The sequence below is a fragment of the Neorhizobium petrolearium genome, assembly GCF_029854435.1.
GTDB lineage: Bacteria > Pseudomonadota > Alphaproteobacteria > Rhizobiales > Rhizobiaceae > Neorhizobium > Neorhizobium petrolearium.
In genome coordinates this window covers 3895200-3950829 of the sequence record NZ_CP123000.1, presented here as the reverse complement: position 1 = coordinate 3950829, position 55630 = coordinate 3895200, and the positions used below count along the sequence as shown (strand labels likewise).

Genomic DNA, 55630 nt, shown 5'->3' with positions numbered 1-55630 from the left:
CGATCCGATCGACGCCTGGATTACCGTCGTCATCATGGATGTGTGGCATTGGACGAGCCTGGTCGTGCTTCTGTGCTATGCCGGTCTGGTCTCCATCCCGGACGCCTATTATCAGGCAGCCAAGATCGACGGCGCTTCGCGCTGGTCCGTTTTCCGCTACATCCAATTGCCGAAGATGAAGCGTGTGCTGCTGATCGCCGTGCTCCTGCGCTTCATGGACAGCTTCATGATCTATACCGAGCCTTTCGTGGTGACCGGCGGAGGCCCCGGCAATTCGACCACCTTCCTGTCGATCGATCTCGTGAAGATGGCGGTCGGACAGTTCGATCTCGGGCCGGCGGCTGCCATGTCCATCATCTATTTCCTGATCATCCTGCTGCTCTCATGGATATTCTACACCGTGATGACTAGCAGCGACGCGAACCGTTGAGAAAGGAGAGAGCCATGGCTTCGCCTACGAAATACAAGCCTGCCGGTAATTTCTCCTGGCTCGTTTCGACGATCTATATCATCTTCCTGCTGTTGCCGATCTATTGGCTCATCAACATGAGCTTCAAGGAAAATGCCGAGATTACCGGCACCTTTTCACTCTGGCCGCAGAACCCGACGCTCAGGAACTACACGGTGATCTTCACCGATCCGTCCTGGTATTCGGGTTATATCAACTCGATCATCTACGTGGTGATGAATACCGTGATTTCGGTGCTTGCGGCGCTGCCGGCTGCCTATGCCTTCTCGCGCTATCGGTTCCTCGGCGACAAGCACCTGTTCTTCTGGCTGCTGACGAACCGGATGGCGCCGCCTGCGGTCTTCGCCCTGCCTTTCTTCCAGCTTTATTCCGCCTTCGGTCTCATCGACACACATATTGCGGTTGCGCTGGCGCATTGCCTGTTCAACGTGCCACTTGCCGTCTGGATCCTGGAGGGCTTCATGTCCGGCGTGCCGAAGGAAATCGACGAGACGGCCTATATCGACGGCTATTCCTTCCCGCGCTTCTTCGTCAGGATTTTCACGCCGCTGATCGCCTCCGGCATCGGGGTGGCCGCCTTCTTCTGCTTCATGTTTTCGTGGGTGGAACTGCTTCTTGCCCGCACGCTGACGACGACGGCGGCAAAACCCATCTCCGCAATCATGACGCGTACGGTCTCTGCTGCCGGGATGGACTGGGGCGTGCTCGCCGCCGCGGGTGTGCTCACCATCGTGCCGGGCGCGCTGGTCATCTATTTCGTCCGAAACTACATCGCCAAGGGCTTTGCGCTCGGCCGCGTCTGACAAGGAGGAAGCACGCATGAACTTTTCATGGATGGCCTGGACGCTTCCCACGGCGTTGTTCTTCCTGACGATCCTCATGCTGCTGATCGGCATGAGCGTCTGGGAATATTTTGCACCGGGAGGCTCGCCGCGCGTCGGCATCCTGCGGTTTGAAACGACGCGGGGAGACCGGCTCTTCATCTCGCTGCTCGGGGCTGCATTCATTCATCTTGCATGGCTGGGGCTGGTCGGTCCCAACCTGTGGTGGGCTCTTGCCATAGCGGTGGTCTACGCCATCGGCGTTTTCCGCTTCGTCTAAAGGCAAGCTGATACGGGCGACCAGAATACCGGCTGCCTCGAACTGAACGTGCAATCGCAAACTCTGGGAGGATATCATGCGACGGCATCTTATGACGACAACGGCAGCCATGCTGCTGGCACTGACCGGCTCGGCCTTCGCCGGGATGGAGGAGGCAAAACAGTTCCTGAGCAAGGAAATCGGCGACATGTCGACGCTTTCCAGCGCCGAGCAGGAAAAGGAGATGCAGTGGTTCATCGACGCGGCGAAGCCTTTCGCCGGCATGGACATCAAGGTCGTCTCCGAAACCATCACCACTCATGAATACGAATCCAAAGTGCTGGCGCCTGCCTTCACGGCAATCACCGGTATCAAGATTACTCACGACCTGATCGGCGAAGGCGACGTGGTCGAGAAGCTGCAGACGCAGATGCAGTCGGGCGAGAACATCTACGACGCCTACATCAACGACTCCGACCTCATCGGCACGCATTGGCGCTATCAGCAGGCGCGCAGCCTGACTGACTTCATGGCGAATGAAGGCAAGGATGTCACCAACCCGAACCTCGACATCGACGACTTCATCGGCAAGTCCTTCACCACCGCGCCGGACGGCAAGCTCTATCAGTTGCCCGACCAGCAGTTCGCGAACCTCTACTGGTTCCGCTACGACTGGTTCAACGACGAGAAGAACAAGGCGGATTTCAAGGCGAAGTACGGCTACGATCTCGGCGTTCCGGTCAACTGGTCTGCCTATGAAGATATCGCGGAGTTCTTCACCGGCCGTGAGATCGACGGCAAGAAGGTCTATGGCCATATGGATTACGGCAAGAAGGATCCGTCACTCGGCTGGCGCTTCACGGATGCCTGGCTCTCGATGGCCGGTAACGGCGACAAGGGTATTCCGAACGGTAAGCCGGTCGACGAGTGGGGCATCAAGGTCGACGAGAAGTCTCGTCCGGTGGGCTCATGCGTTGCGCGCGGTGGCGACACCAATGGTCCTGCGGCCGTCTATTCGATCCAGAAGTATCTCGACTGGATGAAGGCCTACGCGCCGGCGGCTGCACAGGGCATGACCTTCTCGGAATCGGGTCCGGTACCGTCGCAGGGCGAAGTCGCCCAACAGATGTTCACGTATACCGCTTTTACCGCTGACTTCGTGAAGGAAGGCCTGCCGGTGGTCAATTCGGACGGCACGCCGAAGTGGCGCTTCGCTCCGAGCCCACATGGTGTCTACTGGAAGGATGGCATGAAGCTCGGCTATCAGGACGCCGGCTCCTGGACGCTCATGAAATCCACCCCGGACGATCGCGCAAAGGCAGCCTGGCTCTATGCGCAGTTCGTGACATCAAAGACCGTGGACGTGAAGAAGAGCCATGTCGGTCTTACCTTCATTCGTCAGTCCACGCTTGACCACAAGTCCTTCACCGACCGTGCGCCCAAGCTCGGCGGCCTGATCGAGTTCTATCGCTCGCCGGCTCGTCTGCAGTGGTCGCCGACCGGCACCAACGTCCCGGACTATCCGAAGCTTGCCCAGCTGTGGTGGCAGGCGATCGGTGATGCGTCTTCGGGTGCAAAAACCGCACAAGAAGCGATGGATTCGCTTTGCGCCGAACAGGAGAAGGTGCTGCAGCGCCTCGAACGTGCCGGCGTCCAGGGCGATATCGGTCCCAAGCTTGCCGAGGAGCATGACCTCGAATACTGGAACAAGGACGCCGTCTCGAAAGGCAATCTCGCGCCGCAGTTGAAGGTCGAGAACGAGAAAGAAAAGCCGATCACCATCAACTACGACGAACTCGTGAAGAGCTGGCAGAACTGAGGCTTTGCCACCACGATCAATGGCCGAGGCGTGTCAAACGTCTCGGCCATATTGCGTGAGAGATGGACGTGAGCCATTCGATGGCTGGCTACACACCGGTCATCGTGTTTGATCTGATCTCTCGCCGACCGGAATGTCAGTTCTTTTGCATCGTCTCATCGATAATCTTCGAAATGCTGTAGAGCCGCTGCTCGATCAGCGTCGGAACTTCGCAGACATAGGTTAGCGACTGGACGCGTTCTTCGAAGATGCGCGTCTCCCATGTCAGCTGTTGGTCATGCCTGGCAAGCTCCGCCTGGTCGGTATCGGCTGCGGCTCGCATCCTGTCGATTTCCGCGGCCTTCTTTCTGACATCTGCCGCAAGCTGCCGTTGCTTTTCGGCATAGCGTGCAATGCCAGAGATGATCTGGCCGCGCTCTATATTGATCTTGTCGAACACCCCCATGAAAAGTTGCTCCAGCTTTTCATGCACCTGCTCTTTCGGCAGGGTCGCGGCATAATCCGAAACCTGCTTGCGAGCATTTTCGATCGGATTGCTGCGCTTGACGAGTTCGGCGGCAAGATCGGACACCCGAGGATCCCTGTCCCACTGCTTGGCCGTTTCGGGCAGTTCGTCCCCGTTCCAAACCTGGCCGATCGAGATCTCGGGCACTTTGCGTTGAATGCAAGGCCAGTCGGGATCGGCATTAGCCGCGGCGAAGGCCGTCGGTATGGCCGATAGCGCGGCGAGCATTGCGATCAGAGGAACATATCGGCTCATTGGCTTCCTCCCATATCCTGTTTGCGGACGGTGAGACCGCGTGCGGGATTATAGGCCAGAATAGCTCCGCCGAGCAGGGCGAGCGTGACGGCCACGACGACGATCAGCGATATCCATTCGATACGGCCGTAAAAGGCGAAGCGGATGAGCTCAACCGCATAGGTGAACGGGTTCAGGAGGCATATCTGATAGAGCAGGGGGCTCGCCTCCTGCACTCGCCAGAGCGGATAGAGTGCCGAGGAGGCGAAATACATGGGAAAGATCACGAAGTTCATGATGCCTGCAAAATTCTCCAACTGCTTGACGAGGGACGACAGCAGCATGCCGAGCGCTCCGAGCATCAATCCGGAGAAGAAGAGCGCAGGCAGGATCAGCATATAACCCCCGACCGGTGCTTTGACATCCCAGAACCAGGCAATCGCCAGAAAAGCATAGACCTGGAGGAGGGAAACGGCGACGCCCGCCAGAAGCTTGGAGGCCAGCAGGTACCAGCGGGGAAAGGGACTGACGAGCAGGATGCGCATGTTGCCCATCTCGCGGTCATAGACCATCGACAGTGAGGATTGCATGCCGCTGAAGAGGAGGATCATCCCGCACAATCCCGGCGTGATGTAGACCTCGTATAGAACATAGGTCTCGTAGGGTGGGATGATCGAAACACCGAGCACCTGCCGGAAACCGGCCGCGAATATGAAGAGCCAGAGCAGGGGACGAACAAGGGAGGAGACGAAACGTTCCTTCTGCGAAAGGTATCGAAGCCATTCTCGTTGGAGAATACCCTTGAGACAGACGAGATACTGGATCGGGGTGAACCCCTTCCATTTCTCCGACGGTGAACCCGCGAACGTTCTGGCTGCATCGGTCATGGCCTTCCTCCCCGAACATTCAAATCCGCGATGCCGGTCAGTTTTGAGAATGCCTGGTTGATTGTCTCCGTGCCTGTCTCAGAAAGAATGGTCGACACCTGGCCATCGGCGACGAGCCTTCCCTGGTCGAGAACAAGAACCTGATCCGCCTGTCCGACCTCATCGATGAGATGGGTCGCCCAAAGCACACTGATCCCTTGCTGTTGAACGAGCGCGCGGATGTCTTTCAGGATGGTCGCGCGTGACTTGATGTCGAGTCCCACCGTCGCTTCGTCGAGCAACAGCAGGGAGGGGCGATGCAACAGGGCGCGAATGATCTCGACCCGCCTGATCTGTCCGCCGGAAAGGCCGCGCACCTTTTCCTCGATACGGTCGGTCATATCGATCGACTGAAGAAGTTCGTCGATCCGCGGCCGCGCCACGCGCGTCCCGATACCGTGCAAGGCGGCGTGGTAGAGGAGATTCTGCCGGACACTCAGATCGAGATCGAGGGTGCGTGCCTGGAACACGATGCCGAGGCGCCTGAGCGCCGGACCCGAATTGCGGTTGATATCCTGGCCGAAAACGCGAATGCGGCCCGTTCGCGGCGAGAAAAGATGGCTGACGAGCGAGAAGAGCGTCGTCTTGCCGGCGCCATTGAGCCCAAGAAGCACGGTGAACCGCGATGGTTCTATGGAAAACGAGACATTGTCGAGCGCCTTTCGCTGGCCATAGCTATAGCTGACAGACGCGAGTTCGAGAGCGGCCGCCGCCGCTCTCTCCTCATCTTGGGACGTTTCTGTTAAACGGGATTGCAGCTTCATCGTATTGCCTTTCACAAGCGGCGGCTTGGCCGCGGCCCGAATGGGGCCTCACCTGGTTCGGCTACTTGATGATGATCTTGCCCGTCATGCCCTTGCCCGCCAAATCGGGAACCGACCACGTGTATTCGCCTGGCCGCACCGTCGTGAACTGGACGTTTATCGTTCCTTCGGAATCGAATTCCAGCCATGCAGGTGCGCCGTTCATGTGAACTTCGAGATCGTTGATGACGATCTGGTTCATCCAGACATTACGGAACAGATCGGTCATGAATTTGTATTCGAGGCCGGCCGCAGATGTGATTTTCCAGCGGTAGCCCTGTCCTGCAATAAGTTCAAAATCCTTCTGGTTCACGGCGAAGTTGTCGTCTTTCGATCCGAGGATCAATTCCGGAACATTCTGGCTGGCGCGCGTGACCTTGGGCGCATCGTCATCATCGTCGCTATCGGCGGATTGGGCGAAGGCCTGATTCTGCACCGAAAGAGCGCCGATGAGCGCGGCAAAGGCAATAGCTGTGAATTTCGACATGTCTTCCTCCCTTTGAAAAAATCGAAATATGGATCAGTCGGGTGCGACCGTCACACCCCAGGGCAGCGCCCCGACAGTGACGGACTTGATCGGTTCATCGCTCTCCGTGTCGATGAAGGTGATATCGTTCGAAAGGCCGTTGGTGCTGATCAGGTTCTTGCCGTCCGGCGTGAACGCCAATTGCCAGACGCGCTGGCCCACGAGGATGTATTTTTCGACCTCGTAGGTTTCCGTGTTAACAACCGCCACCCGGTTGGCAGGCCCGAGCGCGACATAGGCCTTCTTGCCATCCGCCGTGATTCGCACGCCCACGGGTTGTATCGCCTCCGAGCGTAAGCCCTGGATTTCGAAGGTGATCTTCTTGACGACCTCTCTGGAGGCGTTGTCGATGACGGAGATCGTGCCGCCGATTTCCGCGGATATCCAGACCTGCGATCCGTCCGGCTTGAACTCGGCGAAACGCGGGCGTGAATCAACGAGCACGTTCGCCACGATCTCGTGGGTCGACGTGTCGATGAAATGCGCCATGTTGGTGGTTTCTGATGTGTTCACCATCGTCTTGCCATCAGGACTGATGCCCATACCCTCAGGCTCCACGCCGACCGGTATCTCGGAGATCACGCTTTTCCTGTCGACGTCGATGACGGTGACGAGATTGTCGTCCTCATTGGCGACATAAAGGGTCTTGCCGTCTGGAGAGAGCACGAAAAGTTCAGGGTCCGGACCGGACGGCAGCGTTCCGATAATCTGATGAGTCGCGGTATCGATGATCTCCACCGTATCATCGTCGCTGGCGCAGACGTAAAGATGCTTCCCATCATGGGAAATCGTGATCCCGCGCGGTCTCTGCCCCACCTCGATCGTCTTCGTTACTTCCATCGTCTTGGAGTCGACGACTGTGACGGTATTGTCCTTCTCATTCGAGACATAGACGGCATTGGCCCAGGATGGCCCTACATCGACGACAGCCGCGATGGTTCCCGCAAGCAGGTAAGCATGTCTGCGCATTCTCTCCTCCCATTCCCGTTTATCAATTCAGTTTGCAGGCCGTCTCCGGCTGATCTATCCCCAATGTATCGAGTTCGGAAAACTGATGAAGAAATCCCTCCTGTGGTGAAGTGGAGATCACGCCGCGGCCGTCGCCGAGGAAGATTGGCTGGCGAAGCTGCCAATTCCACCGTCGGAAGGTCACCTTCTGCCCCTTGAATGCCGCCAGCGAGAAATTTTCATCTTTCAGGAAGGCTTCGATTTTTGCGGGGTCATTGCTGTTGGTCCGCGTCGCCGCCTCGCCGAGAATGCGGCCGGCCGTCCAAGCCTGCATGTCCTTGCCCAGCATGCGGCGTCCGGTCGCTTTCACGAAGCGGTTCTGGATCTGAGAACCGCCCCATTGCTCGCTGGCCGGATGCCAGGAGGATGGGATGAGGCCGGCTGTTCCGGCGACCGGCCTCGGATCCCAGGTCCGGTAGGGAACATAGCTGCCGAAGACTTCGCTTTCATCCGCGACGATCACCACGTCGTGTGCCGGCAGGTTCTGGGTGAAGACCGGCATCTGCCGTTGGACCTGAACGACGCCGCTGTCGGTGCGGCGGGCTGTGCCGGTATCCTTGTAGAGCCGTTCCTCGACGATCTTGGCGCCGAAGCGCTTCGCCGACCGCCGGATCGCGTCGGCGAAAAGCTGATCCGGTTCGTGGGAACCATAGAGAAGGACCCAGGTGCGCCATTGCTTCCAGATCAGATACTGAGCCAGGCCATCGGCAAGCATGCTCCGGGTCGGAGCGGTGTGGAAGACGTTGGAGCGGCATTCCTGTTCACGCAGGATATCGTCCGTCGATCCTACGTTGAAAAGAAGCACGCCGTTTTCCTTGGCGAGATCGGCGATGGAAAGCAATTGCCTGGCCGAGATGTCGGTCAGCACATATTTCTCGCCCCGGACCAGCATTTCCCGGAATACGGGGACAACATCCTCATCCCGCTTCGTCTGAACCACGTCCAGAGTGAAGGATTGCCCGAGAAACCTGCCGGTCGTGTTGTTGTCGTTGATAGCAACCTTTGCCCCCGCGACACCTTCATCCGCCGGAGGGATATCCAAAACCGAAAGGGCCAGTTGCGGCTCATAAGCTCGAATATAGCCTATCCGGATCTCGGTCGCGGGCTTAGCGGCCGGGTTTTGCTGCGCCATCGACTGCGGCGCATTGACGAAGAGCAAAAAACAAGCGAATAAAAATATAAGAGTATTAGGCACCGTACTCTTCATGATCATACCACGCCCTGCGCCGGCCTTCCGCGAAGGCAGACGCGCTGTACAGATGAGGTGCCCATTATGTTTGTAGCCCAATCCCCGATAAACTCAATACTTGTACTCAGCTTTTCTCGTCCTTGCCGTGAGAAATGCGGTACGCGGAGAGGCGTCTTATGACGTTGATGCTGGCCAGTGTTCAAAATCGCCAGGAAGCGGAGATCGCTCTGCAGGCGGGAGCGGATATCATTGATCTCAAGGATCCGGCGCGCGGCGCGCTTGGATCGGCCGATATCCGGCACATCGTCGATGTGGTCGGTTTCGTCTCCGGCAAAAGGCTCGTCAGTGCCGCCTGCGGAGAGTTTTCCGGCGATCCCGCGGCGCTGCGGTCAAAGGTCGAGGAGATAGCCTCGGCAGGGGTGGATTTCATCAAGATAGGATTTCTTCCATCCTCTCCCATCGCGGCAGGCGTGGAGGCTTTGGCCGATATTGCCGGCCGGAAGAAACTGATCGCCGTCCTTTTTGCCGATCATCGATATGAGGAGAACGTCATGACATCGTTCGCCAAAGCCGGCTTCTACGGCATCATGCTGGACACCGACGACAAATCGAAAGGGCGATTGCTGGATCATATGCCGCCTGATCACATTCCGGATTTCGTGGCCGAAGGGCACCGGCACGGATTGATGGTCGGTCTTGCGGGATCGCTGGAAGCGCCGGACATTCCAAGACTGCTGCCGAGCAAGCCGGATTACCTTGGCTTCCGCGGCGCGCTCTGCGAAGGCCTGTCCAGGAATGGCGATATCGACGCCGAAGCGACGGCAAAAATCCGCGCTCTTATTCCTGGAGACCGGCCCGCCGAAAAGCCTTCCGGCGTCGACCTCAAGCTCCTGGCGGCGCGGGGATATTTTCCCGGTTCGGCAGACGAGGATCTCGGCACGGATCAGATTTTCGTGCGGGATTTCGTCCTGCCGGTGCATATCGGTGCCTACAGTTTCGAACACGGCAAGCCTCAGAAGGTGCGGTTCGACGTCACGGCGGATGTACTTCGCGTAACCCGCGATCCGAAGGACATGCACCATATCGTATCCTACGACCTCATCATGGACGGCATCCGTGCGATTATCGGACGAGGTCATGTCGACCTGGTCGAAACGCTTGTCGAGCAGATAGCCGCATTCATTCTCGAAAATCCGCGTGTAGCCCGTGTGGTCGTGCGGGTGGAGAAGCTGGAACTTGGGCCAGGTGGTGTCGGAGTGCAGATCGAGCGGAAAAGGGAAAGCGCCCGGTCGTCGAACCCGCTTCGGGTCGTGGCGTCCGGCGACGGAGGAAGGAAAGTGGTATGACGCCGCTGGTCGTCAAGCTTGGAGGAAGCACGGCCGGTCGCATCGAGATGGAACAATGGATTGCCGTGCTGGCATCGGCGACCTTGCCCTTGGTGATCGTCCCCGGCGGTGGGCCGTTTGCCGATCAGGTGCGCTTCTCGCAGAAGGAGATGCATTTTTCGGATGCAGCAGCGCATGAGATGGCCATACTCGCCATGGAGCAGTTCGGCATCGTGATTGCCGAACGGCATCCGCGCTTTCAGCCGGCCCGTTCGCTCCATGATCTCGAAATGATCGTTGCGGAAGGCGGAGTACCGGTATGGCTTCCTTCGCAAATGACACGCAGTGCCGATATCGCACAATCCTGGGATGTCACGTCCGACTCGCTTGCCGCCTGGCTGTGCTGGCAGATCGACAGCCGACATCTCCTGCTGTGCAAGCAGGTCGATCCGGGCGCCCGGGACTTGCAAGCGCTGGTTGACAATGGCGTGGTGGATGCCATGCTGCCGGAACTGCTTGGGGAGGAGACAAGCTTGTACATTGCCGGACCGTCATCGCTGCGTTTGCAGCTGGCGGAGTTGCCTATGACGCGCATACCGGGACGCCGCGTGCGGATGCGCGAGGCGGCTGGAGGAGAAACTCGCGGATGACGCGGCTTCATACGCCGCGCTGGGCCTGGGTTCTGACCGGATCGGGCCATTTCTTCGTCGAATGTTTCGAATTGATCCGATCGCTCGACCATTGCGACGTCTTCGTGACGAAGGCGGCGGACGAGGTTTTGAGGATGTACGGGCTGAAGCTTGATTTTTCGGACACGACGCGCGTGCTGCGCGACAAGACGGCGAGCGCTGTTCCGGTCGGCGAATTCTATCACGGCGTCTACCATAGCGTCGTGATCGCTCCGGCGACGTCGAACACGGTTGCCAAATGCGTGGCCGGCATCTCCGATACGATCGCCACGAATGTCTATGCACAGGCCGGCAAATGCCGTCTGCCGTCGATCGTATTCGCATGCGACACTGCGCCGGAACTGGAGACGATGGCGCCGCACGGAATGGTGAAAGTTTATCCCCGGCCAATCGATCTGGAGAACACCGAACGTCTCAAGGCCTTTGAATACACCGAAGTCGTCGAATCCTTTGCCGATCTAAAACTGGCGGTGGCGCGCCGGAAGGGAGTGGTCGAGGGCAGTGGCTGAGCATCTCGTCTTCCTAACCGGACACCTGGCAAAAACCAGGCTCGAAAACGTTCTCGCCGGACTGGGAGCGACGCCATTCACTTACGAGATCATCGACATTGGCGTGAAGGTCGCCGCCCTGATGACGGAGGAGATCGTCAGCCGGCGCCTGCCTCGTTCATTGAAGGCGGACCGGGTCGTCCTGCCGGGGCGTTTCAGAGGGCATCTGGAGCGGTTGAGCGATACCTTCGGCGTCCCTTTCGTCCGCGGACCGGACGAGGTTGCGGACCTACCCATCTATCTTGGCCGGGCCGGAAAGGTGCCCGACCTCTCGCGCCACGATATGCGCATTTTCGCCGAGATCGTCGATGCATCGACCCTTTCGCTGGATGACCTGCTGCAACGAGCCAAAGCCCTTGCATCTGCCGGGGCGGACGTGATCGACCTCGGCTGTCTTCCCGACACGCCCTTCCTCCATCTGGCGGAAGCGGTCGGTCGACTCAAGGCCGAGGGACTTTCCGTCAGCGTCGACTCGGCAAATCCCGGCGAGCTGGAACTCGCCGCACGATCCGGCGTCGATTATCTCCTGAGCCTCAACGAAAAGACCATCGACATCGCCACTCGATATGAGGGGACGTCCATCCTCGTTCCGGCGATCCCGGGAGACCTTGATTCCCTCGGGCGTGCCATCGATGCGGCACGGAAAGCCGGGATATCCTTCATCGCCGATCCGGTTCTCGATCCGATCCATTTCGGCTTTGCAGCCTCTGTGGGACGCTTCATCGAGGCCCGGCGCCGCTGGCCGGATGTCGAGATGATGATGGGCACCGGAAATCTGACCGAATTGACGGACGCGGACTCGTCAGGGGTCACAGCGATCCTTGCTGGCCTCTGTTCCGAGCTTGCGATCGCCAACGTGCTGGTCGTCAACGTCAGTCCGCATACGGTGCGCACAGTGGAGGAGCATGATCGGGCGCGCCGGATCATGTTTGCTGCGAAGAACGACCATGCGCTGCCGCGCGGTTACGATGCCGGCCTCCTGCAGATCCATGACCGCTCGCCTTTCGCCAGCAGCGTCGCGGATATCAATGCGCTGGCTGAGACCGTGCGCGACGCCAATTTCCGGATCATGACCGCTCCGGACGGCATTCATGTCTTCAGCAATCAGGGGCATTGGACGGCGAAGGATGCTTTCGATCTCTTTCCTTCCCTCGATGTCGCGCAGGACGGTGCGCATGCCTTCTATCTCGGCGCGGAATTGATGAAGGCGCAAATCGCCTGGAAGCTGGGCAAACGCTATTCGCAGGACGAGCCGCTTGCCTGGGGCGTGGCGAGCCCTCGGACAAGCGAGGACCGCACCCGGCTTGCCGAGGCCGGGCATACGCTCCGGGCGAAGAAGGAAGGCTCATGACCTATATTCGGGAAACGATCGTGACGACGGTGAGCGCCGAAGGGCGCGTGCATATCGCCCCGCTCGGCATCATCGCACAGGATGACGGCTGGGTTATCGCGCCGTTCCGGCCCTCCACGACGCTTGAAAACCTCACTGCCGTGCCTTTCGCCATCGCCAATTATACGGATGACATGCGGATTTTCGCAGGCTGCCTCACCGGGCGGCGGGACTGGCCGGTCGTTGCGGTGGAAGGCTGCCCGGTCCCGCATCTGCAGGCGGCGCTCAGCCATTCCGTCCTGCAGGTCGCCTCCGTCAAAGAGGACGAGATACGCCCCCGCTATTTCTGCAAGGTCGTTGCCGAAGCCACGCACGCACCCTTCACGGGAATGAACCGCGCCAAGGCCGCTGTTCTGGAACTCGCGATCCTGGTGAGCAGGCTGCAAATGCTGCCGAAGGAAAAGATCGATTCGGAAATCGCTTATCTGACGATCGCGATCGAGAAGACGGCCGGGCCGGACGAGCGGCAGGCCTGGGATTGGCTGATGGAACGGGTGAACGCGCACCGTGCCACGCATTGAAGCGTTTGCCGGAAGGCCGCGAGCAAAAGGCCGCCTTATGGCTTTTCGCGTCCGGACCAGAGCAGGGCAACGGCAGCGGCAGGTGCTGCCTTGCTGGCGTGGTCCCGAGCTTCCTGCGAGGATGCGATGAGGGAGCCGAAATCGACATAGGGCCGCTCCAGGCGCCTGGCGAGCTGCATGATCTGCGGGCGGCCGATCCCCGCCCCCACGATGGGAGCGGCCTGGTTCAGCCGGGCATTGCCGGCGACCATGAATGCGCCGTTATAGATCATGCGCAGCTGATGCTCGCTGAACCAGCGGGCGATATCGATCCATTCGCTTTCGTCGAGATCGGTGCTGTCGCGGCCGACCATGCGGGCGAGGCGCCCGATCGAGCCTGCAAGCGATTTGGCTCTGCGGTCGGCGGCCGGATAGTGATCATCCGCCTCATCCAGAGTTCCGAGAATGCGCCCCAGATCGGCGGTGTTGGCGAAGTATTCGTTCATCAGCGGCGTCATCGTGCCGCGCACAGGAACCCGTTCGGCTATTCCGATCAGCGCGGAACGTGTGAAGCCGGTATAGACGAGCTCGCCGGTCAACAAGCGCTCCGCGTCGGAATAACCCGCGTTGCGAAGCTTTCCATTCTGGAACGCAATGATGTCGGTGGTTGTGGACCCCATGTCGACGAACAGGCCGTCCGTCTCCGTCCTCGCACTCAATTCAGCCGTTGCATGCCAATTGGCCGAGGCGATGTCGGGGCCGAGATCGTAGGCACGGGAAAGATCGACAAAGCCCGCACGGCCAGCATAGATACGGACACTGTCGCGGCCGAACTCTGTATCGATGAAGTCCAGGATACCGCGAATACCGTCTTCTCGTGACGGAAAGCCATCCGACAGCTCGCCTGTCATGGTGAAGACATGGGTGGCATTGCTTTGAAAAAGCGGTCGCAACCGATTCAGCGCCTTGCGCACCTGGTCAAGCCCGAGCCACATCGATGCCTTGAGGGTCGTGGCAAGCGTAATCTGGCCGTGTTCGGCCCGCGCCATCTTCAAATGCGCGCCGCCGATGTCCCAACCGATAATTGTTTCCTTTTCTTCTCTTGCAGTTCCGGCTTTCATGGGAGTCATCGTTTCTGCCGAGGTTTGATCATTGCTTATCATTCCAGTTCTCGACGTCAAAGACGGCCTTGTGGTGCGCGCGCAGATGGGCATGCGCGAGAGCTATAAGCCCATTGAGACGCCACTCAGCTCGACGCCGACGATCGAAAGCGTCGCCGACGGATTGCGCCGAATCCATCCATTTCCGGTTTTCTATGTGGCCGATCTCGATGCCATCGAGAAGGGCTCGAGCCCTTCCGCGACCGCCGACCCTCTGTTTCTTCTGCGGCCGAAACCCGATGTCTGGCTCGATGCCGGCTTTCGAGAGGCGAAGGACGTCGGAGCGGTGCTTGCAGATTCGCAGACGTTCGCGGTTCTTGGCTCGGAAAGCCAGGCCGATACGGATGTTCTCGGCGCGTTCGGCACGCATCCGAGACTGATCCTCTCCCTCGATTTTCGTGGCGGTGCCTTCCTGGGGCCTCCGTCCATCCTTTCGCATCCTCACCTTTGGCCAAAACGGGTGATTGTCATGACCCTCGACAAGGTGGGAGCGCGCCGCGGACCCGATTTCGATCGTCTGCAGGCCATCAAGGATGCCTCCGGAAACCGTGAGATCATCGCGGCGGGCGGTGTCCGCAACGTGGATGACCTGGAACGGCTGTACAGCATGGGTATTGCAGGCGCTCTCGTTGCGACCTCGTTGCATAGCGGTGAGCTCGACGGGGCGGAAATCTCCGCTTTCATGGATAAGTAAAATATATCCGAGAGAAGAAGTTTTTGCCTCTTCTCTCGGGTACACAGCCTCTCAATATGGCTTTGATTGTGGAGCGGGGATGAGCGCATGCTCAACCTCCCACTCCATTCTTTCGATACGAACCCGAAGCGTTGCCATCCTCAACGGTTCGCGCTTGAAGACGGCGCGCTGCTGAAGCCTAGAAGCCTCGACAACCGGCGCAACAGGCCGCCTGTTTCCACGGGCGACTCGCTCTGTGCGGGGTTGCTGCTTGTCTAAGCGCTGAAAGGATGCTTGACCGTGTCCCGCTGAGCGGTTGCTTCCGCCGCGGTCGGTTTGCCCGTCACGGCACGTTCTATCGCTTCCTTCGTCGCCCGGTAGTTATAGTCCTGGATCTTGGCATCGTCCTCGGCCTCCCAGTGGATGAAGACGCCGACGCAGATGAAGACGTCGTCTGCCTCTTCCGCAGGGATGATGCCTTCGGCAACACTGTCCTGCACTGCCTTTGCCACTGCGTGCTGTGCCGGGCCAAACATCTGCACGGCCTGTTTTGCACCCTTGATGGTGACCTTGTTGAACAGTATCGTATTAGGCTTGCATGCCAGGTTCGGCGCGATGACCGCAAGCAGCGATGTAAACCCGTCCTTGTTGTTCGTGAGTGCGTTGCAGAATGCCGTTTCCACGGCACTTCCGCGCGGTCCGATCAGAAGATCGATATGAGCGACTTCATTTCCCTCACCAACGAGAGACTCACCAACCATTACCTTGCTAATCTTTGCCACGGCCAATTCCTCCCTTGTACCGTATGGTCAAAAATGCGTTCGTCCAAAGAAGCCGTACCACACGAGACACGCGCTCGATGGACAGCTATCCTTGTTCGCAGCACCCTTTGACTGGGTCGGTTGGCCAGATAGCAGCGAGTAAGATTTGTTCGCCGATCAAATTCAACCATTTAAGTCGGGATTATGCAAGCCGAAGTTCATGTTGCAGACAAAAAGCGTGGCCACGGTGAGATCGGCAGAGGTTCCGGGATTGATATCCATGTCCTTGAGCCGTTTATCGAAGGCCAGCAGAACCTTTTCCCGCCTCGATAGGTTCATCTCGTCCGTTACCGTGCGGCGTATCATCTCCGCCTCTTTCCGGATTTCTTCGGCGAGATCGATGCCGTGCTTGCGCCCGACATGACTGTCGGGAAATGACGACAGGAAATGAAGGTAGACAAAGATCGTCGGCCACATGTCCTCTTCGCCCCTGTCTGCCGCTCCCGTCCATGCAGACAGGCCGCCGGTGAATATGTCCGCAAAGCCGGTCGTATATTGTCTCGCAATCATGTCGCGGTCGGCGGCCATGCCCATTGCCTCGAGGAGGGACACGGTCGGCTCCTCCCGGACATCCTGTTCTTCGGCGCTTCCAAGTCCTCCCGGATTGGTCAACCGGATGGCGGCGAAGACGTCGCGCGCATCGTCGGCGTCCAGGTCGTCCAATGTCCGGACGAGGTCCTTACGGAAGTCTGTCGTGGTGCTTTCGGCGGCCTTGGCGAGCGGTGCGCAGAGCAGGAGGATGCCGAGATTGGTGTTCGTTCCCACCTTTTCGCGCGTCGCCGTCACTGCGCCGAGAATGCGCCGGCCGACCGATGTTCGTGGTTCGCAAACCAGCGGCGCGCTGACCTCGGCGCTTTCAATGAACTGGGTCGCGGTCATCCGGTGGCCATCGGCGAAGCGATGGACATTGCCGGGTTTCAAGGCTTCGATCTCGGCCCGGCAAGCGCCGAGATAGGCGATCATGATCTGCTGCCGCGTCAGCGTCATGCGGCAGGTCTTTCCTTGATGTCAGGATTGAGAAGCTCGACCATTGCCCGGGCGATGCAATCGGAGATGCGGACGGGAACGACGGATTGCAGACCAGTCCAGGCGGGCATGCTGTTGACTTCCAGCACGAGGAGATTGCCTTCACACCCTTGAACGATGTCGATGCCGGCAAAGTCGGTGCCGATGGCCGAGGTCGCGGCAAGCGCAAGTTCCTCAAGCTTCTGACGCAATGGCCCTGCGACGGATTCCGCCTTTGCTCCGCGTGCGATATTGGTGATCCAGCCGTCGGCGCAACGTCCCATCATGCCGAGGATTTCGCCGTTGCTGACGAATATCCTGTAGTCCCGATAGGGTGGCCCATTCCGCACGACCAGACGCTGCAGGTAATAGACGTTATCGACATCATCAGGATCGGGCAGGTCCTCGATCGAACGGATGAGTCTGATTCCGCGCCCCTGCGAGCCGAAGAGCGGTTTCAGCACGAGCGGACCGTGAGACGCCTCGCGCTCGACGATGGTTTTGGCATTGTCGGGACCTTCCACGGCGAAGGTCTGCGGCGTCGGGATGCCGGCATTCGCGAGAAAAAACGTGGTTGTCGATTTGTCGACGCAGCGCTCGATCGCCTTGGCCGAGTTCCAGACGGGTACTCCGAGATGGGTGAGGGCGTGCAGGATGCCGAGGCGGCGCGTGACCGCTTCGAAAGTGCCGCCGGAGATGGAGCGGACGATCACACCTGCCGGAAGAGCGCCTTCGAGTGCCGGAATGTCGATGCCCGAAGGGTAGCGCGTATCGAACGCGATATCGGCAAGCGGGCAGAAGAGCGTCTCTGAACCGAGTTCTCGGAAGGAGCGCCGTAGCTGTTTCACCTGACCGTCGGGCTTGTCGGAAACGATGAGAATTTTATCGGAAATTGCTATCTGTTCAGCCAAGAGATTGCTCCAGCATCTGCCTGTTCCATTCGCCGGCACGGAAAGTCTCACCGGTTTCGACAGCCGTGACGATCACTTCGGCCGGGCTGAAGAGATGCGGATCGATCGCGTAGAAGTCGCCGTTGAATTTCTTGAAGGTTTCCGCGAAAGGTTGCCCGTAGTCGCGTGACCTGTTGCTCGGCAGTTGCTCGGCGAGTTCTCGTGCGGCGGATGCACTGCCACGAACGAACAGCTGCACCAGCCCACCATAGATGATAGCGTCGTTCGTCCGCCCCATGGCCTGCAGGAAATCGGGATGAGGAGCCGGAACCGGCGAGCATCCCGCCCCGTCGATGATGTTGTCCAGGGGGAAGTGGAGGCTGTGTGCCTTGTGAAGGGCGACCTCCAGGGAGCGGCCGATGATCTGCACGGAGCCGGCAAGGCTTTGTGTCGGGGCATAGATGAAAGTCAGGGCCTCAGGCGCCAGCCTGGTCGCAGCCGCCACCTTCTCGACAATGGCGGGGGGAGGAGGTTTGTCTGCCTCCAACACGAGGACGGATGTGGAAGCGTCGGTTTCGCTATAGGCGATTTCCTCGAACAACGGCTCCACGCGTGCCAGAAGGCGTGCAGGACCGGAGCCCATGGCGAAATATTTCTCGTGCGTGAGGCGCCAGCCGGCGTACTGGCTGCCGAGGCAGGCAAGGACCGGCTGCGAGGAATGGACTGTGACGGTTAGCGGCCACTGTTCATTGTGGCGATCGAGCGCCATGGAGACGGTCCCCAAGCCGCCCATGCAGATTTCCGTCATCCGCAGCCCCACTTCGAGCCCGCCGGGACTGTCCGCGCCGGCATCGATCAGATGTTCTCCGAGCGTTCCGCGAGTATGGGTAATGCCGAGCCGCTCTCCATCGGCAATGATCCGATCTACGATGCGCTGGGCACTTCTATTGAGGTGGGCTTTGCCGTTCATCATTGGAAACCCTCCTTCCAATGCTCCGCCATTTCGTTGACACGACGTTTCACGGCCCGTTCGGCGGCGGCGGCGGATCGTGCCTGGGCCAGGACGGTACAAACGGGGTCATCGGCGCATAGCGTCGATCCCGGGTTCTGGTGATCGGCCGTCATGTTAGGCCATTCGATCTGGGGAAAACGGGAAATGTCATAGGGTGCGTAGGCGATTGCCGAAGCTTTCGTTCCGCGATAGGTCGGCACCGTGATGTTCTCGCCCCGCACGGCACTCAAATGCGCGGCGAGCAGCGGTGCGTCTTCGCTGTCGAAGATATCGAGCGTTGCGCCCGGCCGTGGATTTATTTCGATGAGGTGCAGGCCGTCCGGCCCATCGATGAAATCAGCGCTGCAGAGACCGACGAGGCCGGTGCGCTTCGTCAGTTTGTCGAGCCAGCTGGTGATCTGCCTTTTCTTGTCACGGTCGAAGCGCCTAAGCCGCACGGCGCCGCCGTAGCGATAGGGCGAAGACTGTGAGGGCGCGGACCATTGCCGGCTGAAGCCCACGATGCGGGCGCTTCCCGACTGCGCCAGGAAGAGAGCCGAGATGCTGCTGCCCTGGACGAACTTCTGGTAATAATAGCCATTTTCCAGGGTTGTCGCCCCTGCGGGCCGGACATGCGAGCCTCCGGCGCCGCCGCCGAGCTTTATAAGCCAGCCGTTCTGCTCCGGCGCGGAGAAGCGGATTGCCGGATGCCTGATATCGAGATCCCGGCAGAGGCGAGACAAGCCTGCCGGATCCTTGACCGCGCGTATCGTCGCAGCACTGTTTCCGGCAATCCGAAAGGTTTGGGCGAGCATATCGAGGATGTCGGGGCTACGCTCGAAACCTGAGCCATATACCAGTGCGACCGGCTCCTCCTCTCGTGCCAGCCCCATCAGGATGTCGACTATTTTTCCGCCGTCGATTCCATCGCGTATGCTGCCGGGAAGTTGTGCAGTCCTCTCAGCCAGAGCGACAGTATCGGAGTCGCCAAAGAGATCGGCCACCAGCGGTCTGAAACCGGCGCGGCGCGCTGCTGCGGCAAGTGACCGGCCGGAAATGGCCGCGATCAGGATGGCAGGGCTATTTTTCGATGCTGCGGGCAAGGGCGAAAGCATCCTGGAAATCGTAGATGACCGGTTTTTCGGTGCCGATCATCTGTTTGAACAGGCCGGATTGAGTCTTGTATTTAAGGTTTCCGATGGTGAGAGCACCGATGCCGATCGCCGATGTCTCGCCCAGTTTATCGGCCTTTGCATTGGCCGCCAGGCCTTCGATACCCGAGGGCGGTACGGCATTGACATCCGCCGCGATGAGCAGATGCGTCGCCGAGTGAAGTTGCCCAGCCGAGATTACTCTGACGCCGGCTTTTGCTGCGGCCAGGACAACCTCGGTCTCCTGCAGCAAGCCCGTCTTTTTCTCTTCCGTCGAGCCATCGGCCGCCGTCACCGTGACGCCAAAACGGGCCTCGATGGCTTTCGCTATCTCTTCTACGCGGCTCGTTCCGTCGTGGCCCGCCAGCGTGACGTCTGCGCCTTCCTTGGCGGATATCACGGCCGTGCAATAACCGACGACGCCGGTCGCTCCGAAAATCGTCACTTTTGTTCCGGCAAGGCTTCGGCCATGCAGTTTTTTGAGCGCCGCCTCGACCTTGGCCGCCATTGCCGCAGCCGTCGTGAACGAACCGGCGGGATCGGCAAAAACCGAAATTTCGAAGGGAGGCACCATTGCCGCTCTCGCGGCATCGATCATGTCGAGCGCCAGGACGGTATCTCGCCCGGCAATGAAAACACCGGTGGAGACACCGGCATCCGGTGGGCGCGAGAAGATTGCATCCTGAACGAGGCCGGTCACGTCGGCGAGCGCCACATCCGTGTAGGGAATGACATGATCATAACCCGCATCAAGAGCCATGTTGACGTCGAAGGGGCTCATCTGTCTCAGCGGCGTGAGCATATGAAGAATGGTTTTCCGGCCCATTGCTTTGCCTCCCCTAGCAGCGGTTCTTGTATGCCAGCTCAAATTCGGCTGGTTTTGTCTTTCGCGTGATCGTCGCCCCATTGTTTCTGGCGGCGACGATACGGATCGTCGTCTGGGTATCCTGCAGCGCAGAGGCGGCGGTGATGCGTTCGGCCGCAACCTGCGATTCAGCAAAAGCGAACCCTGTTGGCCCCCAGGAGCTTTGTCCGATACCCACTGCGCCACATTCAGCAAGCCTCGTGAGCGTTTCCTCTACCGCCCGACTGGCGAAACGCCCGCCTTGAGCCGGCGCGAAATAATCGCCGAGCTTCTGCTGGATCGCCGTGATCGCATTGCCGAACGTCGCGATGTCCTTCTCAATCAAGGCAGGCATGATCTCCATCAGCGCATGGCGGCAGATCGAAGCGGAGCTCTCCTCAGGAAACGGTGGAAGTGTGCGGAAGGCTTTGATTTCTGCGTCTCCGTGAATGCCCTGGGCGCTGCTGTCCAGGACCAGGATGATGCGCCATTCGTTCGGAAACGGGATGCGGGAAATGACGGTCGGCGTCAGGTCGTCCTTGGCCTTGCCGGCGTCAAAAATGAGACCGCCTTCTTCGAAAGCCGCAATGCCGATCCCCGATCGCGCGCCGCGCCCGAGAAAGGCGGCATCGTCGCTGACGCGAAACGGCAGACCGTGCAATGTCCGAAGAGCCGCCGAAACGGCGAGCGCGAGCTGGGTCCCAGATCCCAATCCGGCATGAGCGGGAATGGTCTCGAACACGGTGATCTGATGATGATCGGCGAGATCGAGATGGGATCGGAGAGCCGCCAGGTGCGAGAATACGCGGGCGCTCTCATTGCCATGAACACTGGTCCTCGTCGCCCTCGATACTTCCAGCCTGGTTGATATGCCATCGAGAGGCAGGCCGATGCTTCCAAAGCGCGAGCTGTCCTTTCCAGGGATATCCAAAAATCCGAGGTGCAAGCGGCCAGGAACTTGAATGGAGACGGAGTCCGACATCGGTTCAATTCTGAACTTTTTGATAATCGGGCCCTCAGTTCATGTTATCCTATTTTGCTACCGGCGCAAGCCGGCGTGAAGCGGCGGGTGAAAGAAACGAGGAGCATCTGCGATGAGCGACGAGACGGCACGGAGACGGGAGCACGTTTATTCGGAGGACGAGATCGTCTCGAAACTGCAGGCGGAGCTTCCGCATTGGCGTTACGAAAACGGCTGGATTCGCCGCAAATACAAAACGCATGGCTGGAAATCCACGTTGATGGTCATCAATACCGTCGGCCATCTGGCAGAGGCGGCATGGCATCATCCGGATATCAAGGCATCCTACGCCTGGGTGGAGGTCTTGCTGACGAATCATGCGGCAAAAGGCGTTACCGACAAGGATTTCGAACTCGCCAGGAAGATTGAGGACGTCGTCCAGTGGGAGCCAGGCAAGGAAGGTGGGGCTCTGGAAGGTACCCCCAATACCGATCAGCGATTTGCGTACTTGAAATACGATAGCTGACTGCATTTTTCGCCGGATGGACTTCACATTTGGCGAAGAACGGATAAATTCAGGTCGGCACCAGAAAGTTTCGGAGTGTGATGGTTGCATGGATCGGCAGCCGAACAGTTCCTTTGCCGGCAGCAATCGAGCAGGTGGCAAAGCTTCTGGCAAAAAGCCGCTGCCCGGTATTCTCCCTCGATTCGGACATCCATGGATGCCGCTGCCTGATAGCGTTGGCAGAGCAGGTCGGGGCGACCTATGACCATGTGAACGGTCGCGATCTCGTTCATCAGGTCGCTCTGCATACGGATATCGGCGGGTTCTTTGGGACGGCGACGGAAGTACAGCGTCGCGCTGATGTGATTGTCGTCGTCGGAGAGGTTCCTGCCGCTCATCACGATCTGCTTCTTTCTCTTGCGGCCACGACGCCGGACCTGCCTCGGTCTGGCAAGCGACGCTGGTTTCACATCAAGGGCAAGGAGACTGCGGCCCTGAGCGGCGAATTGCGGCGGCGGGCAAAGGTTGTCGACGCCGGTTCGTCCGATCTTCCCATCGATGCGGTGCTTGGGGCTCTCAGAGCATCACTGGCTGCGAGAAAAGCATCTGTTGTGCTCGACAATATCGACGCCTTTCTGGGGGCGGTGGCGAACGCGGGTTTTCCCGTTTTCGTCTTCTCTCATTTCGGAGATGCCGCCAGCCTCACGATGCTGCAGGGCATGCTCATCGACATCAATAAAAAACAGCGTGCGACGGCTCTTTTCCTGCCTTCCGACGACGCTGCTTGGGGCATGGTCCTCGCATCGACCTGGATGACGGGATTCCCGCCGCGAACCGGCTTTTCGAGCGGATCGCCAGTTTATGACCCATGGCTTTGCGATGTGGATCGGATGATAGCCGGAAAGGAGGCAGATCTGCATCTGTGGGTCTCGGAGCGTGATGATGTGGACCCGCCGAGGCGTAGCGGCCTGCCGACGATCGTGCTGACGAGAAGCGACCGGCCGGTAGCCGGCGCAGCGGTTGCCATCCGCATCGGCAAAGCGGGTCTCGACCATGATGGCGTGGTTTATTCGAGCCGCATCGGAACCTTGAGGTCCGCTGCGGCAAAAGCGCCGTCCGATCTTCCCAGTGTTTACGCGATCGTCGAGCAGCTTCAGCATGCCTTGCAGGGTGAGGACGTGGCCTCATGCTGATCCGTCTTGCAGGGGGAGAAGTGATCGATCCGGTCAACGGCTTGGCGGGCAAGCGCGATGTCTGGATCAAGGACGGCATCATCGTCGAGAAACCCGTCTCCAAAAGGGCGGACAAGACCTATGATCTTTCAGGCTGCTTCGTCATGGCCGGGGCGATAGACATTCATTCCCATATCGGCGGCGGCAATGTGAATACTGCGCGTCTTCTGCTGCCGGAACAACACACCGCGCATCTCAAGCGGCCGCAACATACGCCGCTTTCGAATGCTGGGTGGTCGACGTTCCGGACGGGGTGCCTCTACGCGCAGATGGGGTTCACGACCGTGGTCGAACCGGCCATGTCGCCGACGAACGCGTTGCATGCCCATATGGAGCTCGCCGACATCCCGATCATCGACAAGGCGACGCTGGCGATCCTCGGCAACGACGATTTCCTCCTGTCGATGATCCGCGACAATGCCTCGTCGGCAATGATCGACGACTACGTGGCCTGGACCGTATCGAGGTCGAGGGCGCTTGGTGTGAAGGTTATCAATGCCGGCGCCTCGGCCGCCTTCAAGGAGAACATCCGCACTTTCTCCTTCGACGACGTTGTCCCCTCCTACGGCGTCAGTTCCCGCAGGATCGTGGAGGTGCTGCAGGCCTCTGTCGGTCGTCTCGGTATCCCCCATCCCCTCCATGTTCATGCCAACAACCTTGGAGTTGCGGGAAATGCCGCGACGGCCGCTGAGACAATCGGCGCGTCAAATGGTCGGCCGCTCCATCTCGCGCACCTGCAGTTCTATGGTTACGGCACGGAGGGAAAACGTGGCTTCTCGTCGGAGGCCGCCCGTCTGGCCGAACTGGTCAACGGCAATCCGGATGTGACAATCGATGTCGGGCAGGTGATGTTCGGGCAGACCGTGACGATTTCTGCTGACGTCATCAGGCAATATTCCGGAATGCGGACCGCCAGTCCGAAAAAATCCGTTCTCTTCGATGGGGACGGCAATGGCGGCGGGATCGTGCCTTACCGCTATCGCCAGGATTTTTATGGTTCGCTGCAATGGGCGGTGGGGCTGGAGCTCTTCCTGCTGATCGACGACCCCTGGCGGGTCTTCTTCACCACCGACCATCCAAACGGTGCTCCCTTCACGGCCTATCCGGAACTTTTCGAGCTGTTGATGCGCCGCGATGTCCGCAACGCGAAGATGGCGGAACTCGACCAGTCCGCGCTGGAGCTGACCACGCTTGCCTCGATCTCGCGCGAATATACGCTTGATGAAATTGCCGTTATGACGAGAGGGGCGCCCGCCAAACTGCTCGGGCTCGATGATCGCGGTCATCTCGGTCCCGGCGCGATCGCGGATATCGCCGTCTACCGGAAGGGGCAAGATGTCCAGAAGATGTTCCGCGACGCCGCATTGGTGTTCAAGAACGGCGATCTGGTCGTTCAGGACGGCGTGGTGACGCACTATCGCTGGGGGAGGGCGCTGCGGCTCAATCCGCCGTCCGACAAAGGGATCGTCAAACGTATGCAAGCCTATCACGAGGACCGCTACGGGCTGTCGCTCGATTGGTTCACCTTCCCGGATTCGGCGATTTCTCGCGAAAACCCGTTTGCGGAGGTCGCATGCAAGAGCTGACCCGTAATGGCATTGTGATCGATGACACGTTCGCGGAAGCGTTCGGCATGCGGGCGACCGCGATCATCATCACGGCGCCGACCCTGAAATGGGCGCGTCAGGCGGCCATCACCATGACCGGCTTTGCGACCTCCGTCATCGGTTGCGGTTGCGAAGCGGCGATCGACATCGACATTCCGGCATCGGAGACGCCGGACGGGCGTCCCGGCTGCCGCGTGATGATCTTCGCGATGAGCACCGACGATCTGCAGAAGCAGTTGAAGACGAGGCTCGGCCAGTGCGTTCTGACGTCGCCCGGCAGCGCCTGCTTCGCGGACCTCAAAGGCAGTGCCTCCCTCGATCTCGGTTCGTCGCTGCGCTACTTCGGAGATGGTTGGCAGATTTCGAAGAAGTTCGGCGGAAGGCATTATTGGCGCGTGCCGGTCATGGACGGCGAATTTCTTTGCGAGGCGAAGACCGGCCTGACCAAAGATGCGGTCGGCGGCGGGAACTTTCTGCTTCTCGCCGCGGATGCCGAAAAGGCACTGGCCGCCGCCGAGCGGGCCGTGGCGGCGATCGAAAAGGTTCCGGGTGCGATCATGCCCTTTCCGGGCGGCATCGTGCGGTCCGGCTCGAAGGTTGGCGGCAAGTACAAGGGCATGATGGCTTCGACCAACGATGCCTATGCGCCGACGCTGCGCGGTGTGGTCAAGAGTGCGCTTGGCCCGGAGATCAATGCGGTCCTGGAGATCGTGATCGATGGCGAGAACAACGACGCGGTGAACGCCGCGATGCGGGCCGGGCTGAAGGCCGTCATCGATTTCGGGCCCAAGCGCGGTGCGTTGCGCATCAGCGCGGGAAACTACGGCGGCAAGCTCGGCAAGTTCCATTATCATCTGAAGGATCTCCTGCCATGAAGCCGCTGACCTTCACGCTTCGCTCCGAGCCGGGGGAAAGGCTTGACCTGTCCGGCCTGATCCCCGACCGGCTCAGTGGCATGCCGGTGGCCGAAATCGCCGGATTGCCGATCGGCACCAGTCGGAGTCCCGCCATCGTCGGAGACATCTTCAAGATTACCGGTGCCGATGCCGCCAATATCGTCTTTGCCGGAGGCAGCGGGCGTTTCGATTTTGTCGGCGCGGAAATGAAGACAGGGCGCATCCGCGTTGACGGCGATGTCGGTGCCCGCGCCGGCCGCCGCATGGCCGGCGGTACACTTGTGATCGAGGGCAAAGCCGGATTGCAGGCTGGATCCGGCCTCAAGAACGGACGCATCGAGATCAATGGCGATGCAGGCGAGGGGATCGGCGGGCCGATGGCAGGTGAAATCCACGGCATGACCGGCGGTCTCATCATCGTGCGCGGCAAGGCAGGGCATCGTCCCGGCGAGAGGATGCGGCGCGGCATCATCGCGCTCCTGAAAGGCTGCGGCGATTATGCAGGCCTCAACATGGTTGCCGGGACGATTGTCGTCACCGGCCGCGTCGGCCACTATCCGGGCCACCTGATGAAGCGCGGATCGCTCCTGTTCGACCGGCGGCCGGCCGACCTTTCACCCACATTCATGGATTGCGGCCGGGTCGATATCGCCTTTCCGGCGCTGTTCGATCGTTATCTGATGGAGGAAAAGATCCTCGACCGGCCGCTGCTTGGCGCAAAACCCACCCGTTTGGGCGGTGACAATGCCGTTCTGGGCAAGGGTGAAATCATGTTTCCGCGAGGGTGAGCCGTGGCTGCCCGGCTCGGGATCGACCGAAGGTATTCAAACCGGTTCCTGCTGCATCGGATAAAGCTTGTCGAAGAAAGGCAGGCATTGAGCCCCTCTCTGCCGCAGGAAAACCTGAAAGGCGTTCATCGCCGGGGAGATAGTCCTGTCTGTCCGCGTTACCGAAAACCATTGCCTGCGGATCGGCATGCCGATGACGTCCAGCGTGACGAGCTTTCCGAACTCCAGTTCCATGGCGATGGTATGGGCGGAGATGAAGGCGATGCCGAGCCCTGCCATGACGGCCTGTTTTATCGTCTCGTTCGACGACATTTCAGTACCCAGATCCTCCAGCTTTCCTGGGATTTCTCCGAGAAAGATTTCGAGCGAGATGCGCGTGCCCGATCCTGGCTCGCGAATGAGGAAGTGCTCTCTGGCGATCTCTTCCTTGGTGATATCGCGCCTCTTTGCCAGGGGATGATCCGGCGGCGCGATCATCACCAGCGGATGATCGCCGAACACCACGGAGTGCAGCGGCATGTCGCTGGGCGAGCGCCCCATCAGGGCGATGTCGACGTCATGATTCTTCAGCTTGGCGATGATTTCCGCCCGGTTGCCGATCGTCAGCGAGACGGCGATGTCCGGATGGGTTTTCTTGAAGGTGGCCATCAGGCGGGGGGCGAAATATTTCGCGGTCGAGACGACGCCGAGTGCCAGCGTGCCGGCGCGCACGCCCTTGATGGCATCGATCTCGTCGTCCAGCTGGCGCAGCCTTTCTTCGATCATCTGGGCCGCATCGATGAAGGCAAGGCCCGCGGCTGTAGGGCGTAGTCCATCGTTGGTCCGGTCGAAGAGGATGACGCCGGCATCCTCCTCGATCTGCTTCAGCTGGATGGTGATCGCCGGCGGAGTGAGGCCAAGCGTGTTGGCCGCCCGGACGATCGTTCCGTGCCTCGCTATCTCCTGCGCCGCGCGCAGATGTCTGAGCGTCAGATTTCTCATGCTTGAAGATTAGTGAAATTTATCCAGAAGGTAAATGGAATAAATTTTACTTAATCCGAGTTTTTTGGTTCGATACCGCCATGCCCAGGAAGGCAGTGAGCGGGCAGGGAGGGTAAATCATGACTTCGTCGACGCTAGATGCCTTTTTGAATTCCCATGTCGCGGGTGGGGCGCCATTCGCCGAAGCTGCCGCGTCGACGATCCGGCAGTTGGTTACGGCAGCGGTCACGCTCGGCAGAACCATCAACCAAGGCGCCTTTGGTTTGGCCCTATCTGGGGAACGCGGTGATGTCGGCCCTGGCGGTGATGTCCCGAAGGAACTCGACGTTCTGGCCGATGCCCTGTTCATCGAGGCGATGCGGCGGGCGCCTGTCTGCCTCTACGCTTCCGAAGAGCTTGAAGAGGCTGCTCTTCTTGACCCGAGGGCCCCGCTCGCGATTGCCATCGATCCACTGGACGGCTCCTCGAATATCGACATCAATGTCTCGATTGGGACTATTTTCTCCATCCTCCCAGCGGCTGGTGATCCGGTCGGCGAGCCGAACGCCTCCTTCTTCCACCCGGGAGACGCCCAGCTCGCCGCCGGCTTTTTCATCTACGGCCCGCAGCTTGCGCTGGTTCTCAGCGTCGGGAGCGGCACCCATGTCTTTGTTTTTTCCGCGCAGCTCGGCGTGTTCGTCCAAACCCATGAAAACTTGGTCATCCCGCCGCGGACGCAGGAATTTGCGATCAATACGGCCAACTACCGCCACTGGGACGAGGCCGTCCGGCTTTATGTCGATGACTGCCTGAAAGGGATGGAAGGCCCCCGCGAAAAGGAGTTCAACATGCGCTGGATCGCAGCCGTTGCAGCCGATGCCTACCGCATCCTCATGCGCGGCGGCGTTTACCTCTATCCCGGCGACCGGCGTAGGGGCTACGGTGAGGGTCGGCTGCGGCTGGTCTATGAAGCCAACCCGATCGCCTTTCTCATCGAACAGGCCTGCGGAGCCGCCACCGACACGATCAACCGCATTCTGGACCTGACGCCAACGGCACTGCATCAGCGTGTTCCGCTGGTCTTCGGCTCAGCTCGGGAGGTGGCTCGCGTCGGCCGCTACCATACCGAGCCCAGCAATATCGCTGAACGGGCGCCGCTTTTCAGCAATCGCGGCCTTTTCAGAGCCTGATCGGGAGGACGCGGCAATGTCGGCAAGACATCCCATTATTTCGATTACCGGATCGTCAGGCGCGGGAACCACCTCGGTCAAGCGCATTTTCGAGCAGATTTTCCGGCGCGAGCAAATCGAAGCGGCCTTCATCGAAGGGGACGCATTTCACCGCTACGACCGGCAGGCCATGAAGGAAAAGGTCGCCGAAGAGGAGAGGAACGGCAATCCGAATTTCACGCATTTCCATGCGGAAGCCAACGAGTTGGAAATCCTCGAATCCGTCTTCGAGGAATATGGCCGGTACGGCACAGGCCGCACCCGCACCTACATCCACGACGAACAGGAGGCCGCACACCACAATGTACCGCCGGGGAGCTTCACGGAATGGCGCGATTTTCCGCAAAGCGACCTGCTTTTCTACGAGGGGCTGCATGGCTGCGCGGTGACGGACAAGGTCAATCTCGCTCGCCATGCCGATCTGAAGATCGGCGTCGTGCCCGTCATCAATCTCGAATGGATCCAGAAGATCCATCGCGATCGCGAAGCGCGCGGCTATTCGACGGAGGCGGTCATGGACGTCATCCTGCGGCGCATGCCGGACTATGTCCGCTACATCACGCCGCAGTTCACGCTGACCGACATCAATTTCCAGCGGGTGCCGATCGTCGACACGTCCAATCCGTTCATCGCGCGCTGGATTCCGACCCCTGACGAATCGATGCTGGTGATCCGCTTCGCGAGACCGCGTGGCATCGATTTCCCGTATCTGCTGTCGATGATCCACGACTCGTTCATGTCGCGCGCCAATTCCATCGTGGTGCCTGGAAACAAGCTCGATCTCGCGATGCAGCTGATCCTGACACCTTTGATCATGCAACTGATCGAACGCAAGAACCGAGCCTCGTGAGGATGAAAGCGATGAACACGCAACTTCAGCCGCAGGACATAATCGAGTCCGATATCGTAACGGAACAGGACATGGCGAATGCTATCAGGGCGCTTGCCATGGATGCTGTTCAAAAAGCCAACTCCGGCCATCCGGGCATGCCTATGGGCATGGCTGATGTCGCCACGGTCCTATTCGGCCGTTTCATCAAAATCGATCCCTCCGATCCCAAATGGCCCGATCGCGACCGCTTCGTCCTTTCGGCGGGTCATGGCTCGATGCTGCAATATGCGCTTCATTACCTGATCGGCTATGAGGATATGACGATCGAGGAGTTGCAGCGGTTCCGCCAGTTGGGCGCCACGACCGCCGGGCATCCCGAATTTGGGCATACGCTCGGCATCGAGACCACGACGGGGCCATTGGGCCAAGGCATCGCCACGGCCGTCGGCATGGCGCTTGCCGAGCGCATTGCCAATGCGCGTTACGGCGACGCGCTCGTCGATCACTATACCTATGTCATCGCCGGTGATGGATGTCTGCAGGAGGGCATCAGCCACGAAGCGATCGACCTTGCCGGCCACCTGAAGCTGTCGCGGCTGATCGTCCTGTGGGATAACAATTCGATCTCAATCGATGGTCCCACCAGTCTCTCGACCTCGATGAACCAACTTGCCCGTTTTCAGGCGGCAGGCTTCGATGTGCAAGAGATCGACGGTCATGATTTCGACGCGGTCGGTCGTGCGATTTCGCGGGCAAGGGGTTCGGACAAACCGTCTCTGATTTCCTGCCGGACAGTGATCGGCAAAGGCGCTCCGAATCTTCAGGGCACGGAGAAAACCCACGGAGCGCCGCTTGGCGAGAGCGAAATCGCTGCTGCAAGGCAGCAGCTGAATTGGCCTTATGCGCCGTTCCACATTCCCGAATCCATCCTGGATCGTTGGGGCGAAGTTGCCGTGCGTGGGGCTGCGGAACGGCGTAAATGGCTCAATCGGGTTGCCGCGGCTCCCGAAGGCCGGGCGTTCCTCAGGACGATCGAACGGGAAATCCCGGCGTCGCTTTTCGACGCGCTTGCCGAATTTCGCCGGGAGCATCAGACGAAGGCAACGAAGGTCGCCACTCGCAAGGCTTCGGAAATGGTGCTCGGCGTCATCAACGCCGCGACGGATTTGACGATCGGTGGTTCGGCGGACCTCACCCATTCCAACCTCACCCTGACTGCTGGGATGGAGCCTATCAGGCCGGGGAACTACGCCGGACGTTATATCCATTACGGTATTCGCGAACACGGGATGTCGGCTGCGATGAACGGTCTTGCCCTGCATGGCGGTTTCATTCCCTATGGCGGCACCTTCCTCGTCTTTTCCGATTATGCACGTGGTGCCATCCGCCTGTCGGCGCTGATGGGGCAGCAGGTCGTCTACGTCATGACACATGACTCGATCGGCCTCGGCGAGGACGGACCGACCCATCAGCCGATCGAGCATCTGGCGATGCTGCGCGCGACGCCAAACCTCAACGTCTTCCGTCCCTGCGACATCGTCGAGACGGCGGAGTGCTGGGAGCAGGCGCTGAAGGAACGCGATCGGCCGAGTCTTATCGTACTGTCGCGCCAGAACCTGCCGATGGCTCGTTCGGAAAACAGCGAAGAAAACCTTTCCGCGCGCGGAGCTTACATCCTGCGCGCGACCTCGGAGCCACGCGCCCTCTCTCTCCTTGCGACCGGTTCCGAGGTCGAAATTGCCTGTGTTGCGGCCGACAAGCTGCTGGCCCAACACGGCATTGCCGCCGCGGTCGTCTCAATGCCTTGCTGGGAGTTGTTCGAACAGCAATCGCCCGAATACCGCAAGGCCGTGCTCGGGACGGCGCCCAGGATCGGCATAGAGGCGGCGGCGCGCCTCGGTTGGGACCGGTATCTCGGGGAAGACGGCGTCTTCATCGGCATGCATGGCTTTGGAGCGAGCGCTCCGGCTGCCGCACTCTATGATCATTTCGGCATCACCGCCGAGGCCGTCGTGGAAGCAGCGCTTGAGTTTGCTGCCCGTGGATCGAGCACAGACCGGACAGATCGGTAGAAAGGAGCAGGTCCAATGGCCCGCATTACATTACGGCAGCTGCTCGATCATGCGGCGGAATACAGGTATGGCGTTCCGGCCTTCAACATCAACAACATGGAACAGGGGCTGGCGGTCATGGAGGCGGCGGCGGCGTGCGATGCGCCCGTCATCCTCCAGGCGTCGAAAGGAGCTCGCTCCTACGCGAAGGACATCATGCTGGCGCGTATGATCGAAGCACTGACGGAGATCTACCCGGCCATTCCCGTCTGCGTCCATCAGGACCATGGCAGTGACGAAGCGACCTGCATGACGGCGATCCGCCACGGGTTCACGTCGGTGATGATGGATGGCTCCCTCACAGCGGATGCTAAAACGCCTGCCTCCTATGAATACAATGTAGCGATCACCGAACGGGTCGCCCGTATTGCCCATTGGGTGGGCGTCTCGGTGGAAGGGGAACTCGGTGTTCTGGGTTCCCTGGAGAGCGGCACGGGAGCGGCCGAGGACGGTCACGGCGCGGAAGGCACCCTGTCGCACGACCAGCTTCTGACCGACCCCGATCAGGCGGTCGATTTCGTCGCCCGCACAGGTGTCGATGCGCTGGCGATCGCCTGCGGCACGTCTCACGGCGCCTATAAATTCACGCGGGCCCCGGACGGCGACATCCTGGCGATGGACGTGATCGAGGAAATCCACCGCAAGCTGCCGAACACGCATCTCGTCATGCACGGCTCCTCCTCGGTGCCGCAGGAGATGCAGGACATCATCAACCGTTTCGGAGGGCGGATGCCGCAGACCTATGGCGTTCCCGTCGAGGAGATCGAGCGCGGCATCCGCCATGGGGTCCGCAAGGTCAATATCGACACCGACTGCCGCATGGCGATGGCGGGGCAATTGCGAAGGATCGCGACGGAACATCCGGAGGAATTCGACCCGCGCAAGTTCCTGAAGCCGGCGATGGAGGCAATGCGCAATCTCTGCCGCGACCGTTTCGAACGTTTCGGTACGGCTGGCAAGGCCTCGAAAATCAAGGTCATTCCCCTGGACGAGATGGCGAGCCGCTATGCCACCGGGGAGCTCGATCCGCAGATCACAACCGCGGAAGCCGCCTGAGCGGCGGTCCGGAAGACAACGAAAGGACCAAGCCATGGACAGCAAATCCGAAACCGTCAAAGGCGCGGCGCGCTACAGATCGGGCGTGATGGAATATAAAAAGATGGGCTATTGGGAGCCCGACTACGAGCCAAAAGATACCGATGTCATCGCGCTCTTCCGGATCACCCCGCAAGATGGCGTCGATCCTATCGAGGCGGCGGCAGCCGTCGCGGGCGAATCCTCCACGGCGACCTGGACAGTGGTCTGGACGGACCGCCTGACGGCGACCGAGAAATACCGCGCAAAGGCGTATCGGGTTGATCCCGTGCCGAATGGCGAAGGGCAGTATTTCGCCTATATCGCCTACGACCTCGACCTGTTCGAGCCGGGTTCAATCGCGAACCTCAGCGCTTCGATCATCGGCAACGTTTTCGGTTTCAAGCCGCTGAAGGCGTTGCGGCTGGAGGATATGCGGTTCCCCGTCGCCTATGTGAAGACTTTCCAGGGACCTGCGACCGGCATCGTCGTCGAGCGCGAACGCCTGGACAAGTTCGGCCGCCCGCTGCTCGGCGCGACCGTGAAGCCGAAGCTTGGGCTTTCGGGGCGCAATTACGGCCGCGTCGTCTATGAGGCGCTGAAGGGTGGGCTCGATTTCACCAAGGACGACGAGAACATCAATTCGCAGCCCTTCATGCATTGGCGCGAACGTTTCCTCTATTGCATGGAGGCGGTGAACAAGGCCCAGGCCGAGACCGGTGAGGTCAAGGGAACCTATCTGAACGTCACAGCCGCCACCATGGAGGACATGTATGAGCGCGCCGAGTTTGCCAGGGAGCTCGGTTCGGTGGTTGTCATGATCGATCTCGTCATTGGTTACACGGCGATCCAGTCCATGGCGAAATGGGCGCGCCGCAACGACATGATCCTGCATCTCCATCGCGCCGGCCATTCGACCTATACGCGGCAGAAGACGCATGGCGTGTCTTTCCGCGTCATCGCCAAATGGATGCGGCTTGCGGGCGTCGACCACATCCATGCCGGCACCGTTGTCGGCAAGCTGGAAGGCGATCCCGCAACAACCCGCGGCTATTACGACATCTGCCGCGAGGACTTCAATCCGATGAGGCTGGAGAATGGTATCTTCTTCGACCAGCACTGGGCATCGCTCAACCGGATGATGCCGGTCGCTTCCGGTGGCATCCATGCCGGACAGATGCACCAGTTGCTGGACCTCCTCGGCGAGGACGTCGTGCTGCAGTTCGGCGGTGGTACGATCGGGCATCCGATGGGTATCGCCGCCGGTGCCACGGCCAACCGCGTGGCGCTCGAATGCATGGTGCTCGCCCGTAACGAGGGGAGGGATATCCTGCGTGAAGGACCACAGATCCTGCGCGACGCCGCGCGCCACTGCCAGCCGCTGCAGCAGGCGCTCGATGTCTGGAAGGACGTGACCTTCGACTACACCTCGACCGACACGCCGGACTTTGTTCCGACAGCCACCGCAGCAGAATAGGAGAAGCGACATGCATATCACTCAGGGAGCGTTCTCGTTCCTGCCGCCGCTGACGGACGAGCAGATCGCCAGGCAGGCCCAGTATTGTATCGACAAGGGTTGGGCGATGAGCCTCGAATTCACGGATGATCCGCATCCCCGTAACACCTATTGGGACATGTGGGGCCACCCGATGTTCGACAATCCGGATGCGGCTGCGCTGATCATGGAGCTGAAGGAGTGCCGCAAGGTCTATGGCGACCGCTATATCCGCTTCGTCGCTTTCGACAGCACCCACGGATGGGAATCCGTCCGCCTTTCCTTCATCGTCAACCGTCCTGCGGCAGAGCCGGGCTTCCGGCTGGAGCGGCAGGAGGCGGGCGGCAGAAGCATCCGCTACACCACCCGGTCCTATGCGGCGGACAAGCCGGCGGGAGAGCGCTATGGCTGAGGCGGTTTCCATGAGACCTAAGGTCGACGGCGAAGTGCCTTCCACCATCGACCTGCGGGCGGAATATGTCGAATCCGGTGTCAAGGACGTGCTGGAAGAGTTGGACAACTCGCTCATCGGCCTTGCTCCGGTCAAGCAGCGGATCAGGGAGACCGCGGCCTTGCTCCTGGTCGAGCGCGCGCGCAAGCGTCTCGGTCTCGCCCATGAGACGCCGACCCTGCACATGAGCTTCAGCGGCAATCCGGGAACCGGCAAGACCACGGTCGCGCTGCGCATGGCCGATCTGCTCCATCGCCTCGGCTATATCCGCAAGGGGCATCTGGTGTCGGTGACCCGCGACGATCTGGTGGGGCAATATATCGGCCATACCGCGCCGAAAACGAAGGAAATCCTGAAAAAGGCTATGGGTGGCGTCCTCTTCATCGACGAGGCCTATTATCTCTATCGGCAGGAAAACGAGCGTGACTACGGTCAGGAGGCGATCGAAATTCTCCTGCAGGTCATGGAGCATCAGCGCGAGGATTTCGTCGTCATACTGGCGGGTTATGCCGACCGGATGGATCGCTTCTTCGAAAGCAATCCAGGCTTTCGTTCGCGCATCGCCCATCATATCGACTTTCCCGATTATACGGATGACGAGCTGCTGCGGATCGCGGAGGTAATGCTCGCCAAGCAGAACTACAGTCTTGACGTCGAGGGGCGGGCCGCCATGGAGCAATATATCGCGCTGCGCCGTCGACAGCCGCATTTCGCCAATGCCCGCTCCATCCGCAACGCGCTCGACAGGGCACGCCTGCGCCAGGCAAACCGGCTGTTCGAAACGTCCAACGGATCGATCGGTGCCGATGCGCTGTCGACGATCGTTGCCGTCGATATCAGGGCAAGCCGCATTTTCAACAGCGGGACGATGCAAGAGGAGGCCGCATCATGAGCACAAAGACGATCATCGCACCTTCCATCCTGTCCGCGGATTTTTCCCGGCTGGGCGAGGAAGTAGAAGACGTCGTCAAGGCGGGCGCCGACTGGATTCATCTCGATGTCATGGACGGCCATTTCGTGCCCAACATCACGTTCGGGCCGCAGGTCATCCGATCCATCCGCAAGCGCACGAACGCCGTCTTCGACTGCCATTTGATGATTGCGCCGGCGGACCCCTATATCGCCGCCTTCGCGGATGCAGGCTGCGATGTCATCACGGTTCACGCCGAAGCCGGTCCGCATCTCGACCGGACGCTTCAGGCGATCCGTGGACTGGGAAAGAAGGCCGGTGTGTCGCTCAATCCGTCGACGCCCGAAAGCACCATCGAATATGTGCTCGACCGGCTGGATCTTATCCTGCTGATGACGGTCAATCCAGGCTTCGGTGGGCAGGCCTTCATTCCGGCCGTTGTTGAGAAAGTACGCCGCGTCGCCGCAATGATCGGCGATCGTCCGATTCATATCGAGGTGGACGGGGGAGTTACTCCTGAAACCGCGCCGCTGGTCTCGGCCGCCGGCGCGAATGTCCTCGTGGCCGGCTCCGCCGTGTTCGCGGGCAACGATAGAACCGCCTATGCTGGCAATATCGAGGCGATCCGCCGGCAAGCGGACAGGTCACTGGCGCGTCGGGCGGCCTGAGTTCAATTGCGAGTGATGCGAAATGCATGATGGGGCTACCGGGAAGACCGGCAGCCCCTTGCTTCATTGCTTTTTCGAAAACTGTTCGAGATAGGCGAGCAGATTGCTGATCTCGCCTTCGTCCTTCAGGCCGGCAAAAGCCATCTTGGTACCTTTCACCTTCGCCTTGGGATTGTGAAGGTAGTCACGCAACGATGCCTCGTCCCATTGGAGGCCGGCTTTGCCTGCTTCGACCATCGCCTTGGAATAGGCAAACCCGGCATGGGTGCCGGCAACCCTGCCGATCACACCATTCAAGGACGGACCTACCTTATTCTTATCCGTCTCGGCGTCATGGCAGGCCTTGCACTTGTTGAACACCGTTGCTCCCGCGTTGGCATCGCCCTCCTGAGCATTAACCCCGCAGGCAGAAAAGATCGCAACTGACACGCCGATCAGAAGGATTTGATATTTCATGGTATCTCCTCGTTCGCCAAGGGTGCCCTTTGACGAGGGCAGGTGCCGCTATTCCTCCTGTGGCACCGGCCATCCGGATCGCTGGACCTCTCGCGCAATGGCGACAGGGACTTTTGATCCATTCAAAAAAGTTACCTGCCGGCGAATGTAAGTCAACCCTTGATACGCCAATCGGGCCTGCCATGGATGGCACGGATCGGAAGTTGTGATTGACGGGCCGACGTGATGCTCCTAACTTCCCCATTATCTCTTCCCGGCACCGGAAGAGGCTGTGATTGGCTGGTGGCGGCGCATGCAGCCGCCTGTGCAGAAGGAACGGCTGCGGCAAGCCCGTGGGTCGAAAGGTGCGATATGCCTTTTATCGAACTCATTTTGACAATTTGTCTTGCGGACAAGCCTTTGAGCTGTCGGGAGGAGCACCTCCATTTCGAAGATAGGGGAAGCCTGACAACCTGTATGCTCCAGGCACCCCCGCAGATTGCGAAGTGGTCTACGGAACATCCGCGTCTGCGTGTTGTCAGATGGCGATGTGAATACCCGACGAAGAGCCGGGACATCTAGAAACGAAACATCGGATGCGGCGCATGGGAGGAAGGACTTATGGGAGGCGGGATCGGCCGGTTATTTCGGATTGCATTATTGTCGCTGGCGACATTCTCTACCCAAGCGATAGGGCAGGCCGCGGCCGCGGAGGTCGTTCGTGTCGGCGTTCTCAAATTCGGTACGGTGAGTTGGGAGCTCGATACGATCAAACGGCATAAGCTCGACGAGAAACACGGGATCACCGTGGATGTGCAGGAATTTGCCGGCGAAGACGCCACGAATGTCGCGTTGATGGCCGGAGCGGTCGATGTGATCGTTTCGGACTGGTTGTGGGTTTCGCGGCAGCGCGCCACAGGCATCGACTTGACCTTCGTTCCCTATTCCACGGCGGTCGGAGCTATCATGGTTCCGCCAGACTCTCCGATCAAAAACCTCGGCGATCTCACCGATAAGAAAATAGGCGTTGCGGGCGGTCCTTTGGACAAGAACTGGCTTCTGATCCAGGCCATGGCGAAGAAGGATTATTCCAGGGACCTGGCCAAGACAAACACGATCGTCTACGGCGCTCCGCCATTGCTGACGGAGAAGGTGCAGCAGGGGGAACTCGATGCGGTTCTCAATTTCTGGAATTATTGTGCACGGCTGGAGGCGAAGGGATTTCGCAGACTGACCGGAGGACATGAGGCCGCCGCCGCGCTTGGCGCCTCCGGGCCGATCGTTGCTCTGGGATATATCTTTCATGAAGCCTGGGGCAAGGCTCATCCATCCGCGATCGACGGCTTCGTAGCGGCAAGTGCCGATGCAAAGGCGCTGCTCGAAAGTTCCGATGACGAGTGGAAAATGCTTGCCCCGATGCTTCGGGGTGACGAGAGTGAGCAGAAGGTCATGCGCGATCGCTATCGCGAAGGCATTCCCAAACGCCCGCCCGCAGAAGCGGAAAAGGACGCGGAAACGCTTTATTCCGTCTTGGCGACGATCGGCGGCGAGGATCTCGTCGGATCGTCGAAAGAACTGGCGCCGGGCACCTTCTGGGGGGCGGAATAGGTGAGTTCGGCCTCTCTTGGCTCATCGTCGCAAGGGCAAACAGAGAAAACGGCACGAAGACGCAGCTTCGGGCCGTTCCTGACGGTCGTGGCATCGGTCGTCGTTCTGGCCATAGTGTGGCATCTGTCAGCGACCCTGTGGCCGAGTCATGCCTTCCCGCCACCGCTTGACGTCCTGCGCGCCATGGCCCGCGAGACGGCGAGGGGTGAGATACCCTATCATCTGGCGATCACTCTTGGTCGCGTAGCGGTCTCATTCCTGCTCGCCATGATCATTGGTTCGGCGATCGGCATCTTTCTCGGAAGCCATCCGCGCGCCGACCGGTTTCTCGATCCCTGGGTCATTCTTTCCCTGAACATCCCGGCACTGGTGATCATCGTTCTTGCCTATATCTGGTTCGGGCTGAATGAGGTGGCTGCTATCGGCGCCGTGGCCTTCAACAAGATCCCGAATGTGATTGTCACGATGAGGGAAGGGGCTCGTGCGCTCGATCTGAATTACACGGACATGGCAAAGGTCTACAAGTTCGGGCCTCTTGCGCGATTGCGCCATGTCCTGCTGCCACAGCTGCAGCCTTATCTGGCTGCGGCCTCACGTTCCGGCATTTCGCTGATCTGGAAGATCGTCCTCGTCGTAGAGCTTCTGGGTCGGTCGAATGGTGTCGGTTTCCAGATCAATCTCTATTTTCAGCTTTTCGACGTCGCTTCCATCCTAGCCTATACGCTGGCCTTCGTCTGCGTAATGCTTGTCATCGAATTTCTCCTGGTACAGCCCCTTGAACACACTTCAACCCGTTGGCGCAGACGCGCAGCTTGAAATCGAAGTCAGGCACAAATCGTTCGAGGCGTCCAGGGGCGGCAGCATCGAAGTCCTGCGCGATCTGAACTTTGCGGTGGAGCGGAACGAATTCGTCTGCCTGGTCGGTCCTTCCGGCTGTGGCAAGACCACGACGCTGCGATTGCTCCTCGGCTTGGACCATTCCTTTGAGGGGCGCATAAAGCTTCCGGGAGAAAGGGAGCCGCGCATAGGCATGGTTTTTCAGGAGCCGATTCTCCTGCCCTGGCGGACGGTCGAGGAAAATGTGCGTCTGGGATTACCGAGAAGCCTGTCTGGCAAAAACCTCGACCATTTGTTCGATGCGCTTGGTCTGTCGGGGATGCGCGCGTTTTATCCCGGAGAACTTTCACTCGGGCTCGCACGCCGCGCTGCTCTTGCCCGGGCGCTTGCAATCGAGCCCGATCTCCTGGTTCTCGACGAACCCTTCGTCTCCCTTGATGAAGCGACCGCACAGCAGCTCCGTTATCTGCTGCTCGAAATTTGGTCGGAGCGTCCGACGACGGTCTTGATGGTGACGCATAACCTTCTCGAGGCTATCATGCTGGCCGACCGGATCATTGTACTGTCGCCACGCCCATCCCATGTCGTGGGCTCGTTTCTGGTGCGCATTCCCCGGCAATCCAGAAATGCTCAAGTTTGCAGCGACATCCTGCGCTCGTTCCACGAGAAATTTCCGGCACGGGCCGCTACCTGACTTAGAAGCAGCGTATATCCGCTTCGGCCTGTGCCCTTTTCAGTTCCGCTATTGCGGCTTTGGCAGGGGCACTTTCGCGAAACAGTGCGCCGTTTTCTCCAGCGACCAACCCCATTTGCCTGAATGTGGCGGCTGTCTCGTAGCGGTCGTAGGGAATGATGGATTCGATGACATCGATCGAACAGGAGCAGCGATCGAGAGTGGCCCGGTTCTCACCATTGGCTTTCATGCAGGCATAGACATATTCAGCGATGACATTGGTCGGATAGGTGGTCGCCGCTGCCACTGGGACTGCGAAACCTATTGCTGCAGATGCGAACACGGCGACGGGAAACTTCGCAAGCGTAACCATGGGATGTCCTTTCCGTATAGCGCAGTTGTCGCCTCTGGCAAGAGGGGCAAATACTTTCCTAAGTATAATTCCAAAATCGCGTCAATATCCAGCAACATAGGATAATTTTCCGAATATAAATTGCTGCATTGCAGAATAATATGCTGCGTCGCAGCGAATATTGCTGAGAAACACGCTTGCGGAAAGTAATTCTATCTCTTATGGTTAGGTTGTTTCCGGCTTCAAGGACGTTGCCGTCAAGGGAGTGGTGACAGTCTTCGTAGGCCAAGCGGGTGGGCGGTAACGGTGCCCTCCGCGCGCCTGGCTTAGGTCGTGACACGCTGCCGGAAATACTTCCCACATGCTGAACCGGTGACGCGGGCTTCTGTTATGAAACAGGTGCCGCCGCAATAAGTCATCTGTGCGAACTTCGGGAGGACTAAATGCGTGTACGTGCAAACTTCATAAAATCGGGATTAGTGGCGACTGCGGTGTCTTTGTCGTTGGCTGGAGGAGTGTTTGCCAATGATGAAGTCCAGAAGTTGATCTCCGATTCCAAGAACTGGGCGATTCCGACGGGTGATTATGCCAACACCCGCTATTCAAAATTGAACCAGATCAACAAGGACAATGTGAAGAACCTTCAGGTCAAGTGGACGTTTTCGACAGGCGTGCTGCGCGGTCATGAAGGTGGACCTCTGGTGATCGGCGACGTCATGTACGTTCATGCGCCGTTCCCCAATACAGTCTATGCGCTCGACCTCAACAATGACGGCAAGATCCTTTGGAAATACGAGCCCAAGCAGGATCCGAACGTCATTCCGATCATGTGTTGCGACACGGTCAACCGAGGCGTTGCTTATGGCGACGGCAAGATCATCCTCAACCAAGCGGATACGACCGTCACCGCTCTCGACGCCAAGACAGGCAAAGTCGCCTGGCAGGCGAAGAACGGCGAGGATACCGCTGGCGGCAAGGGGGAGAGTGGAACGTCCGCACCGATGATCTTCAATGACAAGGTTCTGATCGGCATATCGGGCGGCGAGTTCGGTGTTCGCGGCCATGTGACCGCGTATAACCTGAAGGATGGCTCTGTTGCCTGGAAGGCCTATTCGACCGGGCCCGACTCGGAAACCCTGATGGATGGTGAGAAGACCACCCAGCTCGGCAAACCGGTTGGCAAGGACTCCGGCATCAGCAGCTGGGAAGGCGAGCAATGGAAGCAGGGCGGCGGAACGACCTGGGGCTGGTACGCCTTCGATCCGAAGCTGAACCTGGTCTATTACGGAACCGGCAATCCCTCGACGTGGAACCCGGTACAGCGGCCCGGCGACAACAAATGGTCGATGACCATCTTCGCCCGTGACGCCGACACCGGCATGGCGAAGTGGGTCTATCAGATGACCCCGCATGACGAATGGGACTACGATGGCGTGAACGAGATGATCCTCGTCGACGGGATGCAGATCAACGGTGCAGCCCGGGATGTACTGGTTCATTTCGATCGTAATGGCTTTGCCTATACGCTGGATCGCGGAAACGGCGAGTTGCTGGTTGCCAAGAAATACGATCCGGTGGTCAACTGGGCGACGGAAGTCGTGATGGACCCGAAGAGTGATCAGTATGGGCGTCCGCAGGTCGTGGCTCAGTATTCGACCCAGCAGAACGGCGAGGATACCAACACGACGGGCGTATGCCCGGCAGCGCTTGGTACCAAGGACCAGCAGCCGGCTACCTACTCACCGAAAACCGGTTTGTTCTACGTGCCGACGAACCATGTCTGCATGGACTACGAGCCATACAGGGTGAGCTATACGGCAGGTCAGCCCTATGTGGGTGCGACAGTGTCGATGTATCCGGCTCCCAAGAGCCATGGCGGCATGGGCAACTTCATAGCCTGGGATGCTGCCAAGGGTGAGATCGTCTGGTCCAAGCCCGAGCAGTTCTCGGTGTGGTCAGGCGCGCTGTCGACCGAAGGCGATGTCATCTTCTACGGCACGCTGGAAGGCTACATCAAGGCTGTCGATAAGGACGGCAACGAACTCTACAAGTTCAAGACGCCGTCCGGGATCATCGGCAACATCAACACCTTCGAGCACAACGGCAAACAGTATATCGCCGTGCTTTCGGGTGTTGGCGGCTGGGCTGGTATCGGCCTCGCAGGTGGTCTGCTCCAGGCCGAAGGCGCGGCTGCCTGGCAAACGGCTGTCGCCGGCCAGAAAGCGCCCACCGATGAACAGCAGTCGATTTCAACAGCAGGTCTCGGCGCGGTCGGTGGGTATGCCGCTCTCGCCGACTATACGACGCTGGGCGGTCAGCTCACCGTCTTCGGCCTCCCGGATTGATAAACGGGAACCATAGGCACGCCGACCTCGCTTAAAGAGGCGGCAGGCAGAGAAACGAGGGCCCGGATCACCGGGAATTCCCTGGCGGGCTCTCGATTTTGCCACGCAACCCACAACCCACCTGTCAACGCCGCATTGCGACAGCCAAGCTGTGTTCGTGGCGAAATGAGAAAGAGGTAGGAATGTCTGTCTGCAAAACAGTCTCGGTTATCACTATGTCTATTGTCATCAGCTCCAGCATCACCTTTGCCGCTGACGACAAACAAAAGGCTGCAGCCGTTACCGATGAAGACGGTAAGTATTTTGACGCCGATGGAAACCCGACGTTCAAGCTTCAGGATGATGGGACGGTGGACTGGTACACGTTCAGTGGATATCGCCGTTATCATTCGGACTGTCACACCTGTCATGGACCAGACGGAATGGGTTCCAGCTATGCTCCGGCGCTGGTCAACTCGTTGAAGACGATGGATTACGCGACGTTTCTTTCGATCGTCGCCGAGGGGCGTAAGAATGTCGGCGGCGGCAAGGAAAACGTCATGCCCGCTTTCGGCAACAACAAGAACGTCTATTGCTATATGGACGATATCTACATTTATCTGCGAGCGCGTGCCGTCGATGGGATCCCGCGCGGCAGACCTCCCAAGAAAGCTGACAAGCCGCAGGCCGCCAAAGATCAAGAAGCATCGTGCATGGGGAGCTGAGCATATGCCTGCACGCAAATCCTGCGGTCTTTATATGCTCTGCGTGATCGCGGCGATTGCCGCGGTTCCCACCGCGGCATTCACGCAGACAGCCGGGCTCGGCGCCGCAGGCGAATTGGTGGATCCGGACGTGCTGCGTGTCTGCGCCGACCCTTCCAACATGCCGTTCACGGATGAAAGCGGGGAAGGCTTCGAAAACAAGCTGGCGGAACTCGTTGCGGTGAAGACTGGCCGCAAGTCGGTCACCTACACATGGTATCCGATGGCAACCGGCTTCGTCCGGAATACGCTGCGGGCCAACCGCTGCGATATCATCATGGGTTACGCCCAAGGTGACGAACTCGTGCAGAACACCAATGCCTACTACCGCTCGACCTATGTCATGGTTTTCAAGAAGGGTAGCGGCCTGGATGGCGCAGAAGCCATCGAAGATCCCAGACTGGCCGGCAAACGGCTCGGCATTGTCGCCGGAACGCCGCCGAGCGCCAGCATGGCAAAGGCCAACCTGATGCGGAATGCCAAGACCTATCCTCTGATGGTGGATACGCGCTCGATGCCGTCCATGGCCGAGGTAATGTTGAAGGATCTTCAGAACGACGTCATCGATGTGGCCGTTCTCTGGGGGCCGATGGCCGGCTACTATGTCAAGGAAATAAATCCGGATCTTGTCGTGGTGCCGCTTCTCAAGGAGAAGGTCAGCCATATGTCCTATCGCATCACCATGGGAGTCCGTCCCTCCGACCAGGAGTGGAAACGCGCCTTGAATACCGTGATCAGGGAGAACCAGTCGGAGATAAATCGGATTCTCCTGCAATATCAGGTGCCGCTGATCGATGAAGCCGGCAACGAGATCAAGGGATAGGATGTCGTTGAACAATGTGAGGTGCGATTGCGTTCGGATGTAACGCCGCGAATTTCAGAGCTTGCGCCCGAGGGCGCACGATGCCGGGAGGAGATCAAATTGTTGATCTCAGGCAAAGAGCGAAGAGGAGAAAGCTTATGAAGAAAAGCTGGAAAAAGCCGACAATGTGCACGGTCGCTGTCGGAATGGAAATGTCACGCTATTATTCCGCCGACCTCAAAGCCAAGAAGTAAGAGCATTTACCGCTCCATGTGGCGTTCACGCATGGAGCGGCTGCCGTCGGAAGGAAGCATTGTCACATGCGGCTGAAGATTCTCGGCTCCGCGGCGGGAGGGGGATTTCCCCAGTGGAACTGCAACTACCGGCTGAGCCGTTCTGTCCGTAATGGCGAAGACGGTTTTCGACCGCGGACGCAATCGAGTCTGGGTGTCTCTGCTGATGGCAAAAACTGGGTTCTCTTCAATGCATCCCCGGATATTCGCGAGCAAATTGCGGCAATTCCCGAGCTGCAGCCGAGGGAAGATGGCCCCCTGCGTGCTTCGCCTATCCAAGCCGTTATCCTGACGAATGCGGACGTCGATCACATTGCCGGACTCTTGAGCCTGCGTGAGCGGCATCGCTTCGTCATTTATGCAACCGCGCGGGTTCTACGCCTACTCGCGGAAAACAGTATTTTCAATGTTCTCGACAGTGAACTGGTCGAGCGCCGCGAACTTCTGCTGAATATCCCGACGCCGATTGCGGATTGGCAGGGCAAGCCGACATCCATCGTGGTCGAGGCGTTTCCGGTTCTCGGTAAGGTGGCTCTGTTTTTGGAGGATGCCGACAAGGCGGAAGAGGGTTTCGGCACGCAGGAGGGCGACACTGTGGGAGTTCGCATTTGGCAGGAGGGTCGTGAGTCCTCGGCGTTATATGTCCCTGGCTGTGCAGCTGTCGACGCCGATCTGAAAGAAAGAATTGCCGCTGCGACATGTCTGCTTTTCGACGGCACGGTCTACACCGATGACGAGATGTTGAGCGCCGGCGTCGGCGCCAAAACCGGCCGGCGCATGGGACACCTGCACATCGGCGGTCCTGAAGGGTCCATGGCTCTGCTTGCCGATGTTGCACCGGAGCGCCGCATCTATGTTCACATCAACAATACCAATCCGATCCTCGGCGAAAATTCCCCCGAAGCGGCAGCCGTGAGGGCAGGAGGCTGGGAGATCGGCTATGACGGGATGGAGATCGGCCTATGAGCGATTTTGCAGACGCGGCGCGCAATGGATTGACGCCGGCCGCGCTCGAAGAGGTACTTCGTCAGATCGGGGCTGAGCGATACCACAACAGGCATCCCTACCATCACAGGATGACGGCGGGCGCCCTGACCAAGGCCGAGCTTCAGGCATGGGCGCTCAACCGGTACTGCTATCAGGCGATGATCCCGCGCAAGGATGCGACGATCATCGCCCGGGCGGAAGACCCGGAATTTCGCGTCGAATGGCGCCGCAGGATCGAAGATCACGACGGAACGAATGGCTGGAATGGCGGCATCGCCCGGTGGATCAAGCTGGCGACCGGGCTGGGGCTCGACGAAGAGACAGTGAAGAGCGAGCGATTTGCCCTGCCCGCCACTCGCTTCGCTGTTGGAGCGTATCTGTCTTTCTGTACCAATCGCAGTCTGCTGGAAGCCGTGGCGTCGTCGTTGACGGAGTTGTTTTCTCCGGTGATCATCGGCGAGCGCGTTCCGGCCATGCTGGCGAAGTACAGCTACGTAACCGAAGATACGCTCGCCTATTTCATGCCGAGGCTGACGCAGGCACCGCGGGATTCCGATTTCGCGCTCGCCTATGTCCTGCAGCACGCGACCGACCCGGAAAAGCAGCAGACCGTCATCAATGCCCTTGTCTTCAAATGCGATATCTTGTGGGCGATGCTGGATGCCCTGGACTACGCCTATGGAGGTGGCGGCAGTATTCCGCCGGGCGCCTTCGTGCCGGAGGCGATCTGATGGAGGCCCGCCGTCAGCGTGTCATTCTGTCCGGAGAAGCGAGACCTCGCCTGAAGCGCTATGTAAGGCTGCAGTATGATCCGGTTCGCGGTGCCTGGGCGCTGCTTTCGCCGGAAAGGGTTTTCTGGCCGGATGAGGTCAGCCTTGATATACTCAGGCTGTGCGACGGCCAGCGCACGGTTTCGCAAATCGTCGACGAGCTCGCCGGCCAGTATGATGCAGCTCGCGAAGATATCGCACCCGATGTCGAACAGTTCCTGCAGGAATGGTCCGACAGATTTCTGGTGACGCTATGAGTGATGCACCTCTGCCTCCGATCGGCATGCTGGCTGAGCTGACGCATCGCTGTCCCCTGCAATGCGTCTACTGTTCCAACCCGCTCGAACTGTTGAAGGCCGACAAGGAGCTTTCGACGGACGCATGGCTTGCTCTCTTTGAAGAGGCGGCCGACCTCGGGGTCCTGCAGATCCATCTGTCCGGGGGCGAGCCGACGCTCAGGCCGGATCTCGAACAGTTCGTAAGCTGTCTGGCACGGCGCGGTGTCTATACCAATCTCATCACCGCCGGTGTCGGCATCGCCGAAGGGCGAATTGAGAGGTTATGTGACGCCGGTCTCGATCACGTGCAGTTGAGCATCCAGGGCGCCAATGCTTCGACGACAGAGAAGATCGGCAACAACCGCGGCGCGCATGAGAAGAAACTCGAAACAGCAAGGCGGGTCGTGGAACTCGGCCTGCCGCTTACGATCAATGCGCCCATCCACCGGCACAATATAGAGGAAGTACCGGCTTTCATCGATCTCGCGCTTTCCCTTGGCGCGCAGCGGTTGGAGATCGCCAATGTGCAATATGCAGGCTGGGCTCTCCTGAACCGCAATACCCTCATGCCCGACCGCGAGGCGGTGGAACGTCAGGTCGAGATCGTCGAGGAGGCTCAGTCGCGGTTGCAGGGAATTCTGGCCATTGATTTCGTCGCGCCCGATTATTTTGCGGTCTATCCGAAACCCTGTATGGGCGGCTGGGCACGCGATGCATTCATGGTTACGCCGGATGGCACGGTCCTTCCATGCCACGCGGCAGCAACCATCCCGACCCTGCATTTCGAGCGGTTCGGAGAACGAAGCCTGACGGATATCTGGCTCAATTCTCTGGCTTTTAATGCTTTCCGCGGCGACGACTGGATGCTGGAACCCTGCAAAAGCTGCGACCGGCGAGAGATCGACTGGGGCGGCTGCCGGTGTCAGGCCATGGCGATTGCGGGCGATGCGGCCGCGACCGATCCTGCCTGTGTCAAATCTCCCCTCCATAACCGTATGGCGATACTGATCGGGGAGGCCAACTCACTCCCTTCCTCCAACGCAGACGATTTTCGGTACCGCCGCATCGGACGGGCGTAACCGCCGATCTGGGCTTTTGTCTTGGTAGCAGAGGCGAGCGCTGTGGTATTGCCAGCTCTTCTACCTCAAGGGACGGGGGAGTGGATCATCTGGTGCCATCACTTCTTTGGGCGTCCTCGATAGCTACGATCTCGCGAAGAACGTCCTCGCGGTGCTGATCCAAATGAGGCGGCGCGCGGTGGAACCTGACGGGCGTGGCGGACATCTTCAATGGGTTGCCTAGAAGCCCTAGCAATTGGCCATCATCTGTGGGCATGCGTATTACCATGTCGCGTGCGATCGTGTGCGGATCAGAAAGGACCTGACCGATCGTTGCGACACGTCCGGCGGGAATCCCCGCTGCTATGAGACGCCGCTCCCAATTTTCCGCCGTGTCATTGCGCAGCGCCTCGGTCACCTGCGCATCAAGGGCATCAATGTTCATCACTCGATCGCGATTGCGGTGGAAACGTTCATCCTGGGCAAGCGCCGGCGAGCCAATGACTGCGGCAAATCTGGCGAATTGCTGATCGTTGCCGACCGCAATGGCGATCTCGCCCTTTGCTGTCGCAAAGGTTTGGTAGGGTGCGATGTTCGGATGCCGGTTACCGATCCGGCCCGGCACCTTGTCTGAAGCCAGGTAATTCGTCGCAGCGTTGATGAGCCAGGCGACCTGTGTGTCGTAAAGCGCGAGATCGATGTATTGACCTTCCCCGGTGTGGTCACGATGGCGAAGTGCTGCGAGGATGCCGACTGTTGCGTACATGCCGCACATGACATCGGCGATACCGAGACCAACCTTGACCGGCTTCCCGCCAGCAGCATCACTTTCGCCGGTTATGCTCATGATGCCGCCCATTGCCTGGATCAGGAAATCGTAGCCGGTTCGATCGGAGTAGGGGCCGCTCTGCCCGAATCCGGAAATTGCGCACCAGACGATATCCGGCTTGATCTTGCGGACATCGTCGTAACCAACACCGCGTCGCGCCAGGTCGCCCGGCTTGTAATTTTCGATAACGACATCGGAAATTGCGGCTAGTCGCTTGACCAAAGCGACGCCATCGTCCGTCGCAAGGTCGATCGCTATCGATCTCTTGTTGCGGTTGGCCGAGAGGAAATAGGCGCTCAGATCACTTTCGCTGCCATCGGCGTTCGCCACAAAGGGCGGCCCCCAACTACGCGTATCATCACCGAGGCCAGGTCGCTCCACCTTGATCACATCCGCACCGAGGTCGGCCAGGAGTTGCGTTGCCGTCGGCCCTGCAAGAATACGCGACATGTCCAGGATGCGCAGGCCTTGAAGGCAGGCCGGCTTCTGATCGCTCGATGTCGTCATTTACGATTTCCACTGCAAGTTACTGAACCAACGGACAGGCAGCGGCGGTTAGTCCGGCAGCCCACTGCCGGGTGAGGTCCGACAAAGCCACTACGGCTGCATGATACGGTTCGTTACAGCAGCAGGCCTTTTTTTGCTGAGACTGTCGATCGAATTGTATGTTGCCAACATTCAAACAGGACTGCATTGTAGAACGATCGAGTTAAAATGCGACGCTCGTGCCGCCAAGCGATGCTAGTAAGGCGGGAGACGACAAAGTGAGGGAATGCTGTCATGCGCTGGAGTGGGATTGCGCTATGTCTACACGGAGTTCTCGCGCGGTTCCCCTCAGTGGAGTGGCTCTTTTGTAAGACAAAAATCAAGAAACTATATGCCAGCTTCGCCGAGGAATGAAGCGATCGGCCCTGATGATCCAGCGCCAGATGCGTTCTCCTTCGGCGCAAAGAGTGTACCAGCACCCCCAAATATATGAGCCATCCAGAACGGAGCTTCACGATGACCGCTTGCACGACAACCCCCATCTGAAACGACTGTTTGAGGTCATCGACGCGCGATCAGCCGCGGCTCGCGCCCCGCGAAGTCGGCAAGGATCGCCCGTTCAAACATGTCAACGACGAGCAAACCAAGTGCGCTCTCTTCCCATCCACCATTTCCCGGCCCCACAAAGGTCGCGGGATAATTCAGGAGACAAAAATGACAGATTCCCCCGAATACGTTCCCCCGAAAGTCTGGACCTGGAACAAGCCAAGCGGCGGCGCGTTCGCCAACATCAATCGGCCGATTGCCGGACCGACCCATGAAAAGGAATTGCCGGTAGGCCGGCATCCGCTGCAGCTTTATTCGCTTGGCACGCCGAACGGACAGAAGATCACGATCATGCTGGAAGAGCTGCTTGCGCTCGGCCACGCCGGCGCCGAATACGACGCCTGGCTGATCAAGATCGGCGAGGGCGACCAGTTCGGCAGCGGTTTCGTGAAGGTCAATCCGAACTCCAAGATTCCGGCATTGCTGGATCGGTCCGGGCCAAAGCCGGTGCGGGTGTTCGAGTCCGGTTCCATCCTCGTCTATCTTGCCGAGAAGTTCGGGGCACTTCTTCCGACAGAGCAGCCGGCTCGCGCGGAGTGCTTGTCCTGGCTATTCTGGCAGATGGGGAGTGCACCATATCTCGGCGGCGGCTTTGGTCATTTCTATGCCTATGCGCCCGTCAAGATCGAATACGCGATCGATCGCTTTGCCATGGAGGTCAAGCGTCAACTCGACGTCCTCGATCGCCGTCTGGCCGAAAGCGAATATTTAGGTGGCAGTGAATATACCATTGCCGATATCGCCGTGCTGCCCTGGTACGGAGGCTTGGTCAAGGGCTGGCAATACGGTGCGGCCGAATTCCTGTCGGTTCAAGACTATAAAAATGTGCTGCGCTGGGCCGATCTCCTCCTGAGCCGCCCGGCCGTCAAGCGTGGCCGTATGGTGAATCGCCTCTCCGGCGACCTCTCCGAGCAATTGCACGAGCGTCACGATGCCGAGGACTTCAATACCAAGACCCAGGATAAATTGTCAGCGGGAAGAACCGAGGAAAATAAGGGGTGAGCTCTTCTTGGTGATGAGGAGAGCTTAAATCTGTCATCGCTGACATTGTCGCGAAGGCGGGCAACGAAACCCGCCTTCCGCGCTCGGCAGAGTGAAGCGCTCCCCAGGATTGCTGCTTGTTGCCACCGCTGTCGTCAGCAAGGTAACGCGAGCGGCAACATGAGAGATAAAGATGGCCAGACCGAGAGAATTCGATGATGAAAAGGTGCTTTTGCTGGCCGTCGAGCACTTCTGGGACCATGGATACGAGGCAACTTCGATCCGCGATCTGGCGCAAGTGATGGGATTGACCACGGCCAGCATCTACAATGCGTTCGGCGACAAACGGACCGTTTATCGCAAGGCTCTGGAATTTTACGTGAAGCAGAGTTTTGTCGATCGGGTCGGGCGTTTCGAAAAGAAACCGCCACGTGAAGCTATTCATGCGTTCTTTGTCGAAATTATCGACCGCTCACTAAGCGACACGAGGCGGAAAGGATGCATGCTGGTCAATTCGGCTCTCGAGGTTGCGCCTCACGATGAAGAGTCTCAGCGCGTGGTCGCCGACGTGTTGCTGCAAGTGGAGGCTTTCTTCAGGCGTTGTCTCCAGGCAGGACAGGAAGATGGAACGATCAGCCGCTACCAGACTGCAACCGACATGGCCCGCACACTTTTGTGCACCCTTCTTGGGATTCGGGTGCTCGCACGAACACGGCCAGAGAGGGACCTCATGGAAGGTCTGATCAAACCTATCTTCGCGTTGCTCGAACCCGACGTGAAAGACGACAAGCCATATGCCGCGCCGAAGAAGGACATGTCGGATGAGAAATCAGGCGCGTGAAATGGAATGGGCCGCCTGGATGCGGTTGGCAATCGCGGGCGACAGCCGTGCTTATCAAAAACTGCTGACTGCCCTCACGCCACACCTGCGCATGATGGCGCGGAAGCGTTGCGAACAGTTTGGCGCACCGACAAGTGAGGCCGAGGACGTGGTTCAGGAAGTGCTGTTGGCGATCCATCTGAAGCGAGGGACGTGGGATCCATCCCGGCCGCTCGGGCCATGGATTTCCGCAATCGTGCACAACAAGCTTGTCGATAGCATGCGCAGACGTGGACGACAGGCCAGCGTCCCGCTGGAAGATGTCATTGCAACGCTCGAGAGCGATGAGCGCGTTAACACCTCGGATCGCATCGACATAGAACGGGTGCTGGACCGGTTGAAGGATCCACAACGAACAATAGTGCAATCAATCTCGATTGAAGGATCGAGCGTGCGCGAAACCGCTGACCGTCTGAAAATGACCGAGGTGGCGGTGCGAGTCTCCTTGCATAGAGCTTTGAAGGCTTTGGCCGCACTATACTCCGACTGAGTAACGTGAAGACCGGCGATCTGATTGCGCTTCTCGCGCAGGATGCCCGCGGAGAAGAATTGCTTCGGTTCATGCGGGTTTCCGAGATGTGGCGGTCAGAGCTTTTCTGCGCAGGAGCATGCCGAAGAGGTCGCGCGGCTCGTCCGGATCGGCGAGCAGGTCGAGATTTTCATAGAGATTGGTGCCGGAGAGCTTGTCGCGGACATAGCGCAGTGCCGAAAAGTCTTCGATCGCAAAGCCGACACTGTCAAAAAGCGTCACCTGCGCGCCGTTCTTCCGGCCGGGTGCAAGGCCGGCGATGACCTGCCAGAGTTCGGTGACCGGATGATCCGCCGGCATCTGCTGGATTTCCCCTTCGATGCGGGTCTGCGGCGGATATTCGACGAAGATATCCGAACGCAGGAGAATGTCCCGGTGGAGTTCGGTCTTGCCCGGGCAATCACCGCCGACGGCATTGATGTGAACACCGGGGCCGACCATGTTGTCGGTCAGGATGGTGGCGCACTGCTTGTCGGCCGTTGCCGTCGTGATGACATGGGCGCCTTCGACCGCCTCTTCAGACGATCGACAGGCTTGGATTTCGAATCCCAAGTTTCGCAGGTTCTTGGCGCAGCGTTTCGTGGCATTCGGGTCGATGTCATAGAGGCGCAACCTTCTTATGCCGAGCAGCGCCTTGAAGGCGATCGCCTGGAATTCGCTTTGCGCGCCATTGCCGATAATCGCCATGCAGTTGGCGTTTTCCGGAGCAAGATATTTGGCGGCCATTGCCGAGGTCGCTGCCGTGCGCAGCGCTGTCAGGATGGTCATTTCCGAGATGAGGAGGGGATAGCCGCTATCGACATCGGAGAGAACACCGAATGCCGTCACGGTCTGTCGGCCGGTGCGCGTGTTCTTCGGATGGCCGTTGACATACTTGAACCCATAAAGCGTACCGTCGCTGGTCGGCATCAGCTCGATTACGCCCTCGCGTGAATGGGAGGCAATGCGCGGCACCTTGTCGAAGACTTCCCAGCGGCGGAAATCAGCTTCGATATAGGCCGCCAATTCATCGAGGAATGTCTCGATCCCGATATTCAGCACAAGGTCCATCATGTTCTCGACGCTGATGAACGGTACGATATTCAGGGTGGGTAGGGCTGGCATCGTCGGCTCCTTGGCAACTTTCCTTGGGTGACAAGTTGCCACGAATGGCCTGACGTGCCAATCGCGTAGGCTGCTCCGCGCAAGGCCATTGCTTTGCGAGTTGCCAGGGAGCGGGCCTCATAAACTGGGCGAAAGACCCGGCTTCGAGCCCGGAGCGGATCTATATCAGCCGGTCGATGCGGCGGTGAAAACCGCCAACTGAGCATCGAAAGCACGCTTGTAAGCGGGACGCGCTTCGCCGCGGGCGACGTACGCTGCGAGGTTCGGATATTCTTCCAGCATGCCCGATCCCTGCAACCTGCGCAGCACCGTCACCATCAGCAGGTCACCGGCGCTGAATGCGCCATCGAGCCAGTCGGCATCGCCAAGGCGGGTGGAAAGACCGCTCAGCCGTTTCCGGATGGTGTCCTCGAGGACACGCAGGCGCTGCTCGTACCAGGGCTCGTCACGTTCGAGGATCCTGACGAGGGCGCGATCGAAGATCGGCGGCTCCACCGTGTCGAGCGCAGCAAACATCCATGTGATCGCACGTGCCCGGGCATTCGCATCGTCCGGCAGCAGGCCCGGCTGGCGCTCCGCGATATGGAATACGATCGCCCCTGATTCGAACAGGGCGAGATCGCCTTCTTCATAGGTCGGAATCTGGCCGAAAGGATGAAGCGCGAGATGGGCGGGTTCCTTCATCGCTTTGAACGAAAGAAGGCGAACGTCGTAAGGCTGGTCAACTTCTTCGAGCGCCCAGCGAACGCGCATGTCACGCGCCAGACCCTTGCCGCGATCTGGCGATCGTTCAAAGGCGGTAATGGTAATAGTCATTGGTGTTCTCCATAGCTCGTCCATCTTGAAGACGACTGGCTAAACGAGATTCCGACACCCCATGCTTGAGATAAATCCAAATGCAGCTCAAGGCATCCGTTCAGCGGCTGTCGAGCGTCAGGCTTTTCCGTATAGCAGACCTTGGCGACCCCGGATTTCATCTGATGTGCCGTCGCGATTCAACTGCGGCAGCGGTCTGCCGGAGTTTGATCAATTCTGGTGGGCGTTGCCTTTTCGGCAATCATATATACGAAATATTGTGCTTTATTAGAACGCGGCATTGCGCCATCCTACCTTCAATCCGGCAGTTGAGACCGGACGCAGCCAAGCCGGCACTTCCGGTGTCGGATCCAAAACAGGGGAACACTATGTCCAATTTCATGCTGAATCGCCGGCGATTCATGTCTCAAACAGCCGCCATCGGCAGCCTTGCTGCAGCATCCAGCTTCATCGGTATAAAGGCAGGCCTTGCCAAGGATACGGCCAAAGTCAGGATGCAGCTCGGCTGGCTCGCCTCGAACGGCTTGCTGGGGGAGGTCGCTGCGATAAAGAAAGGCTTTTTCGAAGAGGAGGGTGTCGAGCTCGAAATCGTGCCTGGCGGGCCAAGCGTCGACGGCGTGGCCGGCGTCGCTTCCGGTCAGTCTGCGATCGGTCAGATCTCGTCGAGCCCTTCGGTCATGCTGGCGCGATCGGCGGGAATGCCCGTCAAGGCCTTCCTGTCCGGATACCAGAAGCATCCCTTCACTTATTTCTCGCTGAAGACCAAGCCGATCCGCGAACCGAAGGACATGATCGGCAAGACGATCGCCACTCAGCCGACGGCCTTTATCCTGCTGCGCGCCCTGCTCGCCAAGAACGGCATCGCCGAAGATCAGGTGAAGATGGTGAACATGGGCTCGGACATGAACCAGCTTATCACCGGACAGGCCGATGCGGCCACCGGCTGGCTCACCAACGTCAACGCGCTCGACGTGCTTGGCGATAACCGCGTAGACATGATGCTTTGGGACAGCGGCCTGCAGCTTTATGCCAACGTCTATTACACGACCGACGATCAGATCGACAAACATTCCGACGTCCTGGAGCGCTTCACCCGCGCTGCGGCCAAGGGGTGGGGCTTTGTCCGTGAAAATCAGCAGGAAGCCGTGGAATATCTCTGTGAGGCCTACCCGATCCTCGATAAACCGAGCGAGCTCCGGGCCGTAGGCCCCTGCGTCGACTTCTCCTTCGGAGACACGACCAAGGCTGCCGGCTGGGGCACGATGACGCGCGAGAACTGGGCCGCGCAGATCAAGGCCTATGCCGACCTCAAGCAGTTCAAGGGCACTGTGCCGGCGGTGGATGATGTCGTCAACTTCTCCATCCTCGAAGCAACCATCGACGCCCGCAAACAGGTGGGGTAATCGCAATGTTGGGAGCGGCGCAGTTGAAGCCGAACGTTCCACGCACCGAGCCAGCCGCCACGGCGGTTTCGATCCGGAACCTCTTCGTCCGGTTCGGCGACAGGAACAACGAATTCACCGCACTATCCGATGTTTCCGTGGAGATTCCGGAAGGTGCCTTCGTCACGATGCTCGGTCCTTCCGGCTGCGGGAAGTCGACGCTTCTGAGATGCGTGGCTGATCTCGTGCATATCAGCGACGGATCGATTTCCGTGTTCGGCCGCAGTCCGCAGGAAGCGCGTGAAGGTCGCGACTTCGCCTTCGTCTTTCAGGATGCGACCCTCTTGCCCTGGCGAACCGTGCTCGACAATGTGCGGCTGCCACTGGAAGTCGGCAAGCACGCCCAAACCGGCGACCATGCGGACCCGTATGAACTACTGGCCATGGTCGGTCTGAAGGGGCGCGAAAATGCGCTTCCTCACGAGCTTTCCGGCGGCATGCGGCAGCGCGTGGCGATCGCCCGTGCGCTCATCACCCGGCCGCGCATTCTGCTGATGGACGAACCGTTCGG

58 protein-coding genes (2 of these 58 only partly in view) are annotated in these 55630 nt (G+C 59.3%); 38 read left to right on the top strand and 20 right to left on the bottom strand.

The genetic code is table 11. The features are described from left to right. From QEO92_RS19320 to QEO92_RS19305, 4 genes are all read left to right on the top strand, one after another. On the top strand, window positions 1–430 hold the end of the coding sequence (locus QEO92_RS19320; protein ID WP_037153244.1) for a carbohydrate ABC transporter permease. The gene continues 437 nt to the left of window position 1, outside the view; the window shows 430 of its 867 coding nt (coding positions 438–867); the start codon falls outside the window, past its left edge; the stop codon is at window positions 428–430. A gap of 14 nt (window positions 431–444) precedes the next feature. After that, entirely contained in the window at window positions 445–1272 is an 828-nt protein-coding gene (locus QEO92_RS19315; protein WP_227704102.1) for a carbohydrate ABC transporter permease, read from the top strand. 16 nt (window positions 1273–1288) lie between these two features. After that, window positions 1289–1570, top strand: a complete 282-nt coding sequence (locus QEO92_RS19310; RefSeq protein WP_037153237.1) for a DUF2160 domain-containing protein — start codon at window positions 1289–1291, stop codon at window positions 1568–1570. A gap of 76 nt (window positions 1571–1646) precedes the next feature. Continuing rightward, window positions 1647–3368, top strand: coding sequence for an ABC transporter substrate-binding protein (locus QEO92_RS19305; RefSeq protein ID WP_037153234.1), 1722 nt, complete (start codon window positions 1647–1649; stop codon window positions 3366–3368). Window positions 3369–3504: 136 nt separating this feature from the next. Here the strand turns inward: QEO92_RS19305 and QEO92_RS19300 are convergent, their stop codons facing one another. The 6 genes from QEO92_RS19300 to QEO92_RS19275 form a co-directional block, all read right to left on the bottom strand. Continuing rightward, complete coding sequence (locus tag QEO92_RS19300; RefSeq protein ID WP_037153230.1) at window positions 3505–4128, bottom strand: hypothetical protein; 624 nt, start codon at window positions 4126–4128, stop codon at window positions 3505–3507. Next, window positions 4125–4994, bottom strand: a complete 870-nt coding sequence (locus QEO92_RS19295; protein ID WP_227704101.1) for an ABC transporter permease — start codon at window positions 4992–4994, stop codon at window positions 4125–4127. Before QEO92_RS19295 ends, QEO92_RS19300 begins: the two co-directional genes overlap by 4 nt. Further along, on the bottom strand, window positions 4991–5797 hold the full coding sequence (locus tag QEO92_RS19290) for an ATP-binding cassette domain-containing protein (protein ID WP_037153792.1): 807 nt from the start codon (window positions 5795–5797) through the stop codon (window positions 4991–4993). Before QEO92_RS19290 ends, QEO92_RS19295 begins: the two co-directional genes overlap by 4 nt. A 61-nt stretch (window positions 5798–5858) precedes the next feature. Next, window positions 5859–6323 (bottom strand): cupredoxin domain-containing protein, encoded by a 465-nt coding sequence (locus QEO92_RS19285; protein ID WP_037153226.1) that lies wholly within the window; start codon window positions 6321–6323, stop codon window positions 5859–5861. A gap of 33 nt (window positions 6324–6356) precedes the next feature. Beyond that, window positions 6357–7331, bottom strand: a complete 975-nt coding sequence (locus tag QEO92_RS19280; RefSeq protein ID WP_037153223.1) for a YVTN family beta-propeller repeat protein — start codon at window positions 7329–7331, stop codon at window positions 6357–6359. A 22-nt stretch (window positions 7332–7353) separates the two neighbouring features. Next, on the bottom strand, window positions 7354–8502 hold the full coding sequence (locus QEO92_RS19275) for an ABC transporter substrate-binding protein (RefSeq protein ID WP_227704100.1): 1149 nt from the start codon (window positions 8500–8502) through the stop codon (window positions 7354–7356). Window positions 8503–8735: 233 nt separating this feature from the next. On the opposite strand from QEO92_RS19275, the gene QEO92_RS19270 reads away from it, so the two are divergent. Genes QEO92_RS19270 through QEO92_RS19250 form a run of 5 tightly spaced genes read left to right on the top strand, consistent with a single transcriptional unit; the run spans window position 8736 to window position 13032 of the window. Beyond that, window positions 8736–9905, top strand: coding sequence for a (5-formylfuran-3-yl)methyl phosphate synthase (locus tag QEO92_RS19270; RefSeq protein WP_227704099.1), 1170 nt, complete (start codon window positions 8736–8738; stop codon window positions 9903–9905). Beyond that, on the top strand, window positions 9902–10534 hold the full coding sequence (locus tag QEO92_RS19265) for an amino acid kinase family protein (protein WP_037153218.1): 633 nt from the start codon (window positions 9902–9904) through the stop codon (window positions 10532–10534). The genes QEO92_RS19270 and QEO92_RS19265 overlap by 4 nt, the downstream gene beginning before the upstream one ends. Beyond that, complete coding sequence (locus QEO92_RS19260; RefSeq protein WP_037153215.1) at window positions 10531–11082, top strand: flavoprotein; 552 nt, start codon at window positions 10531–10533, stop codon at window positions 11080–11082. Before QEO92_RS19265 ends, QEO92_RS19260 begins: the two co-directional genes overlap by 4 nt. Continuing rightward, entirely contained in the window at window positions 11075–12472 is a 1398-nt protein-coding gene (locus tag QEO92_RS19255) for a DUF6513 domain-containing protein (RefSeq protein ID WP_227704098.1), read from the top strand. The genes QEO92_RS19260 and QEO92_RS19255 overlap by 8 nt, the downstream gene beginning before the upstream one ends. After that, complete coding sequence (locus QEO92_RS19250; RefSeq protein ID WP_227704097.1) at window positions 12469–13032, top strand: DUF447 domain-containing protein; 564 nt, start codon at window positions 12469–12471, stop codon at window positions 13030–13032. The genes QEO92_RS19255 and QEO92_RS19250 overlap by 4 nt, the downstream gene beginning before the upstream one ends. Before the next feature lie 35 nt (window positions 13033–13067). Here QEO92_RS19250 and QEO92_RS19245 read toward each other — a convergent pair whose 3' ends face one another. Continuing rightward, complete coding sequence (locus QEO92_RS19245) at window positions 13068–14132, bottom strand: hydantoinase/oxoprolinase family protein (RefSeq protein WP_227704096.1); 1065 nt, start codon at window positions 14130–14132, stop codon at window positions 13068–13070. 31 nt (window positions 14133–14163) lie between these two features. Here QEO92_RS19245 and QEO92_RS19240 point away from each other — a divergent pair, with 31 nt between their 5' ends. Next, window positions 14164–14865, top strand: a complete 702-nt coding sequence (locus QEO92_RS19240) for a HisA/HisF-related TIM barrel protein (protein WP_227704095.1) — start codon at window positions 14164–14166, stop codon at window positions 14863–14865. Window positions 14866–15119: 254 nt separating this feature from the next. On the opposite strand, the gene fae is transcribed toward QEO92_RS19240, so the two are convergent. The 7 genes from fae to QEO92_RS19205 all read right to left on the bottom strand — a co-directional run bounded on the left by fae (window position 15120) and on the right by QEO92_RS19205 (window position 21477). Further along, window positions 15120–15626, bottom strand: coding sequence for a formaldehyde-activating enzyme (gene fae, locus QEO92_RS19235; RefSeq protein ID WP_037153787.1), 507 nt, complete (start codon window positions 15624–15626; stop codon window positions 15120–15122). 162 nt (window positions 15627–15788) lie between these two features. Next, window positions 15789–16652 carry a triphosphoribosyl-dephospho-CoA synthase gene (locus QEO92_RS19230; RefSeq protein WP_227704094.1) on the bottom strand — a complete coding sequence of 288 codons (864 nt, stop codon included), beginning with the start codon at window positions 16650–16652 and terminating at the stop codon, window positions 15789–15791. Continuing rightward, the gene (locus QEO92_RS19225; RefSeq protein ID WP_227704093.1) at window positions 16649–17581 is read right to left on the bottom strand and encodes an ATP-grasp domain-containing protein; all 933 of its coding nucleotides are present in this window, start codon (window positions 17579–17581) and stop codon (window positions 16649–16651) included. The genes QEO92_RS19230 and QEO92_RS19225 overlap by 4 nt, the downstream gene beginning before the upstream one ends. Further along, window positions 17574–18533 carry a methenyltetrahydromethanopterin cyclohydrolase gene (mch, locus tag QEO92_RS19220; RefSeq protein ID WP_152601156.1) on the bottom strand — a complete coding sequence of 320 codons (960 nt, stop codon included), beginning with the start codon at window positions 18531–18533 and terminating at the stop codon, window positions 17574–17576. The genes QEO92_RS19225 and mch overlap by 8 nt, the downstream gene beginning before the upstream one ends. Next, window positions 18530–19666: an ATP-grasp domain-containing protein gene (locus QEO92_RS19215; RefSeq protein WP_227704092.1), complete on the bottom strand. Its 1137-nt coding sequence runs from the start codon at window positions 19664–19666 to the stop codon at window positions 18530–18532. Before QEO92_RS19215 ends, mch begins: the two co-directional genes overlap by 4 nt. Beyond that, window positions 19632–20528 (bottom strand): NAD(P)-dependent methylenetetrahydromethanopterin dehydrogenase, encoded by an 897-nt coding sequence (locus tag QEO92_RS19210; RefSeq protein WP_037153194.1) that lies wholly within the window; start codon window positions 20526–20528, stop codon window positions 19632–19634. Before QEO92_RS19210 ends, QEO92_RS19215 begins: the two co-directional genes overlap by 35 nt. Window positions 20529–20541: 13 nt before the next feature. Further along, on the bottom strand, window positions 20542–21477 hold the full coding sequence (locus QEO92_RS19205; RefSeq protein ID WP_244446907.1) for a beta-ribofuranosylaminobenzene 5'-phosphate synthase family protein: 936 nt from the start codon (window positions 21475–21477) through the stop codon (window positions 20542–20544). A gap of 163 nt (window positions 21478–21640) precedes the next feature. On the opposite strand from QEO92_RS19205, the gene QEO92_RS19200 reads away from it, so the two are divergent. The 5 genes from QEO92_RS19200 to QEO92_RS19180 all read left to right on the top strand — a co-directional run bounded on the left by QEO92_RS19200 (window position 21641) and on the right by QEO92_RS19180 (window position 26535). After that, a complete protein-coding gene (locus QEO92_RS19200; RefSeq protein WP_037153188.1) occupies window positions 21641–22033 on the top strand; it encodes a 4a-hydroxytetrahydrobiopterin dehydratase in 393 nt (130 codons plus the stop codon). Window positions 22034–22113: 80 nt separating this feature from the next. After that, window positions 22114–23205 (top strand): molybdopterin-binding domain-containing protein, encoded by a 1092-nt coding sequence (locus QEO92_RS19195; RefSeq protein ID WP_227704091.1) that lies wholly within the window; start codon window positions 22114–22116, stop codon window positions 23203–23205. Next, a complete protein-coding gene (locus QEO92_RS19190) occupies window positions 23199–24830 on the top strand; it encodes a formylmethanofuran dehydrogenase subunit A (protein ID WP_227704090.1) in 1632 nt (543 codons plus the stop codon). The genes QEO92_RS19195 and QEO92_RS19190 overlap by 7 nt, the downstream gene beginning before the upstream one ends. After that, window positions 24818–25726, top strand: a complete 909-nt coding sequence (gene fhcD, locus QEO92_RS19185) for a formylmethanofuran--tetrahydromethanopterin N-formyltransferase (RefSeq protein WP_227704089.1) — start codon at window positions 24818–24820, stop codon at window positions 25724–25726. The genes QEO92_RS19190 and fhcD overlap by 13 nt, the downstream gene beginning before the upstream one ends. Then, window positions 25723–26535 (top strand): formylmethanofuran dehydrogenase subunit C, encoded by an 813-nt coding sequence (locus tag QEO92_RS19180; protein ID WP_037153178.1) that lies wholly within the window; start codon window positions 25723–25725, stop codon window positions 26533–26535. Before fhcD ends, QEO92_RS19180 begins: the two co-directional genes overlap by 4 nt. Window positions 26536–26571: 36 nt before the next feature. Here the strand turns inward: QEO92_RS19180 and QEO92_RS19175 are convergent, their stop codons facing one another. Beyond that, window positions 26572–27516 carry a LysR family transcriptional regulator gene (locus QEO92_RS19175; RefSeq protein ID WP_037153176.1) on the bottom strand — a complete coding sequence of 315 codons (945 nt, stop codon included), beginning with the start codon at window positions 27514–27516 and terminating at the stop codon, window positions 26572–26574. A gap of 119 nt (window positions 27517–27635) precedes the next feature. Here QEO92_RS19175 and QEO92_RS19170 point away from each other — a divergent pair, with 119 nt between their 5' ends. Genes QEO92_RS19170 through rpe form a run of 8 tightly spaced genes read left to right on the top strand, consistent with a single transcriptional unit; the run spans window position 27636 to window position 36265 of the window. Further along, window positions 27636–28685, top strand: coding sequence for a class 1 fructose-bisphosphatase (locus QEO92_RS19170; protein WP_227704088.1), 1050 nt, complete (start codon window positions 27636–27638; stop codon window positions 28683–28685). 16 nt (window positions 28686–28701) lie between these two features. Further along, on the top strand, window positions 28702–29574 hold the full coding sequence (locus QEO92_RS19165) for a phosphoribulokinase (protein ID WP_037153172.1): 873 nt from the start codon (window positions 28702–28704) through the stop codon (window positions 29572–29574). Between the two features lie 11 nt (window positions 29575–29585). Beyond that, the gene (gene tkt / locus QEO92_RS19160; RefSeq protein WP_052182971.1) at window positions 29586–31628 is read left to right on the top strand and encodes a transketolase; all 2043 of its coding nucleotides are present in this window, start codon (window positions 29586–29588) and stop codon (window positions 31626–31628) included. A 15-nt stretch (window positions 31629–31643) separates the two neighbouring features. Next, a complete protein-coding gene (gene fba, locus QEO92_RS19155; protein WP_037153168.1) occupies window positions 31644–32723 on the top strand; it encodes a class II fructose-bisphosphate aldolase in 1080 nt (359 codons plus the stop codon). Window positions 32724–32757: 34 nt separating this feature from the next. Continuing rightward, window positions 32758–34218 (top strand): form I ribulose bisphosphate carboxylase large subunit, encoded by a 1461-nt coding sequence (locus QEO92_RS19150; protein ID WP_037153165.1) that lies wholly within the window; start codon window positions 32758–32760, stop codon window positions 34216–34218. Window positions 34219–34228: 10 nt separating this feature from the next. Beyond that, window positions 34229–34648: a ribulose bisphosphate carboxylase small subunit gene (locus tag QEO92_RS19145; protein ID WP_037153163.1), complete on the top strand. Its 420-nt coding sequence runs from the start codon at window positions 34229–34231 to the stop codon at window positions 34646–34648. A gap of 10 nt (window positions 34649–34658) precedes the next feature. Further along, on the top strand, window positions 34659–35579 hold the full coding sequence (gene cbbX, locus QEO92_RS19140; protein ID WP_037153770.1) for a CbbX protein: 921 nt from the start codon (window positions 34659–34661) through the stop codon (window positions 35577–35579). Then, window positions 35576–36265, top strand: a complete 690-nt coding sequence (gene rpe, locus QEO92_RS19135; RefSeq protein WP_037153160.1) for a ribulose-phosphate 3-epimerase — start codon at window positions 35576–35578, stop codon at window positions 36263–36265. The genes cbbX and rpe overlap by 4 nt, the downstream gene beginning before the upstream one ends. Before the next feature lie 63 nt (window positions 36266–36328). On the opposite strand, the gene QEO92_RS19130 is transcribed toward rpe, so the two are convergent. Then, entirely contained in the window at window positions 36329–36721 is a 393-nt protein-coding gene (locus QEO92_RS19130) for a c-type cytochrome (RefSeq protein ID WP_210050187.1), read from the bottom strand. Between the two features lie 639 nt (window positions 36722–37360). Between QEO92_RS19130 and QEO92_RS19120 the strand changes: the two genes are divergently transcribed. Genes QEO92_RS19120 through QEO92_RS19110 form a run of 3 tightly spaced genes read left to right on the top strand, consistent with a single transcriptional unit; the run spans window position 37361 to window position 39839 of the window. Continuing rightward, window positions 37361–38308: an ABC transporter substrate-binding protein gene (locus QEO92_RS19120; RefSeq protein WP_227704087.1), complete on the top strand. Its 948-nt coding sequence runs from the start codon at window positions 37361–37363 to the stop codon at window positions 38306–38308. Next, the gene (locus QEO92_RS19115; protein ID WP_081952879.1) at window positions 38309–39124 is read left to right on the top strand and encodes an ABC transporter permease; all 816 of its coding nucleotides are present in this window, start codon (window positions 38309–38311) and stop codon (window positions 39122–39124) included. Further along, entirely contained in the window at window positions 39084–39839 is a 756-nt protein-coding gene (locus tag QEO92_RS19110) for an ABC transporter ATP-binding protein (RefSeq protein WP_227704086.1), read from the top strand. Before QEO92_RS19115 ends, QEO92_RS19110 begins: the two co-directional genes overlap by 41 nt. A gap of 1 nt (window position 39840) precedes the next feature. Here QEO92_RS19110 and QEO92_RS19105 read toward each other — a convergent pair whose 3' ends face one another. After that, window positions 39841–40191 carry a hypothetical protein gene (locus tag QEO92_RS19105; protein WP_037153147.1) on the bottom strand — a complete coding sequence of 117 codons (351 nt, stop codon included), beginning with the start codon at window positions 40189–40191 and terminating at the stop codon, window positions 39841–39843. Between the two features lie 422 nt (window positions 40192–40613). Here QEO92_RS19105 and QEO92_RS19100 point away from each other — a divergent pair, with 422 nt between their 5' ends. From QEO92_RS19100 to pqqE, 7 genes are all read left to right on the top strand, one after another. Beyond that, window positions 40614–42515 (top strand): methanol/ethanol family PQQ-dependent dehydrogenase, encoded by a 1902-nt coding sequence (locus QEO92_RS19100; RefSeq protein ID WP_227704085.1) that lies wholly within the window; start codon window positions 40614–40616, stop codon window positions 42513–42515. Window positions 42516–42730: 215 nt separating this feature from the next. Beyond that, entirely contained in the window at window positions 42731–43219 is a 489-nt protein-coding gene (locus tag QEO92_RS19095; protein ID WP_227704084.1) for a c-type cytochrome, methanol metabolism-related, read from the top strand. 4 nt (window positions 43220–43223) lie between these two features. Then, the gene (locus QEO92_RS19090) at window positions 43224–44081 is read left to right on the top strand and encodes a substrate-binding domain-containing protein (RefSeq protein ID WP_227704083.1); all 858 of its coding nucleotides are present in this window, start codon (window positions 43224–43226) and stop codon (window positions 44079–44081) included. Window positions 44082–44380: 299 nt separating this feature from the next. Next, entirely contained in the window at window positions 44381–45319 is a 939-nt protein-coding gene (gene pqqB / locus QEO92_RS19085) for a pyrroloquinoline quinone biosynthesis protein PqqB (RefSeq protein ID WP_227704082.1), read from the top strand. Beyond that, complete coding sequence (gene pqqC, locus QEO92_RS19080; RefSeq protein ID WP_227704081.1) at window positions 45316–46071, top strand: pyrroloquinoline-quinone synthase PqqC; 756 nt, start codon at window positions 45316–45318, stop codon at window positions 46069–46071. The genes pqqB and pqqC overlap by 4 nt, the downstream gene beginning before the upstream one ends. Beyond that, on the top strand, window positions 46071–46367 hold the full coding sequence (gene pqqD / locus QEO92_RS19075; protein ID WP_037153132.1) for a pyrroloquinoline quinone biosynthesis peptide chaperone PqqD: 297 nt from the start codon (window positions 46071–46073) through the stop codon (window positions 46365–46367). Before pqqC ends, pqqD begins: the two co-directional genes overlap by 1 nt. Next, on the top strand, window positions 46364–47467 hold the full coding sequence (gene pqqE, locus QEO92_RS19070) for a pyrroloquinoline quinone biosynthesis protein PqqE (RefSeq protein WP_037153130.1): 1104 nt from the start codon (window positions 46364–46366) through the stop codon (window positions 47465–47467). Before pqqD ends, pqqE begins: the two co-directional genes overlap by 4 nt. A gap of 85 nt (window positions 47468–47552) precedes the next feature. Here the strand turns inward: pqqE and QEO92_RS19065 are convergent, their stop codons facing one another. Further along, a complete protein-coding gene (locus QEO92_RS19065) occupies window positions 47553–48782 on the bottom strand; it encodes a CaiB/BaiF CoA transferase family protein (RefSeq protein WP_037153127.1) in 1230 nt (409 codons plus the stop codon). 693 nt (window positions 48783–49475) lie between these two features. On the opposite strand from QEO92_RS19065, the gene yghU reads away from it, so the two are divergent. The 3 genes from yghU (at window position 49476) to QEO92_RS19050 (ending at window position 51718) form a co-directional block, all read left to right on the top strand. Next, a complete protein-coding gene (yghU, locus tag QEO92_RS19060) occupies window positions 49476–50369 on the top strand; it encodes a glutathione-dependent disulfide-bond oxidoreductase (RefSeq protein ID WP_227704080.1) in 894 nt (297 codons plus the stop codon). A 172-nt stretch (window positions 50370–50541) separates the two neighbouring features. After that, window positions 50542–51189, top strand: coding sequence for a TetR/AcrR family transcriptional regulator (locus tag QEO92_RS19055; RefSeq protein ID WP_227704079.1), 648 nt, complete (start codon window positions 50542–50544; stop codon window positions 51187–51189). After that, the gene (locus QEO92_RS19050) at window positions 51170–51718 is read left to right on the top strand and encodes a sigma-70 family RNA polymerase sigma factor (protein ID WP_037153121.1); all 549 of its coding nucleotides are present in this window, start codon (window positions 51170–51172) and stop codon (window positions 51716–51718) included. The genes QEO92_RS19055 and QEO92_RS19050 overlap by 20 nt, the downstream gene beginning before the upstream one ends. 69 nt (window positions 51719–51787) lie before the next feature. Here the strand turns inward: QEO92_RS19050 and QEO92_RS19045 are convergent, their stop codons facing one another. Both QEO92_RS19045 and QEO92_RS19040 read right to left on the bottom strand, forming a co-directional pair. Next, window positions 51788–52861, bottom strand: a complete 1074-nt coding sequence (locus QEO92_RS19045) for an ornithine cyclodeaminase (protein ID WP_227704078.1) — start codon at window positions 52859–52861, stop codon at window positions 51788–51790. A 165-nt stretch (window positions 52862–53026) separates the two neighbouring features. After that, window positions 53027–53677: a glutathione S-transferase family protein gene (locus QEO92_RS19040; protein ID WP_227704077.1), complete on the bottom strand. Its 651-nt coding sequence runs from the start codon at window positions 53675–53677 to the stop codon at window positions 53027–53029. A 368-nt stretch (window positions 53678–54045) separates the two neighbouring features. Here QEO92_RS19040 and QEO92_RS19035 point away from each other — a divergent pair, with 368 nt between their 5' ends. Together QEO92_RS19035 and QEO92_RS19030 are read left to right on the top strand one after the other, a co-directional pair. After that, entirely contained in the window at window positions 54046–55080 is a 1035-nt protein-coding gene (locus QEO92_RS19035; protein WP_037153114.1) for an ABC transporter substrate-binding protein, read from the top strand. 5 nt (window positions 55081–55085) lie between these two features. Then, window positions 55086–55630, top strand: partial view of an ABC transporter ATP-binding protein gene (locus QEO92_RS19030; RefSeq protein ID WP_227704076.1) — the 5' portion only. Its footprint extends 271 nt past the window's final position; 545 of the gene's 816 nt are visible here — the first part of the coding sequence; the start codon lies at window positions 55086–55088; its stop codon lies off the right edge, out of view.

What these genes read in the sequence shown, in the direction of transcription:
- QEO92_RS19280 (WP_037153223.1), bottom strand. Translation starts at nt 7,331, where the DNA reads ATGCGCAGACATGCTTACCTGCTTGCGGGAACCATCGCGGCTGTCGTC.
- pqqD (WP_037153132.1), top strand. Translation starts at nt 46,071, where the DNA reads ATGGAGGCCCGCCGTCAGCGTGTCATTCTGTCCGGAGAAGCGAGACCT.
- QEO92_RS19170 (WP_227704088.1), top strand. Translation starts at nt 27,636, where the DNA reads ATGACTTCGTCGACGCTAGATGCCTTTTTGAATTCCCATGTCGCGGGT.
- QEO92_RS19180 (WP_037153178.1), top strand. Translation starts at nt 25,723, where the DNA reads ATGAAGCCGCTGACCTTCACGCTTCGCTCCGAGCCGGGGGAAAGGCTT.
- QEO92_RS19260 (WP_037153215.1), top strand. Translation starts at nt 10,531, where the DNA reads ATGACGCGGCTTCATACGCCGCGCTGGGCCTGGGTTCTGACCGGATCG.
- mch (WP_152601156.1), bottom strand. Translation starts at nt 18,533, where the DNA reads ATGATGAACGGCAAAGCCCACCTCAATAGAAGTGCCCAGCGCATCGTA.
- QEO92_RS19105 (WP_037153147.1), bottom strand. Translation starts at nt 40,191, where the DNA reads ATGGTTACGCTTGCGAAGTTTCCCGTCGCCGTGTTCGCATCTGCAGCA.
- QEO92_RS19305 (WP_037153234.1), top strand. Translation starts at nt 1,647, where the DNA reads ATGCGACGGCATCTTATGACGACAACGGCAGCCATGCTGCTGGCACTG.
- QEO92_RS19035 (WP_037153114.1), top strand. Translation starts at nt 54,046, where the DNA reads ATGTCCAATTTCATGCTGAATCGCCGGCGATTCATGTCTCAAACAGCC.
- cbbX (WP_037153770.1), top strand. Translation starts at nt 34,659, where the DNA reads ATGAGACCTAAGGTCGACGGCGAAGTGCCTTCCACCATCGACCTGCGG.
- QEO92_RS19195 (WP_227704091.1), top strand. Translation starts at nt 22,114, where the DNA reads ATGGTTGCATGGATCGGCAGCCGAACAGTTCCTTTGCCGGCAGCAATC.
- QEO92_RS19265 (WP_037153218.1), top strand. Translation starts at nt 9,902, where the DNA reads ATGACGCCGCTGGTCGTCAAGCTTGGAGGAAGCACGGCCGGTCGCATC.
- QEO92_RS19175 (WP_037153176.1), bottom strand. Translation starts at nt 27,516, where the DNA reads ATGAGAAATCTGACGCTCAGACATCTGCGCGCGGCGCAGGAGATAGCG.
- QEO92_RS19190 (WP_227704090.1), top strand. Translation starts at nt 23,199, where the DNA reads ATGCTGATCCGTCTTGCAGGGGGAGAAGTGATCGATCCGGTCAACGGC.
- QEO92_RS19300 (WP_037153230.1), bottom strand. Translation starts at nt 4,128, where the DNA reads ATGAGCCGATATGTTCCTCTGATCGCAATGCTCGCCGCGCTATCGGCC.
- QEO92_RS19095 (WP_227704084.1), top strand. Translation starts at nt 42,731, where the DNA reads ATGTCTATTGTCATCAGCTCCAGCATCACCTTTGCCGCTGACGACAAA.
- QEO92_RS19210 (WP_037153194.1), bottom strand. Translation starts at nt 20,528, where the DNA reads ATGGGCCGGAAAACCATTCTTCATATGCTCACGCCGCTGAGACAGATG.
- QEO92_RS19200 (WP_037153188.1), top strand. Translation starts at nt 21,641, where the DNA reads ATGAGCGACGAGACGGCACGGAGACGGGAGCACGTTTATTCGGAGGAC.
- yghU (WP_227704080.1), top strand. Translation starts at nt 49,476, where the DNA reads ATGACAGATTCCCCCGAATACGTTCCCCCGAAAGTCTGGACCTGGAAC.
- pqqC (WP_227704081.1), top strand. Translation starts at nt 45,316, where the DNA reads ATGAGCGATTTTGCAGACGCGGCGCGCAATGGATTGACGCCGGCCGCG.
- QEO92_RS19215 (WP_227704092.1), bottom strand. Translation starts at nt 19,666, where the DNA reads ATGCTTTCGCCCTTGCCCGCAGCATCGAAAAATAGCCCTGCCATCCTG.
- QEO92_RS19045 (WP_227704078.1), bottom strand. Translation starts at nt 52,861, where the DNA reads ATGCCAGCCCTACCCACCCTGAATATCGTACCGTTCATCAGCGTCGAG.
- QEO92_RS19245 (WP_227704096.1), bottom strand. Translation starts at nt 14,132, where the DNA reads ATGAAAGCCGGAACTGCAAGAGAAGAAAAGGAAACAATTATCGGTTGG.
- QEO92_RS19130 (WP_210050187.1), bottom strand. Translation starts at nt 36,721, where the DNA reads ATGAAATATCAAATCCTTCTGATCGGCGTGTCAGTTGCGATCTTTTCT.
- QEO92_RS19100 (WP_227704085.1), top strand. Translation starts at nt 40,614, where the DNA reads ATGCGTGTACGTGCAAACTTCATAAAATCGGGATTAGTGGCGACTGCG.
- QEO92_RS19315 (WP_227704102.1), top strand. Translation starts at nt 445, where the DNA reads ATGGCTTCGCCTACGAAATACAAGCCTGCCGGTAATTTCTCCTGGCTC.
- fba (WP_037153168.1), top strand. Translation starts at nt 31,644, where the DNA reads ATGGCCCGCATTACATTACGGCAGCTGCTCGATCATGCGGCGGAATAC.
- QEO92_RS19310 (WP_037153237.1), top strand. Translation starts at nt 1,289, where the DNA reads ATGAACTTTTCATGGATGGCCTGGACGCTTCCCACGGCGTTGTTCTTC.
- QEO92_RS19150 (WP_037153165.1), top strand. Translation starts at nt 32,758, where the DNA reads ATGGACAGCAAATCCGAAACCGTCAAAGGCGCGGCGCGCTACAGATCG.
- QEO92_RS19290 (WP_037153792.1), bottom strand. Translation starts at nt 5,797, where the DNA reads ATGAAGCTGCAATCCCGTTTAACAGAAACGTCCCAAGATGAGGAGAGA.
- tkt (WP_052182971.1), top strand. Translation starts at nt 29,586, where the DNA reads ATGAACACGCAACTTCAGCCGCAGGACATAATCGAGTCCGATATCGTA.
- QEO92_RS19065 (WP_037153127.1), bottom strand. Translation starts at nt 48,782, where the DNA reads ATGACGACATCGAGCGATCAGAAGCCGGCCTGCCTTCAAGGCCTGCGC.
- QEO92_RS19050 (WP_037153121.1), top strand. Translation starts at nt 51,170, where the DNA reads ATGAGAAATCAGGCGCGTGAAATGGAATGGGCCGCCTGGATGCGGTTG.
- fhcD (WP_227704089.1), top strand. Translation starts at nt 24,818, where the DNA reads ATGCAAGAGCTGACCCGTAATGGCATTGTGATCGATGACACGTTCGCG.
- pqqE (WP_037153130.1), top strand. Translation starts at nt 46,364, where the DNA reads ATGAGTGATGCACCTCTGCCTCCGATCGGCATGCTGGCTGAGCTGACG.
- QEO92_RS19275 (WP_227704100.1), bottom strand. Translation starts at nt 8,502, where the DNA reads ATGGCGCAGCAAAACCCGGCCGCTAAGCCCGCGACCGAGATCCGGATA.
- QEO92_RS19270 (WP_227704099.1), top strand. Translation starts at nt 8,736, where the DNA reads ATGACGTTGATGCTGGCCAGTGTTCAAAATCGCCAGGAAGCGGAGATC.
- QEO92_RS19250 (WP_227704097.1), top strand. Translation starts at nt 12,469, where the DNA reads ATGACCTATATTCGGGAAACGATCGTGACGACGGTGAGCGCCGAAGGG.
- QEO92_RS19145 (WP_037153163.1), top strand. Translation starts at nt 34,229, where the DNA reads ATGCATATCACTCAGGGAGCGTTCTCGTTCCTGCCGCCGCTGACGGAC.
- QEO92_RS19090 (WP_227704083.1), top strand. Translation starts at nt 43,224, where the DNA reads ATGCCTGCACGCAAATCCTGCGGTCTTTATATGCTCTGCGTGATCGCG.
- QEO92_RS19230 (WP_227704094.1), bottom strand. Translation starts at nt 16,652, where the DNA reads ATGACGCTGACGCGGCAGCAGATCATGATCGCCTATCTCGGCGCTTGC.
- pqqB (WP_227704082.1), top strand. Translation starts at nt 44,381, where the DNA reads ATGCGGCTGAAGATTCTCGGCTCCGCGGCGGGAGGGGGATTTCCCCAG.
- QEO92_RS19295 (WP_227704101.1), bottom strand. Translation starts at nt 4,994, where the DNA reads ATGACCGATGCAGCCAGAACGTTCGCGGGTTCACCGTCGGAGAAATGG.
- rpe (WP_037153160.1), top strand. Translation starts at nt 35,576, where the DNA reads ATGAGCACAAAGACGATCATCGCACCTTCCATCCTGTCCGCGGATTTT.
- QEO92_RS19040 (WP_227704077.1), bottom strand. Translation starts at nt 53,677, where the DNA reads ATGACTATTACCATTACCGCCTTTGAACGATCGCCAGATCGCGGCAAG.
- QEO92_RS19055 (WP_227704079.1), top strand. Translation starts at nt 50,542, where the DNA reads ATGGCCAGACCGAGAGAATTCGATGATGAAAAGGTGCTTTTGCTGGCC.
- QEO92_RS19285 (WP_037153226.1), bottom strand. Translation starts at nt 6,323, where the DNA reads ATGTCGAAATTCACAGCTATTGCCTTTGCCGCGCTCATCGGCGCTCTT.
- QEO92_RS19165 (WP_037153172.1), top strand. Translation starts at nt 28,702, where the DNA reads ATGTCGGCAAGACATCCCATTATTTCGATTACCGGATCGTCAGGCGCG.